This is a genomic window from Methylobacterium sp. E-016, assembly GCF_022829745.1.
Taxonomy (GTDB): Bacteria; Pseudomonadota; Alphaproteobacteria; order Rhizobiales; family Beijerinckiaceae; genus Methylobacterium.
In genome coordinates this window covers 111,682-166,313 of sequence record NZ_JAKSYF010000078.1, presented here as the reverse complement: position 1 = coordinate 166,313, position 54,632 = coordinate 111,682, and the positions used below count along the sequence as shown (strand labels likewise).

Genomic DNA, 54,632 nt, shown 5'->3' with positions numbered 1-54,632 from the left:
CGCCGGCAAGCTGGTGGTGATCGACACCTATCGCGCGAAGCTCCGCGCGGTGATGGGGGCGGCGGGCTAGAACCGCGCCCCCTCCCCCCCGACGGATCGCGGGCTTGCCCGAGATCCGCACCTCGTGTGCCCAAGTCGGGCAGGCCCGACTTAAGTGCGGCGGAGGGAATGCGTGCGCGCCGTCAGCGTTTCCGCGTCGCCTTCCGCGCCGGCTTGCGGGGGGGCGGCACCACCTCCGGCTCCCCTTCGAACATCTCATCCGTCGGCGGCAGCGGCTCGACGATGCGCGGCGTCGGCTTCGGCACCGGGCGGAAGCGCGGCGGGTCCGCGACCGTCTCGGGCGCTTCCCAGACCGCCAGCATCGGCATCGGCGGCGGATCGCGCTTCGGCCGGCCGCGGGGCTTCGCCTCGGATTCCGGCTTTGGATCGAAGGCGTGGGCCAGCACCTTCCTCATCACGCCGGGCAGCGGCTCCGCGTCGAGGTCGCGCCGCGGCGTGAAGCGCATCCCGGCCGGCGCCTGCGTCGACAGCGCGACGCGGGCGAGGAACACGGTCAGCTCCAGCGGGAAATGCGTGAAGCCGTGCCGCACAAGGCCCGGCAGCCGTTTCCAGCGCGCGTCGAGGGGCGCGTCGAGGAGCGCGCCTGCGGGGTCGTAGTCCGGTGCCCATGCGCTCATCGGCGGCTCGGCCATGCTGCCGAGCAGGCCTTCCGGCGGCCGGGTGCGCAGCAGGACGGCCTCGTCGCCGGAGCGGACGACGACGAAGGCCGCGCCGCGCCGCAGGGAGCCCTTCACGGCCTTGAGCTTGCGCGGGTAAGTCTCAGGGTTGCCTGCAGCGCGGGCGCGGCAGGGCGCCATCCACGGGCAGAGCGCGCAGGCCGGGCGCTTCGGCGTGCAGATGGTGGCGCCAAGATCCATCACGGCCTGCGCGAAATCGCCGGGCCGGTCGAGCGGCACCAGCCCTTGCGTCACGCGCCGGATCTCGGGCCGGGCGCCGGGCAGCGGCGCCTCGATCGCGTAGAGCCGCGTCATCACCCGCTCGACGTTGCCGTCGACCGCCGCTTCCGGGCGGTCGAAGGCGATCGCCGCGACCGCGCCGGCCGTGTAGGCGCCGATGCCGGGGAGCTTGCGCAGCCCGTCGAGGGTGTCGGGGAAGCGCCCGGCCGCGGCCACCGCCCTGGCGCAGGCGTGGAGGTTGCGCGCCCGGGAATAGTAGCCGAGCCCGGCCCAGGCCGACATCACCGCCTCCTCCGGCGCCGCGGCCAGGGCGTCGACGTCGGGGAAGCGGGCGAGGAAGGTCGCGAAGTAGGGCTTCACCGCCGCGATCGTGGTCTGCTGCAGCATCACCTCGGAGAGCCAGACCCGGTAGGGATCGGGCCGCTCGCCGGGCAGCGCCCGCCACGGCAGCACGCGGCGGTGCCGGTCGTACCAGACCAGCAGGTCGGCGGCCTTCGGAAAGGGTTCGGACGCGGGCATCGCCGGCAGGCATAGCGGCCCGGGCTCTCCGCCGAAAGCGCTCCCTTTGCCGCCGGCCTTGCGCTATCCTCGCGTCCGCAACCGGCGGGATGTCCCAAGAACATGGCGCGCGTCAAACCGCTGGCGGAACTGATCGAGGGCTGCATCGGCCCGGCCTTCGCGGCGCAGGGCTTCGCCTCGACCGACATCCTCGCCGCCTGGCCCGACATCGTCGGGGAGCGGCTGGCACGATTCTGCCGGCCCTCGAAGCTCGAATGGCCCAAGCGCAAGCGCCGGACGGACGACGCGCCCGATTCGGGGACGCTGGTGGTGCGGGTCGAGGGCGTGTTCGCGATCGAGCTGCAGCACCTCGCGCCGGTGGTGATCCAGCGCATCAACGCCCATTACGGCTGGGCCTGCGTCGGCCGGATCGTGCTGCAGCAGGACCGGGTCGGCCGCAGCGCCCGGCGCCCGCCGGAGGCGACCGTCGACCCGGCGCGGCGCGGCGAGATCGCGCAGGCGGTCTCGACGATCGAGCACGACGGCCTGCGCGACGCCCTCGACCGGCTCGGGCTCGCCGTCGTCGCGACGTCGGCGAAGCGCTAGGCGCCTTGCCACGATGCGCCCGCGCCGTTACCGCACTCTCAACAAGACGACAGGACGGAACGCGGAGGCAGCCACGGCCATGATCACCCGGCGCGACGCTTTGAAAGCCACGGGCCTCGCCATCGGCGCCGCCCTCATCCTCCCCAAGCTGTCGATGGCGGCGCTCGCCGAGAGCGTGCCGGTCGACGGCCTGATGCAGCCGGGCCCGCTCGGCGACGTCTGGCTCGGGCCGAAGGACGCGAAGGTGACGATCATCGAGTACGCCTCGATGACCTGCTCGCACTGCGCCGCCTTCCACAAGATGACCTATCCGACGCTCAAGGAGCGCTACATCGACACCGGCAAGGTCCGGTTCACGCTGCGCGAGTTTCCGCTCGATCCGCTCGCCACCGCCGCCTTCATGCTGGCGCGCTGCGACGGCGAGGCGAAGTACTACCCGATCACCGACCTGCTGTTCGACCAGCAGCCGGCCTGGGCCTTCACCCCGAAGCCGGTCGACGCCCTGGAGCAGATGCTCAAGCAGGCCGGGTTCTCGAAGGAGAAGTTCGAGGCCTGCCTCAAGGACCAGAAGCTCTACGCGGCGGTCAACGGCGTGAAGCAGCGCGGCCTCGAGACGTTCAAGGTCGATTCGACGCCGACCTTCTTCATCAACGGCGAGCGCTACACCGGCGAGATGACGGTCGACGGAATCGAGAAGATCATCAAGCCGATCCTCGGTGCGTGAGGGTTCCGGGCGGGTCTCGCGCGACGCTGCGCACGCGCACGGCCCCGAGCGTAATTTTCTCAACGCCTGGAATGCCTTAAGCTCGACCTTTCGAGCCTTGACACCCCGGGGCGCCGAAACTAAGGTGCGCCGCGCTCGAAGGAGGCAATCCGCCCGGTTCCGTTCCTCTCGCCGATGTGAGTTCTCGCTTTGAGCGGCAACGACGCAAGGGACGAGGGAGAGACCGGACGGCCCACGCCGCCCGACAGTGAACTCTCAGCGAGGCTCCGACGCCTCGAGACGCAGATCGAACGGAAGCGGCCCCCGGCCCCTCCCGCTCATTCGTCGCGTTCGGGTTCGTCCGGAAGTCCGTCCTCCCTCGGGCAGGCCATGACGCTCTCCACGGAGTTCGTCGCCGGCGTGATCGCGGGAGGGGTGCTCGGCTGGATCTTCGATCGGATGCTCGGGACGAAACCCTGGGGTCTGATCGTACTTCTGATGCTGGGCTTCGTCGCTGGCGTCTTCAACGTGATGCGGGCATCCGGCTTCGCCGGCGCCCGTTCCGGACGGGACACCCCGCGGGATCCGTGAGGGCGACCGGTGTTTTGTGACCATCGATCCGGTTCGGCCATGCGGGCCGCCGGCAACGAGACGTGAGGGCGGAAGACGGCATGGCGGCCAGCATCGACCCGGGGCACTCCGTCGCCTTGCGACCGGATCCGATCCATCAGTTCGAGCTCAAGTCGATCCTGCCCTTCGGGCATCTCGGCCATCAGGAACTCGCGTTCACCCAGTCGGCGCTCTACATGTTCGCCGCCGTCGGCGTCATCGCGCTCCTGACGATCGTCGCCACCTCCAGCCGCTCGGTCGTGCCGGGCCGGATGCAGTCGCTGGCCGAGATCTTCTACGAGTTCATCGCCGACACCCTGCACCAGGCCACCGGCGACGGCGGCAAGCGCTTCATGCCGCTGGTGTTCTCGCTGTTCATGTTCGTGCTGATCCTCAACCTGTTCGGCATGATCCCCTACGCCTTCGCGGTGACCAGCCACCTCGTCATCACCTTCGGCCTCGCCGCCCTGGTGATCTCGGTCGTGGTGATCTACGGCGTGATGAAGCACGGCGCGCACTTCTTCGGCCTGTTCGTGCCGCAGGGCGTGCCCAAGCCGCTGCTGGCCCTCCTCGTGCCGATCGAGGTGATCTCGTTCATCTCGCGGCCGATCAGCCTGTCGGTGCGTCTGTTCGCGAACGTGCTCGCCGGTCACATCGCGATGAAGATCTTCGCGTTCTTCGTCGTCGGGCTGCTTTCCGCAGGCGCATGGAGCGTGCTATCGCCCCTCCCGCTGTTCCTGACGATCGCGCTGACGGCTCTCGAATTCCTCGTTGCGGCGCTTCAGGCCTACGTCTTCGCGACGCTGACGGCGATCTACCTCAACGACGCGCTTCACCCCGGCCACTGAACAGGCCGGCTCCACCCGCGGCAAACGACGCACTCTCAAGACACTTCAGGAGTTTTCTATGGATCCCGTCGCTGCGAAGTACATCGGCGCCGGCCTCGCCTGCCTCGGCATGGCCGGCGCGGGCATCGGCCTCGGCAACCTGTTCGGCCAGTTCCTGGCAGGCGCCCTTCGCAACCCCTCGGCCGCCGACGGCCAGCGCGCCACGCTGCTCCTCGGCTTCGCGCTGACGGAAGCGCTCGGCATCTTCTCGCTGCTGATCGCCCTGCTCCTGCTGTTCGCCGTCTGATCGACGCCGACACCGCCGCCGCGCCGTTCGAGGTCGCGGCGGCCGATCACCAGTGAGCGCTCCGCCCCTCGCGCGAGCGCTCCATCGTCTTTCAAGGTCATACGGACGGGGCCATGGCGCAGCCGAATTCCCTCACCACACCGCCCGCCGGTTCCGACGTCCACATGGTCCCGGCCGGTGCCGCGGAGCCGGCGCACGCCGCCGCGTTCCCGCCCTTCGAGACCCACACCTTCCTGGCGCAGCTGATCTGGCTCGCCCTCGCCTTCGGCCTGCTCTACTGGCTGATGGCCAACATCGCGCTCCCGCGCATCCAGGGCATTCTCCACGACCGCTCCGCGCGCCTCGCCGCCGACCTCGACCAGGCGCAGGCGATGAAGACGGAAGCCGACGCCGCCGGCGAGGCCTACGCCAAATCGCTGCGCGACGCGCAGGGCAAGGCCCGCGAGATCGCGCAGGGCACCCGCACCGAGCTCGCCGCCGCCGCCGAGACCAAGCGCAAGGCGCTCGAGGCCGAGCTCAATCAGAAGATCGCAGCCTCCGAGGCGACGATCCAGAGCCGGACGCAGGAAGCCATGGGCAACGTCCGCGCCATCGCCAGCGAGACCGCCTCCGCGATCGTCGAGCGGCTGACGGGCCAGGCGCCGGACCAGGCCAGCCTCGACCGCGCCCTCGATTCCACCGCGACCGCGCACTGAGACGGAAGAACCGACCATGTTGATGACAGCGGAATTCTGGGTCGCGGTCGCCTTCCTCGTCTTCATGGCGATCGTCTGGAAGGTCGGCGGCTTCGGGATCGTGACCAAGGGCCTCGACGGCCGCGCCGTCCGCGTGCGCCACGAGCTCGACGAGGCCAAGCGCCTGCGCGAGGAGGCGGCCGCCGTGCTGGCCGACTACAAGCGCCGCCGCGCGGAAGCGGAGCGCGAAGCCGAGACCATCATCGCGAGCGCCCGCGACGAGGCCGAGCGTGCCGCCGCCGAGGGCCGCCAGCGCCTCGACGACTTCATCGCCCACCGCACCAAGTCGGCCGAGACCAAGATCGCCCAGGCCGAGGCCAAGGCCCAGGCCGAGGTCCGTGCCGCAGCGGCCGACGCCGCGGTGAAGGTCTCCGAGACGATCCTGCGCGAGCGCATGCAGGGCGAGGCCGCCCAGGCGCTGGTGCGTTCGAGCCTCGGCGAGATCCGCACCCGCATGCGAGCCTGACCCTTCCGGGCAGGACCGACCGATCAAGCCGCCTCCGGGCGGCTTTTTCGTGCGCGTGCCTTCGCTCGCCTCGCTCACGTGCCGGAGACCGAAGCGGTCCATCGCCGATGATGGCGCTGGTGCCCTCTTCCACCCGGCGACTGCGTCGATCTATTTCGCAAGAATGTCGGGGAAGGCGTGCGCCTCCTCTCCTCCGCTTCAGGGGGGAAGGAGGGCACGGTGGGCGACGCTGCCCGAAAGATGGATCCGGTCCACGAAACGGGAGTGACGCGGATCGCCGCTCGCTCGATGTCGTCGCCTCGAGAATCGGAGCTGCAGGAGGTGCCATTCGACACCGCCCGCGTCGGCCACGCGGTGGTCGGCCTGCTGCTCAACCGACAGATGCTATAGGGCACACCGTCCTCGCCGTGCAGGTCGGGCCATCCTCCACGGACTGCGATGTCGCCGATCATCTCCATCGACAATCTGTCAAAGACCTACGCCTCGGGCCTGTCGGCGCTGAAGACCGTGAACCTCGCGATCGCGCGCGGCGAGATCTTCGCTCTGCTCGGGCCGAACGGCGCCGGCAAGTCGACCCTGATCAACATCGTCTGCGGCATCGTCACGCCGAGCACCGGCACCGTGACGGTCGACGGGCACGACATCGCCTCGGGCTATCGCGGCGCGCGCAAGGCGATCGGGCTTGTGCCGCAGGAACTCACCACCGACGCGTTCGAGAGCGTGTGGAACACGGTGAGCTTCACCCGCGGCCTGTTCGGCCTGAAGAAGGATCCCGGCCATATCGAGCGGGTGCTGCGCGACCTCTCCCTGTGGGAGAAGCGCGATTCACGGCTGATGACCCTGTCGGGCGGCATGAAGCGCCGGGTGCTCATCGCCAAGGCGCTGTCGCACGAGCCCAAGGTCCTGTTCCTCGACGAGCCCTCGGCGGGCGTCGACGTGGAGCTGCGCCAGGACATGTGGCGCATGGTGCGGCGCCTGCGCGAGCAGGGCGTCACCGTGATCCTGACCACGCACTACATCGAGGAGGCCGAGGAGATGGCCGACCGGATCGGCGTGATCCGCAAGGGCGAGATCATCCTCGTGGAGGAGAAGGCCGAGCTGATGCGCAAGCTCGGGCGCAAGCAGCTCACCCTCCAGTTGCTGGCCCCCCTCGCCGCGCTGCCGGCGGATCTCGCCGACCGCGGCCTCGAGCTCGGCCCGGGCGGGCAGGAGCTGGTCTACACCTACGATGCCAAGGGCGAGCGCACCGGCATCACCGGCCTGCTCACCGATCTCGGCGCGGCCGGCATCCGGTTCAGCGACCTGCGCACCAGCCAGTCGTCGCTCGAGGACATCTTCGTCGATCTCGTCAGGGAACGCGCATGACCGCGGCCGCGGCGAGGTCCGAACCATCCATCCCCCGGCTGCCGGCAGGCGCGAACGCGCGTCGCCGCCCGGGGCGTCGGCATCGAGAGGCAAACCGATGAACTGGCCGGCCATCCGCGCGATCTACCGGTTCGAGATGAGCCGCTTCTGGCGCACGGCGATGCAGAGTATCCTGGCGCCGGTGATCTCCACCTCGCTCTACTTCGTGGTGTTCGGCGCGGCGATCGGCTCGCGGATGAGCACCGTGGACGGCGTGCCCTACGGCCTGTTCATCGTGCCGGGACTTGTGATGCTCGCGCTGCTGACCCAGAGCATCGCCAACGCCTCGTTCGGCATCTACTTCCCGCGCTTCGCCGGCACGATCTACGAGATCCTCTCGGCGCCGATCTCGCCGGTCGAGGTGGTGCTCGGCTATGTCGGGGCGGCGGCCTCGAAGTCGATCCTGATCGGGCTGATCATCCTCGCGACCGCCGCGCTGTTCGTGCCGCTGCACATCGAGCACCCGGTATGGATGATGGCCTTCCTGGTGCTGACGGCGGTGACGTTCAGCCTGTTCGGCTTCGTCATCGGCCTGTGGGCCGACGGCTTCGAGAAGCTGCAGCTGGTGCCGCTCCTCGTCGTGACGCCGCTGACCTTCCTCGGCGGCAGCTTCTACGCGATCGAGATGCTGCCGCCGTTCTGGCGCACCGTCAGCCTGGCGAACCCGGTGGTCTACCTGATCAGCGGGTTTCGCTGGGCCTTCTTCGGCACGGCCGACGTCGCCATCGGCATCAGCCTGGCGATGACCGGCCTGTTCCTGGCGGTCTGCCTCGGACTCGTCGCCTGGATCTTCCGCACCGGCTACCGCCTCAAGAGCTGAGCCGCCGGCCCGGCTGCCTGGAGCCGTTCGAAAACGCATAAAGACATCTTTATGTCTTGATTGCTTCGTATCCGGCGCTCTGCTAGATGCCTCGGCGAGAGGCAACCCGCGACACGGAGCGAAGCGAAATGGCCCAGGATTACATCGTCAAGGACATCGGCCTGGCCGAGTACGGCCGCAAGGAGATCTCGATCGCCGAGACCGAGATGCCGGGCCTGATGGCCACCCGCGAGGAATACGGCCCGTCGCAGCCGCTCAAGGGCGCCAAGATCGCCGGCTCACTGCACATGACGATCCAGACCGCGGTGCTGATCGAGACGCTCAAGGCTCTCGGCGCCGACATCCGCTGGGTCTCGTGCAACATCTACTCGACCCAGGACCACGCCGCCGCGGCGATCGCCGCCGCCGGCATCCCGGTCTTCGCCATCAAGGGCGAGACCCTCGAGGAGTACTGGGACTACACCTCGAAGCTGTTCGACTGGCATGGCGGCGGAACGCCGAACATGATCCTCGACGACGGCGGCGACGCCACCATGTTCGTCCACCTGGGCCTGCGCGCCGAGAACGGCGACACCGCCTTCCTCGACAAGCCCGAGTCGGAGGAGGAGGAGATCTTCTTCGCGCTCCTGAAGAAGAAGCTCGCCGAGAAGCCGAAGGGCTGGTTCGCCGGTCTCGCCGACGCGATCAAGGGCGTCTCGGAGGAGACCACCACCGGCGTCCACCGCCTCTACAACCTCGCCAAGGAGGGCAAGCTGCTCTTCCCGGCGATCAACGTGAATGACGCGGTCACCAAGTCGAAGTTCGACAACCTCTACGGTTGCCGCGAGTCGCTGGTGGACGGCATCCGCCGCGGCACCGACGTGATGATGGCCGGCAAGGTCGCGATGGTCGCCGGCTTCGGCGACGTCGGCAAGGGTTCGGCCTCGTCGCTGCGCCATGCCGGCTGCCGCGTGCTGGTCTCGGAAGTCGATCCGATCTGCGCGCTCCAGGCTGCGATGGAAGGCTACGAGGTCGTGACGATGGAAGACGCGGCGCCCCGCGCCGACATCTTCGTCACCGCCACCGGCAACAAGGACATCATCACCCTCGACCACATGCGGGCGATGAAGGACCGGGCGATCGTCTGCAACATCGGCCACTTCGACAACGAGATCCAGGTCGCCGGCCTGAAGAACCTCAAGTGGTCGAACATCAAGCCGCAGGTCGACGAGATCACCTTCGCCGACGGCCACCGCATCATCCTGCTGTCGGAAGGCCGCCTGGTGAACCTCGGCAACGCCACCGGCCACCCGTCCTTCGTGATGTCGGCCTCGTTCACCAACCAGACGCTGGCCCAGATCGAGCTCTGGACCAACCCGGGCAAGTACGAGAAGCAGGTCTACACCCTGCCGAAGGCGCTCGACGAGAAGGTCGCGCTGCTCCACCTCGAGAAGATCGGCGTGAAGCTCTCGAAGCTCCGCCCCGACCAGGCCGCCTATATCGGCGTTTCCGAGAACGGCCCGTTCAAGCCCGACCACTACCGCTACTGAGACCCTCGGCGCGGAGACGCGCCGGGCAGGACCGATGCGAGACAGGAGGGCCCGGCGGTTGCGCCGGGCCCTCTTCGTTTGTCAAGGCACCACCGCCCGGCCGGACTGTGTCTTCTGTGTGTCGTTCGCACGCGACCTGCCGACCCACGGTTACGGCCAAGCTAATTCCGCTTCCGGCGCAAATCCCCGACGCGTTAGACTGCCCCCGGTTCGGCAGGTCGTCAGGTCGTCGCGTCTCCCCTCCCCCCGAAACGGGGCGCGGGGAACCGGCGCCGCATGCGCCACGCATTCGTTCGCGTCGGTCCGACCGGCGGTTTTGGGAGACGGGACGGATCATGGAGGTCGATCGGGCGGCACGGCGCATCGCCGGGGCCGGCGCTCTCTTCGCCACCGCGACCGGCCTCCCGGCTCCGTCCCTCGCGGCGGGCGCCGATTTTCCGGCCTGGGGATTCGGCTCGCACATGCACAACGTCGCGGCCGCCGCGATCTTCGGCGGCCTCGTCGCCTTCGCCACCATCGTCGCCCTGCTCTACCTGAGCGAGCGCTCGCGCTGGACCCGGCGGGAGCGCGAGCAGGCCGCGGCCCTCGACGCGCTCAGCGGCGCCCACGACCGCGCCGAGATGCTGCTCGCCGCCGAGCGCCAGATCATCGTGACCTGGGACGGGCGCAGCGAGCCGGTGGTCGAGGGCGACGTCGGGCTGGCCTTCGACGGCACGCGCCCCGCGATCGGCTCCGCCCGCCGCATCCTCGCCTTCGGCACGTGGCTGGTGCCGACCGACGCCGAGGCGATCGAGACCGCGGTCGAGGCCCTGCGCATCCGGGGCACGAGCTTCCGCACCACCCTGCGCAGCCAGTCAGGCCGCAGCATCGAGGCGCAGGGCCAAGCGGTGGCCGGGCGCGTCCTGCTGCGCCTGCGCGAGACCACCGAGGATCGCCGCCAGATCTCGGAGCTGCGCGAGACCCTCGAGGATGCCCGCCGCGGCCTGTCGGCGCTGGCCGGCCTGCTCGACGCGATCCCGCAGCCGGTCTGGCGGCGCAACCGCGAGGGCGGCCTCGCCTGGGTCAACACCGCCTACGTCGCCGCGGTCGAGGCGGCGAACCGCGAATCCGCGATCCAGGCCGGGATCGAGCTGCTCGACCGCCCGGCCCGCGAGATGATCGCCCGCGAGGACGGCCAGCGCCGCCCCGCCGGCCAGCGCGCCGCGATGCGCCTGTCGGCGGTGGTGGCCGGCGGCCGCCGCATCCTCGACGTCACCGAGACCGCCCTGGAGGGCGGGCGGGTCGGGATCGCGGTCGACGTCTCCGAGCTCGAGAGCGTCCGCGCCGACCTGCAGCGCCAGATGGATGCGAACGTGCGCACCCTCGACCAGCTGCCGACCGCGGTGGCGATGTTCGATGCCGGGCAGCGCCTGATCTTCCACAACGCCGCCTACCGCCAGCTCTGGGAGCTCGACCAGGGCTTCCTCGACGGGCGCCCGCTCGACGGCGAGATCCTCGACCATCTCCGCGCCCAGCGGAAGCTGGAGGAGCATGTCGACTTCCGCAGCTGGAAGCAGGGCGTGCTCGCGGCCTACCGCTCGGCCGAGGCGAACCCCGCCTGGTGGTACCTGCCCGACGGCCGCACGCTGCGCGTGCTGGCCGAGCCGAACCCGCAGGGCGGCCTCACCTACCTGTTCGACGACGTCTCGGACCGGATGAAGCTCGAATCCCGCTACAACGCGCTGATGCGGGTGCAGGCCGAGACGCTGGACACCCTCAAGGAGCCCGTGGCGGTCTTCGGCGCCGACGGCCGCCTCACCTTCGCCAACCGCGCCTTCGCCACCGCTTGGCGCCTCGACCCCGAGACGCTGGAGGCGCGTCCGCACGTCGAGGCGGTGATCGAGGCGTGCCGCGTGCTGGCGCCGGCCGACGAGCCCTGGCTCGACATCCGCGACGCGGTGGTCGGGCTCGAGTCCCGCACCGGCCTCGCCTGCAAGCTCGAGATGGTCGACGGCACCGTGCTCGACTGCGCCGCCCAGCCCCTGCCCGAGGGCGCGACGCTGATCACCCTGATCGACGTGACCGCGAGCGTGAACGTCGAGCGGGCGCTGACCGAGAAGAACGACGCGCTGGAGAAGGCGGCGCAGCTGCGCGACACCTTCGTCCACCACGTCTCCTACGAGCTGCGCTCGCCGCTGACCAACATCATCGGCTTCACCCAGCTGCTCGGCGACGAGACGGTCGGCGCCCTCAACGCGCGCCAGCGCGAGTATTCCGAACACATCATGCGCTCGTCGGGGGCGCTGCTGGTGATCATCAACGACATCCTCGACCTCGCCTCGATCGATGCCGGCTCGCTCGAGCTCCAGCGCGAGACCGTCGACGTCCAGGCGACCGTCGAGGCGGCCCTACTCGGCATCGAGGACCGCCTCGCGGAATCCGACCTGAACCTCGTCCTCGACGTGCCCAACGACATCGGCAGCGTGTTCGTCGACGGCAAGCGCGTGCGCCAGATCCTGTTCAACCTGATGTCGAACGCGGTCGGCTTCTCCAGCGCGGGCCAGAGCATCACCGTTCGGGCGCGGCGGAATGCGGGCGACCTCGTGCTCAGCGTGCGCGACCAGGGCCGCGGCATGCCGCCGGAGATCGCCGCCCACGTGTTCGACCGCTTCGAGAGCCACACGCTGGGCACCCGCCACCGCGGCGTCGGCCTCGGCCTGTCGATCGTGCGCTCCTTCGTCGAGCTGCACGGCGGCCGGGTGTCGCTCGATTCGCGGCCCGGGGCCGGCACCTACGTCAGCTGCAGCTTCCCGATCGTCGCGCCGACGATGCCGTCGGCGCGCGACTCCGAGGCGGCCGAGTAGGCCGCTTTCCGTCAGCCGAGGGCCCGCGCCGCCTCGGCCACCGCCTGGACGCGGCCGTCCACCGTCCGCGAGGCTTCCGCGATCCCGTCCATGTTCAGCCGTACGCGCTGGACGCTCTCGGCCGCGTTCTGCATGTTGACCGACATGTCGCGCGTCACCGCCGCCTGCTGCGTCACCGCCGAGGAGACGCTGAGCGAGATGTGGCTGACCTGCCCGATCGTCTGCCCGACCAGCTCGATCGCCCGCACCGCCTCCGCGGTCGCCTCCTGGACGGCCGTGACCTGCTTGCCGATTTCCTCGGTCGCGCGCGAGGATTGCGTCGCCAGCGCCTTGACCTCGGCGGCGACGACGGCGAACCCGCGGCCGGCCTGCCCGGCGCGCGCGGCCTCGATCGTCGCGTTGAGCGCCAGCAGGTTGGTCTGGTCGGCGATGGTGCGGATCGTGGTGATCACGCTGCCGATCCGCTCGGCCGAGGCGGTGAGCCCGGAGATGATGGTGCGCGCCTCGTCGGAGCGGCCGACCGCCTCGTCGGAGGCCGTCTTGGCGTCGATCGCGTGCCGCGTCAGCTCCTCGATCGAGGTCGAGAACTCCTCGGCGCCGGCGGCGACCGCCTGGACGTTGCCGGAGGTCTCGGCGGCCGCGCGCGCGGTCTCCGTCGACTGCCGGCTCACCCCCGACATCTCCTGCATGATGTGGCCGAGGTCGACCTCGATCAGGCGCTGGCCTTCGGCGCGGCGGCGGCGCTCGTGCACCTGGGCGGTCACGTCGGTGGCGAACTTCACGACCGCGAAGGGGCGGCCGTCGCGATCGAGGATCGGGTTGTAGGCGCCGTGGATCCAGACCTCGTTGCCGCCCTTGCCCATCCGGCGGAACTCGCCCGCCTGGAAGGTGCCTCCGGCCAGCGCCTTCCAGAACGCGGCGTAGGCCGGGGAATCGGCCTCGCCCGCGTCGACGAAGATCCGATGGTGGCGGCCTTTGATCTCGTCGAGCCGGTAGCCCATCGTCGTGAGGAAGTTCGCGTTCGCGTCGGTGACGGTCCCGTCGAGGGTGAAGTGGATCACGGCCTGGGAGCGGTTGATTGCGTCGATCTGGCCCTGGCTGGTCGCGGCGGCCATGGTCTCGGCGGTGATGTCGGTGGCGAGCTTCACGATCTGCACCGGCTGGCCCCGCCGATCGAGCACGGGATTGTAGGATGCCTGCAGCCAGATCTCGCGACCGTCCTTCGCCACGCGCTTGAACGAGCGGGCCTGGGTCTCGCCGCGGGCCAGGGCTTCCCAGAAGGCGCGGTAGGCCGCGCTCTCGCGCTCGCTGCGCTCCATCAAGATCCCGTGATGCGCGCCTCGAATCTCCGAAAGCGTATACCCGAACAGGGTCAGGAAGTTCGCGTTCGCGTCGATGATCCGCCCGTCGAGGCCGAAAACGATCCGCGCCTGAGACCGATCGATCGCATCGATCAGGGCGCTCATCTTCTGGTTGAACATCGTCATCGTCAGTACCCCGCGGCGCGCGACATGACTTTTAGCTTGGCAGGCGAGGCTTAAAATTTGATCCACCGCGACTTTTAGCAGGACACGACTGCGTGCTCGCGCCGCCCATTGACGAACTTCGGGACGCATCGAGGTCGTCGAGCGCGTTGCGGTCTTTCTTGTCGGCAACACCTTCCGGTTGTTTCAGGCTGCAAGCTCAGCCGGAATATCGGGATCGGGCGTTCCGGACGCATCCGACCGATCGCGCGGCGCCGGCGAACGCCCTGCGCTCGGTCCGGCCCCAGCTTGACCGGGCCTCGTTCGGCCGCCACGACGCTGGCGATGCCCGAGCACGCGCATTCCGGCTGGACCGTCTTCCGCAACGGCGATTTCCGCCTGTTCGGGATCTCCCGTTTCCTGACCGGTCTCGCCTACCAGATGCAGGCCGTGGCCGTCGGCTGGTTCGTCTACGACCTGACCCGCTCGGCCTGGGCGCTCGGGCTCGTCGGCCTGGCGGGCTTCCTGCCGGCGATGCTCGCCGCGCTGATCACCGGGCACGTCGCCGACACCTACGACCGCCGCCTCGTGGCGGCGGCGGCCTTCGCGGTGCAGGCGGCGACGAGCGCGGCGCTTCTCGCCTATGCCTGGAGCGGCGCGAGCGCGGTGTGGCCGGTCTACGGGCTCGTCGTGCTGATCGGGACGGCGCGCGCCTTCGCCAACCCCGCCCTGCAGGCGCTGCTGCCGACGCTGGTGCCGTGCGACCTCTTCGGCGCCGCGATCGCCTGGAACGCCTCGCTCTGGCAGAGCGCGTCGGTGCTCGGGCCGGCTTTCGGGGGCTTCCTCTACGCGCTCGGGCCGATGGTCGTGTTCGGCTCGGCGTCGGCCAGCTTCGCGCTGGCGGCGCTCGCGACCACGGCGATCCGCTATCGGCCGGCGGCGGTCACGGAGCGGCCGCCGGTGACCTGGGCGACGCTGTCGGCCGGGATCGGCTACATCCGCGCGCACCCGGTGGTGCTCGGCGCGATCAGCCTCGACCTGTTCGCGGTGCTGCTCGGGGGCGCCACCGCCCTGCTGCCGATCTTCGCCGCCGAAGTGCTGCATGTTGGCCCGCTCGGCCTCGGCGCGCTGCGCAGCATGCCGGCCGCCGGCGCCGTGCTGACGGCGATCGTGCTCGCCTACCGGCCGCTGCGGCGCCATGCGGGCGTGCGGATGCTGCGCGCCGTGGCGGTGTTCGGCCTCGCCATCATCGTGTTCGGGCTCTCGACCTCGCTGCCGCTGTCGATGGCCTGCCTGTTCGTCACGGGCGCGGCCGACATGATCAGCGTCTACGTCCGCCAGACCTTCGTGCAGGGCGAGACGCCGGACGCGATGCGCGGCCGGGTCTCGGCCGTGAACACCGTCTTCATCGGCGCCTCGAACGAGCTCGGCGAGTTCGAGTCCGGCTCGGTCGCGGCGCTCATCGGCGCGGTGCCGGCGGTGGTCGTCGGCGGCGCCGCGACGGTGCTCGTCGCGGTGCTGTGGGGCCGGATCTTCCCGGCCCTGCGGGCCCGCGACCGCCTGCTGCGCGAGGGGTGAGGCCGGCGACCGTCGGCAAACGGCCAAGCTAACCCATTCCGGCCAGGATGCGCTGCTCTACGGACGGCCGCCCGGCTGGTCCGGGTTCGTGGAGGAAGAAGACCTTGCTCGTCCGTACCGTCGTCGCGTTCGCCCTCACCACCACCGCCGCGCTCGCCGCGCCGAACGCGTCGGCCGTGCCCGACCGCGCCGCGCTGAAGCAGAACTGCACCGGCGACTACCTCGCCCTGTGCAGCGAGTTCGCCCCCGACAGCCCCGAGGTGCATGCCTGCTTCAAGCAGAACCGCGCCAGCCTGTCGCCGAACTGCCAAGCCGCGATCGGCAGCTACACGAAGGCGCAGAAGCGGGGCTGAGGCGGACCCGTCGTGCGGCCGTCGACGGATCGGGGTCCTGGAACGGACGACGCCCGTCACGTCGCGTCCTCGACGCTGCCGCGCGACCGATTATCCCTTCTGCATGCGTTCAGGCGCCGCGAAGGGATGATGGCAGGTTGATCAGGCATTCGACCGTCGATCGAGCCCGTCGGACGGAGAGCTGCGAACCGATCGACCTCGCCTAGCGAGCGACGCCGCTGACTTTCGATCCGGTCCCGCGGCGGCGCGATGCCGGCCACGCCGAACGCGCCGCGCTGCGCGATCGCGCAGGGGCGCTTGCCCGGGACGCCCCCTCGATGGAGGGTCGGGGCGATGTTCGAGCCCGACCTGTAGGTGGCCCCGGTGCCGAGGCCTACTTCCCCGAGAGCAGCGGCGACCAGGTCGGGTCCGAGGCGTAGGACGGCGTCGGGACCGGCGCCTCCACCTTGCCGGTGATGTCGACCATGTAGAGCTTGCCGCCGCCCTGGCCGCCGGGGTCGCGGAAGAACAGCACGTACTGCCCGTTCGGCGCGAAGGTCGGGCCCTCGTTGTGAAAGCCCTCGGTGAGCACGCGCTCGCCCGAGCCGTCGGGCTTCATCACGCAGATCGCGAAGCCGCCCTTGCGCTGGCGGGTGAAGGCGATCAGGTCCCCGCGCGGCGACCAGGCCGGCTGCGAGGCCGAGCCTTCGCCGAACGAGATCCGGTGCGGGTTCGAGCCGTCGGCGCCCATCACGTAGACCTGCTGCGAGCCGCCGCGGTCGGATTCGAACACGATCTGGCTGCCGTCCGGCGAGTAGGTCGGCGAGGTGTCGATCGCGTTGCCGTTGGTGATCGAATGCTGCGCCTTCGAGGCGATGTCCATGGTGACGATGTCGGCGTTGCCGCCCTGCTGCACGCTCATCACGAGGCGGCGGCCGTCGGGCGAGAAGCGCGGGCTCGCGCTCATCGAGTCGAAGTTGCCCATCGCCGTCCGGCTACCGGTCTCGAGGTTGATCACCTGCACCCGCGGCTGGTGGCCGGTAGCCTGGGCCATGAAGGCGATGTCCTGCGTCGCGGGCGAGTAGCGCGGCGCGACGATGGCGTTCTCGCCGGTGGTGAGCGCGCGGACGTTGGCGCCGTCCTGGTCCATCACCATCAGGCGCTTGCGGCGGTTCTCCTTCGGGCCGGACTCGTCGACGAAGGCGATGCGGCTGTCGAACCACGGACCGAGACCGGTGATCTTGGTGTAGACGCTGTCCGAGATCAGGTGGCCGGCGCGGCGCGCGTTGGCGGCGTCGGTGCCGTATTGCTGGCCGGTGATCTGCTGGCCCGAGGTGACGTCCCACAGGCGGAACTCGACCTTCAGCCGGCCGGAGCCGTCGCGCGAGACGCGGCCGGTGACGAGGCCCTGCACGCCCGCGGCGCGCCACTTCTCGAAGCCGGGGGCGGCATCGAAGTTCGGCGATTCCGGGAAGCGGCCCTTCTCCAGCGGCAGGAAGTAGCCCGAACGGCGCAGGTCGTTCGTCACCACGCTCGAGACGAGGCCGCCGAGGTTCGGGTCGCCCGAGAAGTCGGTCACCGCGATCGGCATCGGCTGGAACGCGCCGCCGCCGATGCGGAGCTGAAGCTGGGCCTGCGCCGGCGCGGCGAGGCCGAGCGTCGCCAGCAGCAGCAGCGCGAGGCCATAGAGGGCGGCGGGCACGTGCCGGGCCCGGGTGAGCGATCGATGCAGCATGGGTCTGGTCCGGGAGCGTTGGAACGGGTGCCGGCGAGGTCCTGGCGTCAGGTCGTCAAGGCGGCGTCGGCGGTCAGGTCGCGGTGAACTCGAACTCCGCGTTGATCGCCTTCCAGTCGTTGTAATAGGGCTGGTACTGCGCCGGGATCTTGTAGGGCGCGCAGCGGCGCACCGCACGCAACGCCGCCTGTGCGATCGACTGGTCGACCGAGCTCGATCCGCCGCGCATGATCCGCGGCTCGGTCGAGAGCGAGCCGTCGGCGTTCAGGCGGATGTCGAGCACCGGCAGCACCACCCCCTGGGCGGCGCCCGGGGGCGCCGAGTAGCAGCGCTCGATCTGCTGCTGCAGCATGCCGACGAGCGCGTCGCGCAGCGACGGCGACAGGCGCTGAGCGGTGCCGGTGGCGGCGCCGAGCGAGGCCGTGCGCTGGACCTCGTGGCCGGTGGCGCCGGTGGATTGCGACGGCGCCTTCGAGGCCAGGATCGACTTGATGTCGCCGGCATTGAACTTGGCGGCCAGCTCGGCCTGCTTGCGCGCCTTCGCCTCGGCGTCGGCCTTGGCCCTCGCGTCGGCGACGGCCTTCGCCTTCGCCTTGGCGGCGGCCTCGGCCTTCGCCGCGGCGGCGGCCTCCGCCTTCTCCTTGGCCTCCTCGGCCTTGGCCTCGGCGATCTCCTTCTGGCGCTCGGCCTCGGCTTCCGCCTTCGCCTTGGCTTCGGCCTTGACGGCCGCCGCCTTCTCGGCGGCCTTCGCGGCTTCCTTGGCCGCGTCCGCCTTGGCCTTCGCTTCGGCCTTCGCCTTGGCTTCCGCGGCCGCCGCCTCGGCCTCCTCGCGCTCGACCAGCTTGGCGAGCTGCTCGCGCTTCACGGCTTCGGCCTTGGCGGCCTCGGCGGCGGCCTTCGCTTCGGCCTTCGCGGCGGCGGCCTTCTCGGCGGCCGCGGCCTTGGCCGCTTCCGCCTTGGCCTCGGCCTTGGCGGCTTCGACCTTCTCGGCGTCCGCCTTTTCCTTGGCCATCTTGGCGGCCTTCGCCGTCTCGGCGGCGGGATCGGGCTCGTTGACGCGCAGCGGCATCTCGTCGGCGTTGGCGAGCTTCATGTCGCTGGTGCGCGTCGGCGCGGTCGGAGAATCGACCTTGGCGTTCTCCGGCTCCTTCTCCTCGAACTTCTCGGCCTTCTTGTCGGCCCGCGGCTTGGCGTCCGACAGCGGCTTCTCGGCGTTGCGCTCGCCCTTGGTCAGCTCCGAGAACTGGTTCTCGGTGATCACCTCGACGGGCACGCCCTCCTGCGCCTCTGGAAGCGCGGGCGCGGCGACGCTGAACAGGGCGAAGACCAGCAGCCCGACATGGGTGCCGGCCGAGACCCAGAAGCCCGGTTCGCTGCGGAAGGAGGGAAGCCTCACAGGTCTGCTACCGCTGCTCGGGCTCGGTGACGAGCGCCACCTTCTTGAAGCCGCCGCCGGTGACGATCGCCATCACCTGGGCGACGCGGCCGTAATCGACCCGCTTGTCGCCGCGCACGAAGACGCGCTCCTCGAAGCCGGACTTGGCCTCCTGGGTCAGCTTCGGGATGATGGTGTCGTCGGTCAGCTCGTCCTCGCCGAGGAAGACCTGTCCCGACTGGCGGATCGACAGCGTCACCGGCTTGGTGTCCGAGTTCAGCGGCGAGGCCTTGGATTGCGGCAGGTCGAGGGGCACGCCCACCGTCATCATTGGGGCCGCCACCATGAAGATGATCAGCAGCACCAGCACGACGTCGATGAACGGCGTCATGTTGATCTCGTTGATGGGGCCGCCGCCGCGGCGTCCCCGCCGCCGTCGCTTGCCGCCGCCCTGCGCGCCCGCCGCCATGCTCATGTGTCGATCCCTTCGCGGATTTCGGTCAGGCGGCGAGCGACAGGCGCTCGTCGATCTGGCGCGACAGGATGGCGGAGAACTCGTCGGCGAAGCCTTCCAGGCGCGACTGCTGCTTGGCGACCGTGGCCTGGAGCTTGTTGTAGGCGAGCACGGCGGGGATCGCCGCGAACAGGCCGATGGCGGTGGCGAACAGCGCCTCGGCGATGCCCGGCGCCACGACGGCGAGCGAGGTGTTCTTCGAGGCCGCGATCGAGGTGAACGCGGTCATGATGCCCCAGACCGTGCCGAACAAGCCGATATAGGGGCCAGCCGAGCCGATCGAGGCGAGGAACAGCAGGCGGCCCTCGAGGCGCCCGACCTCGCGCTGGATCGTCACGTCCAGCACCTTGTCGATGCGCTGCGACAGCGACTGGATCTGCCGGCCGGTGCCCTCGAACGAGCGCTTCCACTCGCGCATGGCGGCGACGAACAGCGCGGCGAGGCCGGTGGCCGGGCGGTCGTTGAAGGAGCGATACAGCTCCTCGAGGGACCGGCCGGACCAGAACGCGTCCTCGAACGCATCCATCTCGTCCTTGGTGCGCCGGAACAGCAGCGTCTTGTCGACGATGATCGCCCAGCACCAGATCGAGGAGCCGAGCAGCCCGATCATCACGAACTTGACGACGATGTGGGCCTGGAGGAACAGCCCGAGCAGCGTCATGTCGGCGACGGGCGCGGCCTGCATCGCATCTGCGGGGTTCATGGGCTTTGGTCCTCGGACGTCTCGACGGCGGCGGCGCGACGACCCGGCGGGCCAGCGCGCTCCATCCGAAATCATCGAGCGAATTCAAAGGGAATCGCGTTCGAATCTGTCGAAAGTAAGGGCCGGGTGCGGTGCACGCGGGGCGTCGCTTTCCCACCGCATAAGCGGGCGGGTTGGTTAAGGAAGGGTTGCCGGAGCCAGAGCGCGGCGCAGGGCGTCGGGCAGCCGGATCGCCCGGCCCGCGCGGACGCAGGCGACCACCACCTCGGCGCGGACGAGGACCACGCCGTCCCGGCAGACCTCCTGGTGCAAGTGCATCGAGGCACCGCGCAATTCGCGCGTGCTGGTGACGATGGAGAGCACGTCGTCCATCCGCGCCGGCTTCAGGTAATCGATCTCCATGCGGCGCACGACGAAGACGAGGCCGTCCGCCTCCCGGTGCAGCTCGGACTGGTCGCCCGCGAGCCCGCGCAGCAGCTCGGTGCGCCCGCGCTCCATGAAGCGCAGGTAGCTCGCGTGGTAGACGAAGCCCGAGAAGTCGGTGTCCTCGTAGTAGACGCGCACCGGCAGCGCTTGGGCATCGATCGATGACGTCACGGGTTCGATGGTCCTTCTGCTGCCGCAGGGCGGTGCGGGACGGTGGCAAGGGCCGACGTCCCGTCGGGCACGGATCGGACGAGGGTCCGTCCCCACCCTCCCGTCATCGCGGGGCCGCGCGGCTCCGGGATGACGGGCAGACATGGCGACGGCATGGCGGGCGGAGGGAGTAGACGAGGCCCTCGCGAACGCGAAAAGGCCGCCCCTCGCAGGGCGGCCCTTCCGTCAGTGAATCCGTTTCGACGATGCCGAAGCGGGATCAGCCGCCGATGCGGTTGGCGAGCGAGGCCGAGTGGCCGTGCTCGTTGGCGATGTAGGGCAGCGCCTCGTTGGCGAACTGGCGGCCGGCGGCGTTGTCGCCGTTGCGCGAGTAGGTCTCGTAGAGCTCGAGGGTGCGGGCGTCCGAGCGGGCCTGCTGATCGATATAGGTGCGGTCGAAGTCGCGGCCGTTGCGGGCCGACTTCAGGCGCTCGATCCGGTTCTGGCCGTTCGGGCCGATCGCGACGCGACGGCCGGGCTCGGTCGGGCTGTTGTCGATGATGCCGACGCCGCCGAGGACGCCGCCGACGATGCTGGTGCCGAGGTTGGCGGCGATGGTCACCGGGGCGAGCACGAGGCCCACCGGGTTGTCGATGCGGGTGTCGAAGCCCTGGCGATCCGAGACGACGGTGCCGCCGGAGGACAGCGACGTGCCCTCGGGCAGGAGCGCCTTGGTGGTGGCCTCACGCTCGGTGATCACGCGGTTGGCGTAGTTCCGGACCTGCGGGTTGCGCGAACGCTCCAGGGCGATGCGGCTCGACTCGATGCTCACGGCATCCGAGCGAAGGGCCTCGGCGCGGAACTCGGGAGTGTCGGTGCCGGCGGCGCCGACGCCGCGCTCGAACGGCGAGACGCGGATGGGAAGGGCGTCCTGGGCGAAGGCGGGGACGGTCAGCGCGGCGAGCGAGAGACCGAGAACGGCGAGGGTGGCGGTACGCTTCATAGGAGAACGATCCTTTGTGGTTCGCCGGTGCGTCGAGGCCCCGGGCGATTGCGGGCACAACGGGTCGGATCGCCGCTCGTTCCGCACGTGCGAACTACGTAGCCACGCTTCCGGCACATGCTGAGCCGACGAACCGAGCCATCGCGGCGTTGTGAAGCGGTACGCGGAACATCGATTTTCTGATTATTCGCAATGCCTTGTTTGGTTTATGGCGGTGGCATGTGACAAGTTTCCGAACCGCGTCCTATGCCGACATGGCATAGCTGAACCGGTGGAACGGCATGCGTCGACGGCGTTGCGCCGCGGCGGAACTCGATGAAACGCGACTTCGTGTCCCGTCCTCGGACGGTCGCTTCGGCAATGCGACGGCACGGACTAGGTCTCGGGCTCGTCCTCGACGAAGAGACCGATCTGCGTGATCGGGTCGCGCTTGGGCATCGCGAAACCCATGTGCTTGAAGGCATGCTGCGTCAGCACCCGCCCGCGCGGCGTGCGCATCACGAAACCTTGCTGGATCAGGTAGGGCTCGATGATGTCCTCGATCGCGTCGCGGGGCTCCGAGAGCGCGGCCGCGATGGTCTCGATCCCGACGGGGCCGCCGCCGAAGGATTTCGCGATCATCGTGAGGTACTTTCGGTCCATCACGTCGAGGCCGACGGGATCGACGTCGAGCAGCTTCAGCGCCCGGTCGGCGATCGCCCGCGTCACGGTCGGCGCCTCGGCGACGACGGCGAAGTCGCGCACCCGCCGCAGTAGGCGGCCGGCGATGCGCGGGGTCCCGCGGGCCCGCTGGGCGATCTCGTTCGCGCCGTCGTCGGACATGCCGAGCCCGAGCACCCGCGCGCCGCGGCTGACGATGAGCTGCAGCTCGTCGATGTCGTAGAATTCGAGCCGGATCGGGATGCCGAAGCGATCGCGCAGCGGCGTCGTCAGCAGGCCCGCGCGGGTGGTGGCGCCGACGAGCGTGAACTTCGGCAGCTCGATCTTGACCGAGCGCGCCGCCGGCCCCTCGCCGATGATCAGGTCGAGCTGGTAATCCTCCATCGCCGGATAGAGGATCTCCTCCACCGCCGGGTTGAGGCGGTGGATCTCGTCGATGAAGAGCACGTCGCGCTCTTCGAGGTTGGTGAGCTGGGCCGCCAGATCTCCGGCCTTGGCGATCACCGGCCCGGAGGTCGAGCGGAAGTTCACGCCGAGCTCGCGCGCCACGATCTGCGCCAGGGTGGTCTTGCCGAGGCCAGGCGGCCCGACGAACAGGACGTGGTCGAGCGCCTGGCCGGTCATCTTCGCCGCCTGGATGAAGATCTCCATGTTGGCGCGCGCCGCCCGCTGCCCGATGAACTCGGACAGGCTCAGCGGACGGATGGTCTGATCGACGTCGTCGGCCCGCTTCTCCGGGTCGAGGATCGCGCTGGTCAGGGGTTTCGGCTTGCTCATGGAGCCTCGGCTGGGGATGCGATCCTCCTAACCCGCGCCCGCGGCGATGTCTAAGCGCGCCTCGCCGCCGTCGGATCGTCCGGCCAAGCCCGAAAAACAACCCTCGATTGTTTTTTCTTCGGCATGGTTGAGGTCGCGTTAATCGTTTCCCGGCCTCCTGGCCCCTGTCTTCACCGCCGCCCCGTGCCGTCGTTCCCGGCACCGGACCGACGACCGCGCCGTCGCGCGATCGCCGGATCGTCTCTTCGCGCCTTCGGATGGGCCGCATGCCGCACCTCGTATCCTGCCCGCCGCGCCGTCGCCTCCTCGCCACGACGGCGGTGCTGCCGCTGATCCTCGGGGCAGCGTCGATGGCGGCGCCCGATCCGGCCCGTGCGGCCTGCGTGGCGACCGCGACGGGCCTCGCCTGCGACGGGCCGGACGACGCGACGCTGGCGAGCCCGGTCGTCGGTCCCGGCGGCCTGTCGAAGGCCGGCACCGGCCGCGTCCTGCTCTCGGCCGCCAACACCTATGCCGGCGGCACCAGCCTCTCGGCCGGCACGCTCGCGACTTCCGCGCCCGGAACGCTCGGCGCGACCGACGGCGCCTTGCTGGTCTCGGGCGGGCGGCTCGACCTCGGCGGCACGGCCCAGGCCGTCGGGCTGGTGCGGCTCACCGGCGGCACCATCGCCGACGGGACGCTGCGCGGCTCGGTCTACGACGTGCAGTCCGGCGGCATCGAGGCCGCGCTGACCGGCCCCGGGCCGCTGGTGAAGACCGGCGCCGGCACCGTGACGCTGTCCGGCGCCAACGACTTCTCCGGCGGCACCCGCGTCGATGGCGGCACGCTGCAGCTGACCGGGAGCGGTCGTCTCGGCGCGGCGGACGCGGCCCTCGTGGTCGGGGGCGGAACGCTCGATCTCGGCGGCACCGCCTCCAGCGCCGGCCCGGTGGTGCTCACCGCCGGCACGATCCGCAACGGCACGCTGCGCGGCGCGATCTACGGCCTGCAGAGCGGCACCGTGGACGCGGTGCTGTCGGGCCCCGGGACGCTCGCCAAGAGCGGCGACGGCACCGTCCTGCTGACCCAGGCCAACAGCTACGCCGGAACCACCTCGGTCACCAACGGGACCCTGCGCGCCGGCATCGCGGGCGCCCTCCCCGCGGGCAGCGCGCTCCTCGTCGCCGGTGCCGGGACCTTCGACCTCGCCGGCTACGACCAGAGCGTCGCCGCGCTGAACGGCGACGGTCGGGTCTCGCTGGGCGGAGCCACCCTCACCGCCGGCTCGAACGGCACCGACGCGCTGTTTTCCGGCACGATCGACGGCACCGGCACCATCGTGAAGACCGGCGCCGGCCGCCTCGACCTCACCGGCGACAGCCCGTTCGCCGGCGGCGTGACGGTGGCGGAAGGCCGCCTGCGGGTCGGCGGCGACCTCGGCGCGGCCGATGTCGGCGTCGCCTCCGGCGCGACGATCGAGGGCATCGGCACGCTCGGCGGCCTCAGCGTCCGCAGCGGCGGCCGTGCGGCGCCGGGCTACGACGGGATCGGCACGCTGTCGGCCAACGGCAACGTGCTGTTCGAGGCAGGCTCGATCTTCCAGGTGAAGGCGGATGCGGCCGGCAACAGCGACCGGATCGCGGCGGGCGGCGTCGCGACCCTGCGCGGCGGCCTCGTCGACGTGCAGGCGCAGCCAGGCGCCTACAGCGCCAACACCACCTACACGATCCTCACGGCAGCGGGCGGCGTGCAGGGGCAGTTCGCCGCCGTCACCTCCAACTTCGCCTTCCTGACGCCGTCGCTGACTTACGCGGACGACGCGGTGCAGCTGCACCTGACCCGCAACGACCTCGGCTTCGACACCGCCGGCGCGACGGTGAACGGCGTCGCCGCCGGCCGGCGCGCGCAGTCGCTCGGTGCCGGCCAGGCGGTCTACGACGCGGTCGGCCCGCTTTCCGCCGCCCAGGCCCGGCAGGCCTTCGACGCGCTCTCGGGCGAGGTCCACGCGAGCGCGGTCACCGCGCTCGTCGAGTCCGGCGGGCTGGTGCGCGAGGCGATCCTCGATCGGATGCGCTGGTCGGACGGCGCCGGCCTCACCTGCACGCCGGCCGCGCCCGGCCTGCCGACAGAGCGTGCACCGATCGCCCGGGTGCCGCTGAACTCCGTGCCCGAATGCGGCACGGGCCTCGGCCCCGGCGGCCTCGACCAGCGGATCGTCGGCTTGTGGGGCCAGGGCTTCGGCAGCTTCGGGCGCACCGGCTCGGACGGCAACGCCGCCGCCCTCCAGCGCAACACCGGCGGCCTCGTCATCGGCGGCGACGTCGCCGCGAGCGACCTGATCCGCGTCGGCGCCGCAGCCGGCTACACCGACACCGCCCTCGACATCCCGCTGCGCATGTCGAGCGGCAACGTCCAAACCGGGTTCGGGTCGGTCTATGCCGGCATCGGCCTCGGCGCGCTCGACCTGCGGATCGGCGGCCTCTACGGCATCAGCGACACCGAGACCCGGCGCGACGTCGCGTTCGCCGGCTTTCGCGACAGCGCCCGCGCCTCTTACGGCGGCAGCGTCGCGCAGGGCTTCGGCGAAATCGGCTACCGCATGGACCTCGCCGGCCTGACGCTGGAGCCCTTCGCCGGCGGTGCGGTGATCCGCGTCGGGCAGGACGCCTTTTCCGAGACCGGCGGCGCAGCGGCGCTCACCGGCGCGGCGCGCGACGCCACCGTGTCCACCGCGACCGCGGGCGTGCGGGCCGAGGCGCGGATCGATGGCTTCGTCGGCGGCCTGCCGATGCTGCTGCGCGGCCTCGTCGGGTATCGCGGCGCCTTCGGCGACGTCACCCCGAACGCGCTCCTCGCCTTCAATGCCGGCGGCGTCTCGGCGCTGACCCGCGGCGCGCCGGTCGACCGCAGCGCCGTGCTGCTCGAGACCGGGTTGAGCTGGATCGTCCTACCCTCGACCACCGTCGGCCTGTCCTATGCCGGGCAGATCGGCGCCCGCGCCCAGGACCACGGCGCCAAGGGCAACCTGACCTACCGCTTCTGACGCCGCCACCACGCGACGAGGGCGGCCCAGGTCCTCTCGATCCAGCGGGCGGCCTTCTCCAGCGGCACCTTCAGCCAGGGCACGTCCTGCGCCAGAAGCGCGAGGCCGAGCGGCAGCATCCACAGGCCGAGCACCGGCAGGATCGAGAAGATCCCGCCGAGGATGAGCAGCAGTGCGGCCCCCACCCGCAGCCACAGGCGCGACGGCTCGCGCAGCCAGCCGACGGCGCGCTGCAGCGGCGCGGGCAGCTTTTGGGAGAGGTGCGCGACGCGCTGGTCCCAATCGTCGGGTGTCGGGTTCATCCTCCAGGAACGCACCAGCGACGAAAACGTCGCCGGATTTTCTCGGTCCCGGTGTGCGGACGGGGCAGCGTCGGGCGCCGCTCAGTAGCCCAGCGCCAAGCCGGTGTTCCGGCGCGGGTCGTTCGCCCCGTAGAACCGGTTCGCCCCGACCGCCTTGCCGCCGAGCACCGGCGCGCCGATCAGGATCGCGGCGAGGTGGTTGGCCGGCTGCGGCCCGGCGAAATGGTGGCCCATGCCCTCGAGGATCCTGCGGGTGTCGGGCGAGAGCGCGAACCGCTCGACGTTGGTGACGTCGGGCAGCCACTGGTTGTGGATGCGGGGCGCGTCGGCCGCCTCCTGCACGTTCATGCCGTAATCGACGACGTTCAGGATGCTGTGCAGCACCACGGTGAGGATGCGGCTGCCGCCCGGCGTGCCGGTGACGAGGACGGGCTTGCCGTCCTTGGTCACGATGGTCGGGCTCATCGAGCTCAGCGGCGTCTTGCCCGGCGCGATGGCGTTGGCCTCGCCCTGCACCAACCCGTAGATGTTCGGGACCCCGACCTTGGCGGTGAAGTCGTCCATCTCGTCGTTGAGCAGCACGCCGGTGCCGGGCACGGTGATGCGCGCGCCGAACCAGTCGTTCAGGGTGTAGGTCACCGAGACCGCGTTGCCGGCGCCGTCGACGATGGAATAATGCGTCGTGTTGCTGCCCTCGTGCGGCGGCACCCCCGGCTTGAGCCGGCTCGACACGCCGGCCTTGCCCGGATCGATCGCGCTCCGGATGGTCGCCGCGTAGGCCTTGTCGGTCAGGCGCGCGGTCGGGTTGTCGACGAAGTCGGGATCGCCCAGGTAGCTGTTGCGGTCGACGTAGGCGTGCCGCATCGCCTCGATCTCGTAGTGGATCGCCTGCGCCGAGCCCCAGCCGAGATCGCCGAGGGGGTAGCCTTCGAGGATGTTCAGCATCTCGCAGATGACGACGCCGCCCGAACTCGGCGGCGGAGCCGAGATCACGCGGTAGCCGCGATAGTCGCACTCGACCGGCTTCAGCTCGCGGGTGCGGTAGCGGTCGAGGTCGGCCTGGACGATCAGGCCCTTGCCGGCCTGGCTGGAGGCCACGATCGCGCTGCCGACCGGGCCGCCGTAGAAGCCGGCCGCGCCGTGCTCGGCGATCGTCCGGAGCGTTCCCGCGAGATCCTTCTGCTTGAGCGTCCGGCCGGCCCGGAACGGCGCATCGCCGTCGACGAAGATCGCGGCGGAGGCCGGATCCCTGCGCAGGTCCGGGGTGGCGATGGCGAACATGTCGGCGTCGCCCTGCTCGAGGACGAAACCGCCCTCGGCGTAGGCGATGGCCGGGGCGATCAGGTCGGCGCGGGCCATCGTCCCGTAGGTCTCGAGCGCCGTCTCCAGGCCGGAGACGGTGCCCGGCACCGCCACGGCGAGGGGGCCGCTGACGCTTAGGCCCTTGATGACGTTCCCGTCCCTGTCGAGGTACATGTCGCGGGTCGCGGCCAAGGGCGCCTTCTCGCGAAAATCGAGGAAGGTCCGGCGCCCGTCGGCGAGCTGGACGGTCATGAAGCCGCCGCCGCCGAGGTTGCCCGCGGCCGGGTAGACCACCGCCAGCGCGTAGCCGACGGCCACCGCCGCATCGACGGCATTGCCGCCGCGCTTCAGCACGTCGACGCCGACCTGGGTCGCGAGGTGCTGCGCGGTCACGACCATGCCGTGCTCGGCCACCGCGGGCGCGATCGAGGCCGCTCGGGCCGGCATCGCGAGGGCGAGGATCGCGAGCATCGACGCGACCGCCCGGGCCGGCCTGCGGTGCGACCCAGCCGTCTGCGTCGGGCCAGGGCTGCCGTCCGTTCGATCCAGGCGCATCGTCGCTCCGAGGAAAGTTGGTAAGGCCGCGCTCGCGGCCCGGGCGGTGGAATGGGCCGCCAAGGTTGGCGCCGCGTCAACCGGCGCCGGGCGAAAATCGCGAAGGGCCGCCTCCCGCCCCGCAAGCCGCGTTCCGTGCCCGATCGCGGCGTGCGCCGACGGCGAAAAGCCCCGCCGGCTGGCCTCGGCCCCGGCCCTGCTGTTAAGAGGCCCCTCGACGGGCGGCCCGAAAGAGGCTCGGCCCGACGGAGGAACGATGCCTCGCTTTATTCTCCCCATCGCCGGAGCCGTGCTGATCGCCATGACCGCTGCCGCCAACGCCGACTACACCACCCTGCCCTCCGGCCTGAAGTATCAGGACGAAGTCGTCGGCACCGGGCCCGAGCCGAAGGCCGGCCAGAAGGTGACCGTGCAGTACACCGGCTGGCTCGACGACGCCGGCAAGAAGGGCAAGAAGTTCGATTCCTCGCGGGATCGCAACCAGCCCTTCACCTTCACCCTCGGCGCCGGCCAGGTCATCCAGGGCTGGGACCTCGGCGTCGCCACGATGAAGCAGGGCGGCAAGCGCACCCTGGTGATCCCGGCCGAGCTCGGCTACGGCGCCCGCGGCGCCGGCGGCATCATCCCGCCCGGCGCGACACTGATCTTCGACGTCGAGCTTCTCGGCGCGAAGTAACGCGGACGGCTGCGCGAGCGGGAGTTCGAGACGATGCTGTTCGCGCAGCTTCCCGACGACCTGTTCCGGCCGCTGGCCTCGCCGAGCCGGGCCTTCAACGCCGCGCTGCTGCTGCACCTGCACCGCAAGGTGATGGGCACCAGCCCCGACCCGGTGCGCAAGGCGGAGCTGCTCGCCGCCATCGGCGACTTCTCCGCCGACTGGGCGCTCGACCAGCAATCCGACGACGAGCCGGTGCCGGTCGATCCGATCGAGCGGCGCTCGGCGCTGTTCCGGCGCTTCCTCGAGACCGGCTGGCTGATCGAGCGGCGCGAGCGATACGTGCCGGTGGTCGATTTCGACCCCGAGGCGCGGCTGCTGCTCGAGGAGCTGTCGCGGATGGAGCGCGGCGAGACCCGCTCCTACGGTGCCGCGATCCTCGACGTGCTCGGAAGCCTGGAGAGCGCGATCACCAACCCGGCCGACCGCTCCGAGGCGCTCGGCAATGCGGCCCGCGCGGCGCAGGCCTTCCTCGGGCACGTCCGCGGGCTGGCCGGCGCGATGCGCAAGATCGAGGAGCGCATTCTCCACGAGGAGGATATGCGCGCCGCCTTCCGCCTCTACTTCGAGGACTTCGTTGAGCGCCACCTGATCAGCGACTACCGGACGCTGCACACGCGCTACAACCCGTTCCGCTTCCGCTCGGCGATCGTGCGCGAGGCGGGCCGCGCGCTGCGCGATCCGCTGCTGATCCGCGCGCTCGCCGAGGCGATCCTGCGCGAGGGAAGGGCGGCGGAACTTCGCGTCGCCGAGCGCGGCGTGCGCGCCGACCTCACCCAGATCCTGTCGATCTTCGAAGGGCTCGACCGGCACCTCGACGCCGTCGACGACGTGGTCGCGCGGATGGAGCGCCGGATCGCGGCCGCCGTCCGCTACATGGACCGGCCGGATTCGGCCGGGATCGAGCGCACGGCGGCGGCCCTGCGCGCGGTCGGCGCCGCGGCGGTCGCACCGGACGTGGCACCGGCGATCTCGCTGCTGCGCCCGCCGATCGGGACGCCGCACCTCGCGATCCCGCGCGGGCGAAAAGTCCCGATCGAGACCGAGGCGCTGCCGGATTTCGAGATCGATCCCGCGATCGAGGCCTTCGTCGAGGCGAAGGCGGCCTATCGCCGCCGCACCACCGTCACGGCGGAGACGATGACCGCCTTCCTCGACCGCCACCTCGGGCCCGACGGCACCCTGCGGGGCTCGGCGATCGCGGTCGCCGACGTCGACGCCTTCGTCGTGTTCCAGCGCCTGCGCGAGATCGACGTGCTGTTCGAGGGCGCGCTCGGCACGCGCTACACGATCGCCCGCGTGGAGGGCCGGCTCGCGAACGGCTGGCTCGACTGCCCGGACTTCGTCATCCGCCGCATCTCGGGCGACCGGCATGCTTGAGCCGTTCCGCGCCATCGTCGACGGCGAGGAGCCGCCCCCACCCGGCGCCCGCGCGCCCGACGTGGAGGAGCTGACCCGCGCGCTCGCGGTGCTGCTGAAGGGCCAGGTGATCTACGCGAACACCCCCGGCATCGGCCGCAGCTACGAGCTCGCGCGCCACTACGCCCCGTTCTTAACCGACTACTTCGCCTGCCTCGGCTACGCGCTGACCGTGTCGCACCGCGACCAGATGGTCTCGCTCACGCTGGCCCAGGACGGCCCGCGTCACGACATCGTCGCCGAGCGCCTGCGCAAGGACGAGACCCTGGTGCTGCTGGCGCTCCGCCTGATCTACGAGGAAGGCTTGCGCGATCACCGCGTCTCCACCGACGGGCTCGTCGAGTGCACCACCGACGACGTCACCGAGCGCATCCGCACCGCCGCCCGCAGCGATCCGCCCGAGGAGACGCGGCTGATCGAGATCCTGCGCCTGATCGCCCGCCGCGGCGGGCTGCGGCTCGGCGAGCGCGACAGGGCTGAGCGCGTCACCCCGGTGAGCGTGCTGCCCGGCATCCTGGTGCTCGCCTCGGACGCGTGGCTCGACCGCCTGCGGGCGTGGTCCGAGGCGGCCGAGGGCTGAGTCAGGGCTTCGCCGCCCGTGGCGCGGGCAGCAGCGTGCGCAAAGCCTCGAAGTAGCGCCGACCGAGGATGCGCTGCGAGGCCGCGTCGAAATGGATCTTGTCGCCGGGGTTTCCGGTTAGCCCGTCGGCCGAGACGTCGACCGTCCGCGGCACCGTGTCGGCGAGGTGCGCGAGCGCGTCGAGGATCGCGGTCTGCGCGGGCGTCGGCTTCACCCATTCCGGCTCGAAGCGCCCCGTCACGAACGGCGCGTTCCGCGCGCCGCCGATGCGGGCGCGGAACGCGGCGACGGTGCGCGTGAGCCGCGCGGCGTAGTCCGAGCCGGACAGCGCGCCGACGTCGGCCTCGCCCTGGTGCCAGAGGATCGCGGCGAGGCAGGCGTTCGGCGCGGCGGCGAGCGCCGCGTTGGTGCGCATCACCGCAGCCTCGAACAGGTCGTCGCCGGGGTTCCAGCGGCCGTTGGCGAAGCCGGTGCCGCCGACGGCCACGGGCACGAGCAGGATCCGGCGGCCCGGCGGCCGCGCGGCGATGTAAGCGCGGGCGAAGCTCAAGCCGAGGCCGACCCGCCCCGCGGCGGCCCCCGGATGCAGGAGCGGATCGATCGCGGCCACGATCCGGCCACGGCCGCCGGCCTGGCTCCACTGCCCGATGCGCGGATCGGGCGTCCCGTCGAGCGCGGCGTCGAAGCCCAGGCCGAACCCGACCATGTTCGACTGCCCGGCGAGCAGCACCACGTCGGTGCCCCGCCCCCGATCGGTCGGCCTGCAGACCCACGCCGTCGCGGGCGACGCCAGCGCGAGGCCGACGAGGGCCGAAACGCCGAGCCTCGTGGCCCGGCGAGGACCCGTGCGCTGCGTTCTCAAAATCATGGCTGCCGTGCCCGCGCCCCCGGGATCGCGGGGCTTCCGGCCCCCCTCTACACCGAAAACCCGCGGCGCCCCCGCCGTCCGTGCTCTGCGCGCCCTTGCGTCTGCCCGCGCGGTTGGCCAACTGGGCGCCCCCGCCTCACCCGGATCGGACCCGCCCCCCGGTGTACCGCCTCACCGACATCGCCCTTTCGAACTGGTACCTCATCCGGCGCGAGCAGATCCGGATCCGGGGCGCGGCGGCGCTCGTCGGGCCGACGGGGGCCGGCAAGTCGACGATCTTCGATGCGGTCGGCACCGTGCTGGCCGGCAACAATGCCAGCCGGCTGGCGCTGAACGCCTCGGCCTCGGGCCGCAGCGCACGCACCGTGCGCGACTACTGCCTCGGCTGGATCAGCGACCCAGCCGAGGGCGGGCGCCCGACGCGCGAGGCCTGCGAGACCGTCATCGCCCTGGTGTTCGAGAACGCCGAGAGCGGGCGCACGGTCTCCTTCGGGCTGGCGCTCGCCGCGCGGGCGACCGACCAGAAGGAGGAGGTGCTCTCCCGCTTCATCGCCACCGGGCACCGCTTCGAGATCGGCGACTACCTGCGCACCAATGCCGAGGGCAGCTTCACCGCGCCGTGGACCGAGATCGCCAAGGACCTGCGGCTGCGGGCCGAGCGCTTCGAGGAGTTCCGCTCCTCCGGCGAGCGCTTCACGGCGGAAGTGCTGGCGACCCTGCGCGAGGGTGCGCCGGCGCCGGACCCGCGCCACTTCCTGCGCACCTTCTCGAACGCGGTTGCGTTCAAGCCGATCTTCGATTCGAGCGCCTTCGTGCGCAGCTTCGTCCTCGACCCCGAGCCGCTCGACGTCGCGCGCGTCCGGCAATCGGTCGAGAATTGGCGCCGGCTGCTGGAGACGATCGAGGAGCTGGAGGTCAAGCTCGCGCGGCTGAAGCGTCTCGCCGGGCGCTACGAATCCTGGGCCGATGCGGTGCTCGCCTCCGGCATCCACGAGGCCCGGGCGGCCAGCGCCGAGCTGCGCCGCCGCTGCCACGATCTCGTGGCGGTGCGGGCCAAGCTCCGCGCCGGCGCCGAGCCGCTGCGGATCGCCCGCGAGAGCGTCGCCACGAGCCGCGGCTTCGTGCGCGACATCGACGGGGAGATCGCCGAGAAGAAGGCCCTCGTCGTCGGCGGCGCCACGGACGGGCGCCTGGCCGCCTCGACCATCGGCCTGTCGATGCTGGAGCGCGACCGGCGGGACCTGGCGGCCCGGGTCGCCGACCTCGTCGGCCTCGTCGGGCAGATGGGCAAGCTCCAGGCGGTCGCGCCGGTGCTGCGCCAGGTGGCGCCGCAGGCCGCGCGGCTCGCCGAGGCCTGCGCCCGCTCGGGGCTGCGCCGCGAGGCCCCGCCGGAGGAGACCCTGCGCCACGACGGGCCCCTCCCCGACCTGATCGAGGGCCTGCTGCGGCTGCCCGAGTTCGACGAGGCCCTGGACCGGGCCGCCGAGGACACGGCGCTGAAGGCCCGCGCGCAGGAGAGCGAGGCCGAGCGCTCGGCCCCCGCCCCGGCCGCAGGGCACGGCGCGCGGCTCTCCTCCGACACGGTCGCCTTCCGCGCCGAGCTGGCCCGGCGCAACATCGATGCCGTGCCGGTCTGCGAGCTCGCGGAGATCGTCGATCCGCATTGGGGGCCGGCGCTCGAGGGCCTGCTCGGCCGGGCGCGCGAAGCCCTCGTGGTCGCGCCCGACCGGCTCGAGGAGGCGCTCGGCGTGCTCCAGGGCAACCGCGACCGCTTCAGCCGCTGCATCCTGGTGAAGACGACCGACACCGCCGGCCAGCGGGCGCGCCGCTTCGACGACGGCCCGCTCTCGGTGATCGAGACCGACGACCCGCACGCCGCCGCCTTCCTCGGCGTGCGGCTCGGCGGCTACGATCTCGCCCGCGACGACGCCGAGCTGCGCCGGATGAGCCGCGCCGTGGCGCCGAGCGGGCGCACCACCGCCGGCATGGCCTACTCGGTGACCCGCTCGGTCGACCTGCTGATGACGCGCGGCCAGCGCGGCCCCACCGCCGAAGGCCGGCACAACCACGAGGTCGCGGTGGCGGAGGCCAAGCGCCTGCGCGGCGAGGCCGTGGTCCTGCGCGAGGCCGCGCGGACGGCGGCGGCGATCCGCGCGCGCATCGCCCGCGGCGTCGAGGATTGCGACGCCCTGCGCGAGGAGATCGACGGGATCGAGGGCCGCAAGCGCACGCTCGCCACCGAGCGCGAGGCGATCGAGAAGCGCGACACCGCCGGCCTCGCCGAGGAGATCAAGGCGCTCACCGCCGAGCGCATCGCCTACCTGCGCGAGCTCTCCGAGGTGCTGGAGCCGAAGCTCGACGGCCTGCTCGCTGAGGAGGCCGGGCTCAAGGCGCGGCTCGGGGCCGGGCGCGAGGCGGCGCGTGCCGCCTTCGCCGCCCGCCGCAGCGCCCTGCATAGGCTCGCCAGCGGGGATTGCCTGCGCATCCGCATGGTGCGCGGGCAGGTGTTCTCGGCCGCCCCCGTCCACGCGATCCGCGCGGAATTGGCCGGGCTGGAGGCGAAGGCGATCTCGGCTGCGGCGTCGGCCGAGCGCAGCCTCGCGCAGGAGGCGGCCGAGAGCGCGCGCTCGCACGGCCGCGCGGCCGAGCGCGACCTCGCCGAGTATTGCGCCCAGTGGCGGATCGACAACCCGCTCGGCCGCGGCGACGGCAACCGCGGCGACCAGCCGGCGACCTTGGGCTATGCCTGGGTCCGGCGCGAGCACGACGAGGTCGAGGGGCACGAGCTGCGCCGCTACCGCGCCCAGGCCGAGCGGGCGACGGACGAGATGCGCCGCCTGATGACGGAGGACCTGCTGACGCGGCTCGCCGACAAGTTCGAGCGGGTGCGCGCGCGGCTCGACGCGCTCAACGAGCGGCTCTCGACCCAGCGCTTCACCGGCCAGACCTACGCCTTCGAGGCCGTGGTCGACCGCCGCTACGCCGCCGTCCACGCGCTGGCGACCGAGGTGGCGCGCTCGCCCGACGCGGCCCAGGCGCTGCTGCCGGACGACGGCGAGGGCCCGATGGCCGCTGCGCTTGCCGAGGTCACCGCCCTGATCTCCGGTGCCGAGGACGCGGCACGCCTGGCCGACTACCGCAACTACTTCGTCTACGAGATCGGGATGCGGGACGGGGCGGGAAACCGCACCACGATGTCGAGCCGGGCGCTGCGCGGATCGGGCGGCGAGGCGCAGGCGCCGTTCTACGTGGCGATCGCGGCCTCGCTCGCCAGCGCCTACTATCCGGGCGACCGGCCAGGCGACGAGAATCCGGGCTTCGGCCTGTGCCTGCTCGACGAGGCGTTCTCGAAGCTCGACGTGCGCAACAGCCAGGCGCTGGTCGATCTCTACGCGGCGTGGGGGCTGCAGCTGCTCATCGCCGCCCCGGAGGACAAGCGCACCACGCTGACCGAGGTGATGGACACCATCGTCACCGTCTACAAGAGCCCGGATCTCGCCTCGGTGCGGATTGAGTCCGAGCACCCGCTGGAGGCGGCCAAGCGTGCGCTGCACGCGATCAATCCGGAGCGGTACGACGACGATCGCGATGCGGCCGAGTAGGCTGCGCGATCGCAATTAGGCACCGCCGGCGCGAGAACGATCGGGAGAACGTCCGGCCAGCGGTGCCAGCCAGACGAGAGGGGGGAACTCATCGAGCCGATTACATCCTAGGGTTTGCTCGGCCGATCGCCATTCACATTTGTGAAAGTGCCGACGACAAAACTCCGGCGCGTTGGACTTATGCACCGTCGCGCACCGTGGGCGGTCGGCAGCGCGACCGCGCCGCCGCATCGGGCCGGGCGCGGTCGCGTCGCGGAAGCGCCGCCCGTTCGGGGGGCCGGCGCGACGTCTCAGTTCAGGTAGGTGCGGATCCAGTTCGGGGACAGGATCTCGCCCTCGTCCGTGATGATCCAGGGCTGCTTGGCCGGGTCGGTCAGCGCGCCGGCGGCGGCGGCGATCGCCTCGCGCAGGGTGCCGTAGCGCTTGGGCTGCGCCAGCGGCGAGCTTGCCGGCAGGGTGCGCCAGATCGTCAGATCGGCGGGTCGTTCGAGGGCCTCGGTTTCCATCTCACTCTTTTCCTTCCGAAACGGTATCGTCCGTTCAGGCGTCCACGGCCGGCACCAGGGCTGGCCGATCAGGAACGCAGCGTATTTGCCCAGACATCGAAGCATCTCTAAGGCAGCTTCACGATCATTGCGGCACCCTCGTCAGGAACCGGTCATGATTGCGTCGCAAATCTCCCGCGCCGGATTGCCGACCACCGGTGGCAGATCGGGCGCGAACACCTCAGGACTTCGTTTCGTCTTGTCGAAATTGTGGTCTTGAGGAATGACCATTCCGTTAGCGTCTCCGCCGCAGCGCGACGGTGCGGCGCCGCACCTTGACCATTCCCGTGCGAGAACGTTGAAGCGGGCAGGCTGAATGCCACGTTAAGGGTCGACGGATCGCGGGTCGGCCGCGTCGTCGTGCCCGTCGGTCGGAGATCGCGTCATCGTGCCGGATCGTTTCGCGCGCCTCGTGCTGGCCGCCATCCTGGTGCTGCTGGCGCTGTTCGTCGCACAGCCCTACGTCACCGCGTTCCTGTTCTCGCGGGAGGTCCCGCGCGCGGTGACCGCCCGCGGCGACCTCGCACCGGCGGAGGCGACCACCGTCGCGCTGTTCGAGCGGGCGAGCCCTTCGGTGGTGCACGTCTTCGCGCAAGGGGCGGTGCGTGGCGCCGACCTGATGAGCCTCGACGACGAATCCGAGCAGGGCCAGGAGGGCGGCCGGTCGGGCAACACCCAGACCGGGACCGGCTTCGTCTGGGATGCCGGCGGCCACGTCGTCACCAACAACCACGTCGTCCAGGCGGCGATCCAGTCGGGCGGGTCGATCTCGGTGCGCCTGTCCTCGGGCGAGGTGGTCGCGGCGACCTTGGTCGGCGCCGCGCCGGCCTACGACCTCGCGGTGCTGCGGCTCGGCCGGGTGGCGAAGGCGCCGCCGCCGCTCGCCATCGGCACCTCGGCCGACCTGAAGGTCGGGCAGTCCACCTTCGCCATCGGCAACCCGTTCGGGCTCGACCACACCCTCACCACCGGCGTGATCAGCGCGCTCCAGCGGCGCCTGCCGACGAGCGAGGGCCGCGAATTGTCCGGCGTGATCCAGACCGATGCGGCGATCAACCCCGGCAATTCCGGCGGGCCGCTGCTCGATTCCGCCGGCCAGCTGATCGGCGTCAACACCGCGATCTTCTCGCCGTCCGGGGCGAGCGCCGGCATCGGCTTCGCGGTGCCGGTGGACGTGGTCAACCGCGTGGTGCCCGATCTCATCCGCAACGGGCGCGTGCGCAACCCCGGCATCGGCATCATCGCCGGCCAGGAGGCGACCGCCGCCCGGCTCGGCATCGACGGCGTCGTGGTGCTCCGCGTCCTGCGCGGATCGCCGGCCGCCGGCGCGGGCCTGCGCGGGGTCGACGCGCAGACGGGGGCGATCGGCGACGTCGTCGTCGGCGTCGGCGACCGCCCGGTCCACCGCTTGGCCGACCTCACCGCGGCGCTCGAGGCGGCGGGTCTCGGCCAGCCGATCGACCTCGCGGTCGAGCGGGACGGGCGCACCCGCCGCGTGCGCATCACGACGGCGGACGTCGCGGAGAACCGGCCATGATCCCCACCCTCGCCGTGCTGATCGGCCTCGCCGCCGGTCTCTCGATCGCCGCTCCCCTCCCCGCGCGAGCCGCCGAGAAGCCGGCGCGCCCGCGGCTCTGTCCCGAGGACGCGCCGGAGGGCGTGCGCCTGCCGCCGCAGCCGGGCTGCGGATCGCGCGAGATCCCGGCGCCGCGGCGCGACTCCGGGTTCCACGAGATCCTTCCGGGCACGGGCATCCGCATCGGCGGGCGCGCGAGTTCCAGCTTCGACATGCGGCGCTAGGCCGATGCTGCTCGTCCTCGGCTTCGCGGCGTGTGTCGGCCTGTGGTGGCTCGGCCGGAACGGCGGCCGGCTCGGGCCCAGGCTCACCCCGCGGTCGATCCGGCGTGCCGGCGCCTGGATCGCGATCGGGCTCGCCGCCATCCTGCTGCTGCGCGGCCAGCTCGGCCCGGCCCTGGTCGTCGGGCTCGGCGGCGTCTGGCTGCTCGACGGGCCGGAGACGCTGGGTTCCCGGCTCAAGCGGCTGCTGGCGTCGATGAAGCCGTCGTCGAAACGGCACCGGACGGCGCGGGTGGATTTCGTCCTGCGCGACGACGGCAGCGTCGGCGACGGCATCCTGCGCGGCGGCCCGCTCGGCGGCCGGCGTCTCGAGAGCCTCGGGCTCGCCGACCTCCGCGCGGTGCTGGCGGTCTGCCGGGCGCAGGATCCCGCAGCGGTGGTGCCGCTAGAGACGTATCTCGACCGCCGGCACGCCGGCTGGCGTGTAGACGCTGAGCGCGATCGCGACGCGGGGCCGCGCCGTCCGGCGCAGCCAGGGACGATGACGCAGGACGAGGCCTATCAGATCCTGGGGCTTGAGCGCGGGGCGACCCCAGAGGCCGTCCGCACGGCTCACCGGACCTTGATGAAGCGCGCCCACCCCGACCAGGGGGGAAGCGCCGAAGGGGCGGCCCGCGTCAACGCGGCCCGCGACAGGCTGACGAACCGACATCGCTGAGACTCCACGCGCGTTGCCAGGGGTGCAGGACGACGTTCGCCGAGGGCGGCGTCCGCCGTCGGCGTCGATGGCGACCGGGGCGGCGAAGGCCGCCGGTCGCTGAATGCCACGGTCGAACTGACCGCGGCGCGACGTGAGGGGGATCAGCTGCGGGTGGCGAAGCAGCTGAAGCCGCTGCGCTTCAGGGCGGAGCAGGCATCCTGCGCCGCGTCCTGCTCCTGGAAGCCGGAGAAGCGTGCGCGGTAGAGGGTGGCGCCGCTGTGCTCGACCTTCACCGTGTAGGGCGCGGCCTTCGAGAGGCTGCCGCCGCCCTTCGCCTTGGCGTCGGCCAGCATCGCCTTGGCCTTGCCCTCGTCGTCCATGGCGCCGAGCTGGATCACCCAGGCCGTCGGCACGATCTTCGGGCCGGCGATGGGCTTCGGCGCCTCGGCGCGGGCGATCGGGCCGTCGGCCGACGCGATGCGCTGATCGGATTTGCGTGCGCCGCCCGGGAACGCGGCCTGTCCCGTCGCGGGTGCGGCGTAGGCCTGCGCCGCCTTCGGCAGGGGCTGCGCGCCGGCCTTGAAGGCGCCGGCGCTGCCGGGGGTCGCGGTCGAGCGCCGCGGCGCGATGTCGAGGGGCTGGCCGGCATCGGTCGAGTTCGTGGTCTCGACCTCGTCGTCCTCGGCCGAAGCCAGCTGCGTCCGGGTCCGCGAGACCGCGTCGGCGACGACCGCCGGCCGGGCGCGCTCGGCGACCTCGACGGTCGGCGGCGCCTGGCGGGCGCCGGCATAGGCACGCGGCAGGCTGGCGCGGACGAGGTCGGCCATGATCCGGTCGCGGCTGGCGCCCGACTTGCCGCCGAGCACGATCGCGACGATCTGGCGGTCGTCGGACTTGGCCGCCGTCATCAGGTTGAAGCCGGAATCGCGGGTGTAGCCGGTCTTGATGCCGTCGACGCCCTCGACGTTGCCGAGCAGGTGGTTGTGGTTGCCGATCGTCCGGCCGCGGAAGGCGAAGGACCGGGTCTGGAAGTAGCGGTAGTAGCGCGGGAAGCGGTCCTGGATCGCGCGGGCCAGCACGGTGAGGTCGCGGGCCGTCGTCACCTGCTCGGAATCGGGAAGGCCCGAGGCGTTGGCGTAGTGCGTGCGGCTCATGCCGAGCGCGTGCGCCTTGGCAGTCATCAGCTCGGCGAACCGCTCCTCGGAGCCGGCGATGTTCTCGCCGATGGCGCAGGCCACGTCGTTGGCCGACTTGGTGACGATCGCCTTGATCGCGTCCTCGACGGCGATGGTCTGCCCGGGCCGCAGGCCGAGCTTCGACGGCGCCTGGGCTGCGGCATGGGCCGAGATCGTCAGCTCGGAATCGAGGGCGAAGCGCCCCTTCTCCATCTGCTCGAACAGCATGTAGAGGGTCATCACCTTGGTGATCGAGGCCGGGTGCCGGATCGCGTCCTCGTTCACCGCGTGCAGCGTGCGGCCGGACTTCACGTCGACCACCATCGCGGCGTAGGGCGGATTGTAGCCGCCGCCGGGGCGGACGTGGCGCCCGTGGCGGCGCGCCTCGGCGGGAGACGCCAGCGCGGTCAGGACCGCGGCGGCGGCGAGCGCGGCCGAGATCGTGGGCACGGTCCGGGAGCGACGGGAAACGCTACGCATCACGACTCATTGCCCTCGACAGACCGGCCACGGCCAGTTTGCATCGCACCATTCAGCTCGGACATGCCCTGCGGCGTGGCCCGATCACGTCTGTCAAACACGCTACGGCGATGCAGTTACGGCGCGGTTAATGGAGCCGACGACATTCGACGCATCACTTTTGCATCGCAACACGGATTAACGGCGGATGCTGCAGTGCACAAATGTGACGGGCTGTAGTCGTTCGGGCCGGACGACGGCGGTACCCCGATTATTCGCGGGCGCGCGGTCGAGGCCGTGGCGCCGCAGGAGATCCTTCATGACCCCATCCTACGCCCCGGCCGCCGACGCGGTCCGCACCGGCCTCGACGGCGCGAAAGCCGGCGCCGCGGCGCTGAGCCAGAGCGTCGGCGCCGGCGCCCGCACCAGCCAGACCATCGGCATCGAGTGGATGGACTTCCTCAAGCAGGTCAGCGCCGAGGTCGCCGCGACCACGGAAAAGGTCGTGAAGGCCGGCAGCCCGGCCAAGGCGATCGAGATCCAGAGCGCGTTCGTGAAGACCTCCAGCGAGCTCTGGATGGCGCGCGCGGCGACCTTCCGCGACCTCTACGCCACGCTGGCCCAGGACATGACGAAGCCGTTCACGACGCTGGCCGGCCGGTCCGCCACGGCGGCGGCGGCGCGGACCGCCGCCTGATCCGTTTGCGGGTGCGGCGGCCCGCTCCCGGACAGTTGCGCGCAGACGACTGGCGAAACCGAATCCCGCCGCCTAGATTGGCTCAGACGCGGCCGGGCCCGTCGCAGCGACGCGACAAGCCCCGGCCGGCACGAAGGAGCCGGTTCCATCACGATGACAGACGTCCCGATGCGGGGCACCGCTCATCCCCACGACTCGACAGGCCGGCCTTCGCTCGAGGCGGTGCGATTTACGACGACCGCCTCGGACCCCGGGGACCCGGGCGGCGACGATCGCTCGAATACGGCGATCATCACCCGTACCAAGCCGAAGACCAAGCGGCCGAGCCTGTATCGGGTGCTTTTGCTCAACGACGACTACACGCCGCAGGATTTCGTCGTGCTGGTGGTCGAGCGTTTCTTCAACAAGACCCACGAAGACGCCTACCAGATCATGATGCACGTGCATCATAACGGCGTCGGAGAATGCGGGGTGTTCACCTACGAGGTCGCGGAGACCAAGGTGACGCAGGTCATGGACTTTGCGCGCAAACACCAACATCCTCTGCAGTGCGTTATGGAAAAAAAGTAGGCTCACGCAGCACAAAGGCTCGAGCATTGCCCAGCTTCTCACGCAGCCTTGAACAAGCTCTTCACCGCGCCCTGGCGCTGGCCGGCGAGCGCCGGCACGAATACGCCACGCTGGAGCATCTGCTCCTGGCGTTGGTCGACGATCAGGACGCCGCCGCCGTCATGCGGGCCTGCAACGTCGAGATCGACACGCTGAAGCGCAACCTCGTCGAGTACGTCGACACCGAGCTTTCCAACCTCACCGGCGACGGACGCCAGGACGCCAAGCCCACGGCCGGCTTCCAGCGCGTGATCCAGCGCGCGGTGATCCACGTGCAGTCCTCGGGCCGCGAGGAGGTCACCGGCGCCAACGTGCTGGTGGCGATCTTCGCCGAGCGCGAGAGCCACGCCGCCTACTTCCTGCAGGAGCAGGACATGACCCGTTACGACGCGGTCAACTACATCAGCCACGGCATCGCCAAGCGCCCCGGCGCCTCCGAGGCGAAGCCGGTGCGCGGGGCCGACGACGAGGGCTCGAACGAGCGCCCGAGCGACGACGGCGAGAACCGCACGAAGAAGAAGGGCGACGCCCTCGACGCCTACTGCGTCAACCTCAACAAGAAGGCCCGCGACGGCAAGGTCGACCCGCTGATCGGCCGCGAGAGCGAGGTCCAGCGCACGATCCAGGTGCTGTGCCGCCGGCAGAAGAACAACCCGCTGCTGGTCGGCGATCCCGGCGTTGGCAAGACCGCGATCGCGGAAGGGCTCGCCCGCAAGATCGTGCAGAAGGAGGTGCCGGAGGTCCTGGCCGACGCCACCGTGTTCTCGCTCGACATGGGCACGCTGCTCGCCGGCACGCGCTACCGCGGCGACTTCGAGGAGCGCCTGAAGCAGGTGATGAAGGAGATCGAGGCGCACCCGAACGCGGTACTCTTCATCGACGAGATCCACACCGTGATCGGCGCCGGCGCCACCTCCGGTGGCGCGATGGACGCCTCGAACCTGCTCAAGCCCGCGCTCGCCGCCGGGACCCTGCGCTGCATCGGCTCGACCACCTACAAGGAGTACCGCCAATACTTCGAGAAGGATCGCGCCCTGGTGCGTCGATTCCAGAAGATCGACGTCGCCGAGCCGTCGATCCCGGACGCGATCGAGATCGTAAAGGGCCTGCGGCCCTATTACGAGGAGTTCCACAAGCTCAAGTTCACCACCGAGGCCGTGAAGGCCGCGGTCGAGCTGTCGGCACGCTACATCAACGACCGCAAGCTGCCCGACAAGGCGATCGACGTGATCGACGAGACCGGCGCGTCGCAGATGCTGGTGCCGGAGGCGCGCCGCAAGCGCGTGATCGGCATCAAGGAGATCGAGGCGACGATCGCCACGATGGCGCGCATCCCCCCGAAGACCGTGTCGAAGGACGACGCGGTGGTGCTCCAGCATCTCACCGAGAACCTGAAGCGCGTCGTCTACGGCCAGCCCAACGCCATCGATGCGTTGACCTCGGCGATCAAGCTGGCGCGCGCCGGCCTGCGCGACCCGGACAAGCCGATCGGCTCCTACCTGTTCGCGGGACCGACCGGCGTCGGCAAGACCGAGGCCGCCAAGCAGCTGGCGTCGTCGCTCGGCGTCGAGATGCTGCGGTTCGACATGTCGGAATACATGGAGCGCCACACGGTCTCGCGCCTGATCGGCGCACCGCCCGGCTATGTCGGCTTCGACCAGGGCGGCCTGCTCACCGACGGGATCGACCAGCACCCGCACTGCGTGCTGCTGCTCGACGAGATCGAGAAGGCGCATCCGGACCTGTTCAACATCCTGTTGCAGGTGATGGACCACGGCAAGCTCACCGACCACAACGGCAAGCAGGTCGATTTCCGCAACGTGATCATCATCATGACCACGAACGCGGGCGCGTCCGACCTCGCGAAGTCGGCCTACGGCTTCACCCAGGCCAAGCGCACGGGCGACGACGTGGAGGCGATCAACAAGCTGTTCGCGCCGGAATTCCGCAACCGGCTCGATGCCATCATCTCGTTCGGCCACCTGCCGAAGGAGGTCGTGGCCAAGGTCGTCGACAAGTTCGTGCTCCAGCTCGAGGCGCAGCTCGCCGATCGCAACGTCACGATCGAGCTGTCGGACGAGGCGCGCGCGTGGCTGGTCGAGCACGGCTACGACGATGCGATGGGCGCCCGCCCGATGGCGCGGCTGATCCAGTCGAGCATCAAGACGCAGCTCGCCGACGAGGTGCTGTTCGGTAAGCTGAAGAACGGCGGCGCGGTCCGCGTCATCGTGCGCAAGCCCGAGGATGCGGAGGCGAAGGCCGGCGGCAAGGAGACGCTGGGCTTCGAGTTCCCGGCCGGCCCCGTGGTGCCGAAGCCCGAGGCGGACGTGACCAACGTGGTCAAGAAGCACAAGCGCCCCAAGCCCCGGGCCGCGGCCCGCAAGAAGACGCCCAAGGACGACAAGGGCGGCAATTCGGGTGGCGGCGGCGTCCGCACGGTGCCGAAAGTCCCCCTCGTCCGGGCTTGACGCCGGAGCGACGTGAGCCCGATCGACCTGGCCCCGGAGCGCGCCTCGCGCTCCGGGGCCTTGCGCATGACGGCGAATACGGCTTTCAGGTTCGCGGACGATTGCACCATGGACGCGGCGGCCGACCGTCGCCGCGAAGGATCGAGCGGGCGTGACGATGAGCGAACTGCATGAGGGCCCCCTCCTGCCCGTCGATCAGCCCACTGCGGCGCCCGCCCGACCGAAGCCCGTCACCCGACGCGAGGAGCGCCGCCGCCGCCGGACCCGCCGCCGCCGCGGCGAGGAGATCCTGGCCTGGGTGCTGGTGCCGCTGATCTGCCTCGGGATCTACTGGGGCATCAATGCCGGCTTCGAGTTCATGGGAACCTCGCCGGGCCAGGTCTGGGACCAGCTGATGCAGGTCAAGGCGATGATGGAGAAGCGCGCCTGATCGCGTCGCTCCGGTCGCCGCACGCACTCGCGCGAACGGAGCCGTCATGTCCCTCACCCGTCGCGCCGCACTGATCGGCGCCCTCCTCGCGGCTCCGGTCGTGAGGGCGGCCGGTCGCGACGGTCCGGTGATCGTCGTCGGCGCCGGCGCGGCCGGGCTCGCGGCCGCCGACATCCTGCGGCAGGCCGGGCGTCCCTTCACCGTGATCGAGGCGCGCGACCGCATCGGCGGTCGCGCCCATACCGAGCTCGGGCTCGGGCCGGACTGTCCCTTCGATGCCGGTGCCGAGTACGTTCACTGGGCCGAGCGCAATCCCTGGCGCGCCGTCGCCGAACGCGAGAACGTGCGGATCGCCGGGCAGGAAGGCTGGGCGCGGATCCTGTTCGTCGACGGGCGCCCGGCGACCGTGACCGAGCGCAACCGACGCCGCGCCGCCTTCTCCGGCCTCGACGCCGCCCTGAAGCCGGTGGACGGCCCCGACCGGTCGCTCGCCGAAGCCGCCGCCGCGGCCGGGCCGGACATGGCGCAGGCGGCGGCGGGCCTTGCCCGGCTGTCGCTCGGCGAGGAGCCCGAGCGCGTCTCGGTGCTCGACTACGACCGGCTGTGGTCCGGCACCGATCTGTGGCTCGACGGCTACGGCAGCCTGGTCCGCCGCCGCTTCGCGACGATGCCGGTCTCCCTCGGCACGGCCGCGACCGCCATCTATTGGACCGGCGAGGGCGTGCGGGTGACGACGCCCGGCGGCACGCTCGACGCCGCGGCGGTGATCCTCACCGTTCCGGTCGGCGTGCTGGCCGCGGGCACGATCCGCTTCACGCCGGACCTGCCGGCCCCGACGCGGGATGCGCTCGGCGGCCTCGGCATGGGCGCCTACAGCAAGGTCGGCCTCCGGCTCGATCCCGCCCGGATCGACCTGAAGGCGGTGGGGGACGCAGTGTCCGTGGCGCACCGCGGCGACCAGGACCGGACGATCTACTTCGAGGTCTCGCCGTTCGACCGACCGCTCGCGGTGGCCAACATCGGCGGCGACGGATCCCGTGCCCTGTGCGAGCTCGGCGAAGCGGCGGCCGTCGCCGAGGTCACGGACCGGCTGGTGGCGATCCTCGGCACGCAGGCGCGCGGCGCCGTGACGGCAGGCAAGCTTGCCGGCTGGTGGACCGATCCGCATGCGCGCGGCAGCTACGCGATCGCCCATCCCGGCCATGCCGACGCCCGGACCTCCCTGCAGGCGGCGATCGGCGACCGCATCTTCCTCGCCGGCGAAGCCTATGCGGGCGGCGGCGCCATGACGGTCGGCGGCGCGACCCTCGACGGCGAACGCGCCGCGCGGGCCGTCCTGCGGATGCTGGGCTGAGGGGGATCGGACGCGGATCTTGCGTGCGGATCGGGGTGCAGGCCCTCTCCCCTGCGGGAGAGGGGGTCGTGACGTGCGACGCTCTCGCAAGAACCGTCGAGCCGCCCCCTATCCCAAGCGCAGGGCATGCACCGAGAACAACCTCTCGGGGTCGGTCCACACCGTGACCGGCGACCACCCGGCCTCCGCCGCCAAGGCGCGAAAACCGTCGAGCGTGTACTTGTAGCTGTTCTCGGTGTGGATCGTCTCGCCCTCGGCGAAGGCGAAGGCGTGTCCGGCCACCGTCACCGTCTGGTCGGCGCGGCTCACGAGATGCATCTCGATCCGCGAGGCCGCGCGGTTGAACACCGCCCGGTGCGCGAACGCGGCGGCGGCGAAGGTGCCGGACAGGTCGCGATCGATCCGGGTCAGCAGATTGAGGTTGAACGCAGCGGTCACGCCGGCCGCGTCATCGTAGGCCGCCTCGAGCACCGCGGCGTCCTTGACGAGGTCGACGCCGACGACGAGCGTCGCGCCCTCCCCCAGCACGTCGCCGAACTGGCGCAGCAGGCGGGCGGCCTCCGCGGGCTCGAAGTTGCCGATGGTCGAGCCCGGGAAGAACCCGGCGCGCGGGGCGTCGCCGAGGTCGTGCGGAAGGGCGAAGGGCTGGGTGAAGTCGGCGGCGATCGGCGCGATGCGCAGGGCGGGATGATCACCCTGGAGCGCGGCCGCCTCGCTGCGCAGGAACGTCTCCGACACGTCGACCGGGACGTAGGCCGCGAGGTCCGGCATGTGCCGGAGCAGGCGACGGACCTTCACGGTCGAGCCGCTGCCGAACTCCACCAGCGCGGCGCCGCGCGGCAGGGCGGCGGCGATCTCGGCGCCTCGCATGTCGAGGATGCCGAGCTCGGTCCGGGTCGGGTAGTATTCCGGCAGCCGCGTGATCTGCTCGAACAGGTCGGACCCGACGGCGTCGTAGAAGTACTTCGCCGGCAGGGTCTTCTGCGGCTTCGCGAACCCGGCCAGCACGTCTTCGAGGAACGCCCGGTCGTCGGGCAAGTGGGCGAGCGGCGTCGCGTCTGCGAAGACGGGCTTGATGGTCACGCGCGGTACTCCGGGATGCGACGTCAGGCGCGGGACTGCGCGAGGCGCAGGCCCGTGAATTGCCAGCGCTGATGCGGATAGAAGAAGTTGCGGTAGGGCAGCCGCGCATGACCCTCCGGCGTCGCCACCGACGAGCCGCGCAGCACGAACTGGTTCGACATGAACTTGCCGTTGTACTCGCCGAGTGCGCCCGGCAGCGGGCGATATCCCGGGTAGGCGGTGTAGGCGCTGCGGGTCCATTGCCAGACGAGGCCGAACGCGTCGTCGAGTCTGCCGTCGCGGGCGGCGACCTCCCATTCGAACTCGGTCGGCAGGTCGCGCCCGGCCCAGCGGGCGTAGGCATCCGCCTCGTAGTAGCTGACGTGGGTGACGGGCTGCGCCGGATCGATCGGGCGCCGGCCGCCGAGCGTCATGCAGGTCCAGCCCGGCTCGCCCGGCTGCCAGTAGCCCGGCGCCTCCCAGCCCTCGGCCTGCGCCGCGAGCCAGCCGTCGGACAACCACAGGTCGGGGCGGGAATAGCCGCCATCTTCCATGAAGCGCAGCCAGTCGCCGGTCGTGACGAGCGCCCGGTCGATCGACACGGGCAGGACCAGGCTGTCGTGCCGGGGATGCTCGTTGTCGAACGAGAACCCGTCGCCGGCATGGCCGACCTGATGGATGCCGTGGGCCAGGTCGATCGTGCCGGAACGATTGGCCGCCTTCGGAAAACGCCATTCGGCGTCGTAGACCGGATGCAGCGGGTTCTGCGCGAAGGCGTGCAGGATGTCGGTGATCAGCAGCTCCTGGTGCTGCTGCTCGTGAAACAGCCCGATCTCGAGGATCGGCAGGATCGCCTCGAGCGCGCCCGGCGCGGCCTGCGCCAGCAACGTCTCGACCGCGCGGTCGATGTGGGCGCGGTAGCCGGCGATCTCCTCGGTAGTCGGCCGGGTGATCAGCCCACGCATCACCCGCGGCTGACGTGGGCCGGCGGCGACGTAGTACGAGTTGAACAGGTAGTGCAGGCGCTCGTCGTGGATGCGGTAGCCCGGCAGGTGCTCGCGCAGCAGGAACTGCTCGAAGAACCATGTCGTGTGCGCGCGATGCCACTTGGTCGGGCTGGCATCGGCCATCGACTGGACCTGCTGATCCTCCGGCGACAGCGGCGTGGCACGGCGCTCGGTCTCGGCACGGACGAAGCGGAAAGCGGCGATCCAGGCGTCCCGGTCCACCGGCCGGGCGGAGACGGGCGGCGGCGGGAAGGCCTGAGCGGGCGCGTCCGTCTCGCGAAGTGTCGCCGTCGCAGCCATGCTGGTCCTCCCGTCGTCCGTTGATCCGCCGGTCGCGGTTGATGGAGATATGGCCGAAGGCGCAGCCGACAACGGCAGCGCGACGATTCAGTTCGCAATAGGCTCACCGATGCCGGCCGACGCGCCGCAAGTCTGTGTAGAGCAGGGCCGCTCGACGCGGTTGATCGATCCCCGAGCCTTTTTGCAGCCGCAGTGAGATGGCCTTAACCCTCTCGTCCAAGACTGCGGGGCTCTGATGCTGGGGTACGCGTTCTGATGCGGATCGATCTGATGGCCGGAGCGAGCCTGTCGGCGGCGGCTTTGCGCGCGGCGCCCGAGCCCACCATCCTGGTGTTCGACTCGGGCCTCGGCGGCCTGACGGTGCTGGAGCAGGTGCGCCGGGCCCGGCCCGACGCGCGCTACGTCTACGCCGCGGACGACGCGGCCTTCCCCTACGGCCGGCTCTCGGAATCGGTCCTGGTCCAGCGCGTGCTCGACGTGATGGCGCGCCTGATCGCGACGCACCGGCCCGACCTCGTCGTCATCGCCTGCAACACCGCCTCGACGCTGGTGCTGCCGGCCCTGCGCCAGCGCTTCCCGACGCCGTTCGTCGGCGTGGTGCCGCCGATCAAGCCGGCGGCCGAGACCAGCCGCTCACGCCTCGTCACGCTGCTGGCGACCCCCGGCACCGTCGCGCGCTCCTACACGCGCGACCTGATCATGACCTATGCCGAGGCCTGCTCGGTGACCTCGGTCGGCTCGGCGAACCTCGCCAACTACGCCGAGGCGGAACTCGCCGGCACGCCGGTGGACGACGCGGCGATCGCCGCCGAGATCGCACCGTGCTTCGTCACGGCCGAGGACGGCCGGCGCACCGACGTCGTCTGCCTCGCCTGCACCCATTACCCGCTGCTGCGCGCCCGCTTCGAGCGGCTCGCGCCTTGGCCCGTCACCTGGATCGATCCGGCGCCCGCCATCGCGCGCCGGGTGACGCAGCTTCTCGGCAGCACCCCGCGCGATGCGCGCTCGGACGAGGGCCCGGTGCTCGGCGCCTTCACCGGCGGCGCGACGCTCACGGATGCGCTGCGCGCCTCGCTCGACCGGCGCGGCATCCCGTCGATCGGCGTCGACCCAATACCGCTGACGCTGCAGTAGCGCCGCGCCACCGCGTGGCCAGCGAGACCGGCGGGGCGCGCGACCGCAAGAAATCCGTCGATCAGTGCTGCGTCGCCACGGCGCCGGGCCGCGGTCGCTCGGCGAGGAGTCGCCGGCGCAGCCCCGCCGCCTTGCAGGCCGCGAAGGCGAAGGCGGCGCCGAGCCCGAGCAGCGCGAGATCGAACCCGTAGAACGCCGCGTCGCCGGCCCGCAGGCTCGCGAGCAGGTGGCGCCCGGTGGCGAGCCCGCCGACGACCGGCACGGCGGCGAGCAGCGCGGCGGCGGTCGCGAGCATCGCGGTCCATCCGGTTCGCGGCGGCAGGGCCAGTGGCACCAGCGTGGCCAGGATCCAGGCGCCGAAGAAGACCGTCACCTCGGCCTCCTTGCGCTCCGCCATCCCGAGCGGGAGCAGGCGGTTGGCCAGGAAGTAGCCGGCGATGGCGATCGGCAGCCCGGCGATGGCGCCGACGTTGAGCGCCTGCACCAGCCGCATCCCGAGATGCGCCCGCGTCGCGGTGCCGGGCTTGGGCACCCGCGCCACCGTCCAGAGGATCAACCCGGTCGCCACCATGGCCGCGCCCATCACGCCGCTGAGGAAGAACAGTACGCGCAGGGCCGGCCCGGCGAAATGCGCCTCGTGCAGGCCGACCATCGCGGTGAAGGTGCCGGCGGCGGGCTTCATCGCGCCCAAGGTCTCGATCACCGCGCCGCTGGTGCCGTCGAACGCCACCTGCGGATGGCGGTGCCTCAGGCCATGCGGCTCCTCGAACACCGCCACGACCGTCGCGTTGGCGTCGCCCGGGTTCTGCACGGTGATCCGCTCCAGCGGCTCGGCGTTCATCGCGAGCGCGCGCTCGACCATCGGGCCGAACGGGGCGAGCGGCGCGGGGCGTCCGGCGGGCGGGCGGGCGGCGGTGATCTGGCCGGATTCGGCGAAGAAGGCCTGCGCGTCGCCGCGATAGGCGGTGGTGACGCCCCAGGGCATGTACATCAGCGCCAGCGTCACGATCCCCGTATAGGTGATCATCAGGTGGAACGGCAGCGCCAGCACCCCGGTCACGTTGTGCGCGTCGAGCCAGCCGCGCTGCGCCGACTTGGCGTGACGGCGGAAGGTGAACAGGTCGACGAAGATCCGCCGGTGGGTGACGATTCCGGAGACCAGCGCGACGAGCATGATCATCGCGCAGATTCCGACGATCCAGCGGCCCCAGAGCGGCGCCATGCTGAGCTCGAAGTGGAAGCGGTAGAGGAAGTCGCCGCCGCGGGTGTCGCGGACGGCGACCGCGGCGCCGGTCGCGGGATCGAGCATCGCCTGGCCCGGCGGGGTGCCGGGCTTGCGGCGCCAGAACAGGTCGAGGGTCGGCCGGTCCGGGCTCGGCAGGGTGATGAACCAGCTGCGCGCGCCCTTCGCCTGCGCCTCGAGATGGGCGCGGGCGAGGTCGGCGGCGTGCCCGAGGGCGGCCGGGCTCAGCGGAGCCCCGGCCCTCAGTTCCGGCCGCATCCATTGCGAGATCTCCGAGCGGTAGTAGCTCGCCGTGCCGGTGACGAAGACGGAGAACAGCACCCAGCCGACGACGAGGCCGGACCAGGCGTGCAGCCACGCCATCGATTGCCGGAAGCCGTTGCGCATGGTTTCGCGTCCTACCAGCGGTAGCGGAGCGTGGCGTAGACCGTGCGCGGCAGCCCGTAATAGCAGCTGGTGTAGCCGTTGCAGCCGCTGACGTAGGTGTCGTCGAGCAGGTTGTTGGCGTTCAGCTGCATCGAGAAGCCGGCCAATGTCGGGTCGAAGTTCTTCAAGTCGTAGGAGACCACGGCGTCGACCAGCACGCTTTCCGGCACCTTGAAGGTGTTGGCCGCGTCGCCCCAGGACGGGCCGAGATAGCGGACGCCGCCGCCGACCTCGAGGCCGAGCATCGGCCCGTCGAGGAAGCGGTAGGTCGCCAGAAGCGAGGCGGTCGAATCCGGCACCAGCACCGGGCGGCGCCCCTGCAGCGGCACCGTCTGGCCGGGCGCGAGGTCGTTGGCGGTCCGGCCGTCGTCGCGGACGTTGCGGATGTCGAGGAGCGAGAAGCCGCCGATCAGGGTCACGCCTTCGGTGAGGTTCGCCCGCGCCTCGAACTCGACGCCCTGCACGCCGACCTCGCCGGTCTGCAGCACGAAGCCGGTGGGGCGGCCGAGCGTGGTGTCGGCCGTCGTCCGGTTCGACTGGCGGATGTCGAAGAATGCGGCGGTGAGGAGGATGTCGGTGCCCGGCGGCTGGTACTTGATGCCGGCCTCGTACTGGTCGCTGAGTTGCGGGTCGGGCACGCGCCCGACGGTGCCGAAGGCGGTGTCGAACACCCGGCCGGCGACGATCGGCTCGAAGGCCTGGCTGTAGGACACGTACGGCGCGACGCCGGACTGGAACAGGTAGAGCAGGCTCGCCCGGCCCGTGAAGGCGTCGGAGGCCGCGTCCTGCAGCGTCAGCGTGCTTCCCGTCGCGGTGAACGACCGGGTCGGGCCGGTCTGGCGGGCGACGTCGTAGCGGCCGCCCAAGGTCAGGATCAGGCCGTCGACCTTCATCTGATCCTGGAAGTAGACGCCGGTCTGCTGCGCGTCGACGCGCGAGGTCGTGTTGATGGCCGGGAACGGGATGTTCATTTCGTAGTTCGGCGCGAGCGCGTTCAGGTCCGGCGCGTTCGGGAACGGCGTCCCGCTGGCGCGCGTGCTGAAGGTGCGGTGGTCGACGCCGAGGAGCGCCGTGTGGGCGATGGGGCCGGTGTCGAAGTTGGCCACGACGTTCGAATCCATCGTGTAGGCTTCGGCCGCGACGATGTTGCCGATGACGGCGCGCGGCAGCAGCGGGCCGGTGGCGAACGGGCCGTTGCGGGGGCTGAACGCGCTGTAGACGCTGCGGTAATCGCCCTGCGTCCGCAGGTAGCGCCCGGCCGAGTGGAAGCGCAGGTTCTCGTTGAAGCGGTGGTCGAAGAGGTACTCGATCGACGCTTGGGTCCGGTCCGAGCGCTCGATGTTGCGGTCGCCGTCGTAGAAGTTCACCGGCAGTCGCCCGATCACGCCGCTGCCGAAGTTGCGCGGAAACACGGTGCCCACCGCCGGGAAGCCGCCGTAGAAGCCGGAGAACGGATCGCGCTGGTAGTTGCCGATGATCGTCAGCTGGGTGTCGGTGGAGGGCCGCCAGGTGACGCTCGGGTTGATCAGGGCGCGCTCGACCCGCGTCGTGTCCACCGGGCCGTCCCCGTTCCAGCCCGCGCCGACGAGGCGGTAGGCGAACTGGTCGGCGAGCCAGGGCACCTCGGACTGGATCGGGCCGCCGACGTCGATGCCGCCGCGCACCTCGTTGAAGCCGCCGCCCTGGACGAAGACCTCGCCGTGGCGGACGAATTGCGGGACCTTCGAGACGAGGTTGACGATGCCGCCCGGCCCCGACTGCCCGTAGAGCACCGAGGCGGGCCCCTTGATCACGTCGACCCGCTCGAGACGGTAAGGATCGATCGTCGCGTTGGCGTCGCGGCTGGCGATCAGCGCCATGCCGTCGAGAAAGACCGGCGCGTTGAAGCCGCGGATCAGGAACTGCTCGAGCCGGGTCGAGCCGGCGCCGCCGCGCTGCTCGGTCGTGACGCCGGGCGTGTAGCGCAGGGCCTGGTTGATGGTGAGCGCGTTCTGATCCTCGATCTGCTTGCGCCCGATCACCGAGATCGACTGCGCCGTCTCCACGATCGGCGTGTCGGTCTTCGTGGCGACGGTGCTGCGGCTGGCGACGTAGCCGGGCACGGCACCGGACGCGCCGCCGGGACCGTAGAGCGATCCGCCGAGGCTGCGGCCGGCGCCCTCGCCGGTGACGCTCAGCTCGCCGAGCTCGATGTCGGTCGTCTGCGCGGGCTGGGCCGAGGCGGAGGACGCGACCGAAATCGCGCATGTCGTCGACAGAAGAGCGACGATCAGAGCGCTGCGGCACCGACGTGCGGACGCGGACCGCAGGACGGACGGACAGTAATTAATCATCTTGCCGACCCTAGACGCGACACGAAACAGCAGAGACCCGCCGCGTGGACTTGCGCATCACGGCGGCGTGATCGGGTTATCGGTAAGTTCGCGCGGCAACACAATTTCTATCTTATGGAAACATTCCAGGGTAACTTCGAAACGTTCCAGGCTGGAACGGGGTATCGGCCGGCGGACAGCCTGGCGCCCCCTAGGGGAACAGCCCGTTTCGGCACCGTTTCCATGGAAGAGACCAGCGGCACCGCACCACAACTCAGCGATGAAAACCGAGCGGCCGTTGTGACCGATCGGTAACACCCCACGGTTGCGACGCCGCGAAGGATCCTGTCAGGCCGGGACCGTCATCCGGCTCGGATCGACCCAGGCGCCGAGCGTCTCGGTCCGGTCCTGTGACAGGATCTCGGGGGGCACGTCGGAGACCGGCACCGCTTCGGGGCGTTCGGCGCCGAAGGCCGCGAGCGCCGCGCGGGTCTCCGGATCGTGGCAGGCGCGGTCGAACGCGGCGCGGTCGAGGCAGGCGAGGCGCCCCGCCTCGAAACGGGCATAGACCCGGCCCGAGCCGGCCTCGGCGAAGCGGACCGAGCGCAGCCGCCGGGCGCATTGGCGCAGGAAGCCGGTGTTCCGTTCCGGCGCCAGGGCTGCGGCGTCGGGATAGACCTCCGCCGGCGAGAGCGCGTCGATGTTGATCTTGGTGTAGCGCGCGATGTCGATGAGGCAGCCGGCATCGAGCACGGTGAGGTCGCCGTTCTCGCCGAAGGCGACCGTGCGCGGGCGCTCGCCCTGCGGCACGCTGTTGTCGAGGAACTCGTAATGCACCTGCTTGCCGGCCTTGGCCGCCCAGGTGAAGAACAGCTCCGGCATCCCGGTGAACGCCTCGACGTTGTGGGCGAGAAGATCGTCCACCGCCTTGTAGCGGCCGAAGATCCGCCCGCGGATCCAGGCGCGCTCGACGGTGGCGTCGGGCGGCGTGATCATGAACAGCATGAAGACGCGGTGGCCGAAGCGGGTCAGCAACTGGCTGCCGTCCTGCGTGCGCGAATCCGCGTTGAAGCTGTCGAACCGGAACCGGTCGATCAGCAGATGCGACATCCGCCCCTCGCGGGCCTTGCGCGCCATGTAGCGATCGAGCTTGCGGTCGACGATCTCGACCTCGTGGCCCGTGAGCGTGCCGGCATAGCCGATCGCATCGCCGATCGAATCGTAGTCGAGCAGGAACTTGCGCCAGATGTCGGGGGTGATCACCGCGAAATCAGACCAGGATTCGCCGAGCCGCCGGGCCAGCGCCCGCTGGAGCGGACGCATCGTGCTCTTGCCCGAGGCGGAGGCGCCCTTGACGTTCATCACGATCGGCGCGGCCTGCGCACGGACCGGAACGTAGCCCTCCCGCGCCACGGCCTCGGCGAACCACGGCTCGATCAGGCAGCCGATCCGGCGGCTGCCCTCGTCGTTGGCGACGAGCGTCGTCGCGAGGTTCGCGAGCAGGGCGCGGTCGCCGACGAGCTTGCCGCG

49 protein-coding genes (1 of these 49 running past the window's edge) are annotated in these 54,632 nt (G+C 71.0%); 29 read left to right on the top strand and 20 right to left on the bottom strand.

The features are described from left to right. Positions 1–182 precede the first annotated feature (182 nt). Positions 183–1,475 carry an A/G-specific adenine glycosylase gene (mutY, locus tag MKK68_RS08955; RefSeq protein WP_244029921.1) on the bottom strand — a complete coding sequence of 431 codons (1,293 nt, stop codon included), beginning with the start codon at positions 1,473–1,475 and terminating at the stop codon, positions 183–185. A 102-nt stretch (positions 1,476–1,577) separates the two neighbouring features. Here mutY and MKK68_RS08950 point away from each other — a divergent pair, with 102 nt between their 5' ends. From MKK68_RS08950 to MKK68_RS08895, 12 genes are all read left to right on the top strand, one after another. After that, entirely contained in the window at positions 1,578–2,060 is a 483-nt protein-coding gene (locus MKK68_RS08950; protein ID WP_147727167.1) for a DUF721 domain-containing protein, read from the top strand. A 79-nt stretch (positions 2,061–2,139) separates the two neighbouring features. After that, entirely contained in the window at positions 2,140–2,784 is a 645-nt protein-coding gene (locus MKK68_RS08945) for a DsbA family protein (protein WP_147727168.1), read from the top strand. Between the two features lie 189 nt (positions 2,785–2,973). Further along, positions 2,974–3,354 carry an AtpZ/AtpI family protein gene (locus MKK68_RS08940; protein WP_147727169.1) on the top strand — a complete coding sequence of 127 codons (381 nt, stop codon included), beginning with the start codon at positions 2,974–2,976 and terminating at the stop codon, positions 3,352–3,354. Positions 3,355–3,434: 80 nt separating this feature from the next. Beyond that, entirely contained in the window at positions 3,435–4,220 is a 786-nt protein-coding gene (locus MKK68_RS08935; RefSeq protein ID WP_147727170.1) for a F0F1 ATP synthase subunit A, read from the top strand. 58 nt (positions 4,221–4,278) lie between these two features. Next, entirely contained in the window at positions 4,279–4,506 is a 228-nt protein-coding gene (locus MKK68_RS08930) for a F0F1 ATP synthase subunit C (protein ID WP_007566773.1), read from the top strand. 113 nt (positions 4,507–4,619) lie between these two features. Next, positions 4,620–5,201: a F0F1 ATP synthase subunit B' gene (locus MKK68_RS08925; protein ID WP_147727171.1), complete on the top strand. Its 582-nt coding sequence runs from the start codon at positions 4,620–4,622 to the stop codon at positions 5,199–5,201. Positions 5,202–5,220: 19 nt separating this feature from the next. Beyond that, complete coding sequence (locus tag MKK68_RS08920; RefSeq protein ID WP_244029938.1) at positions 5,221–5,706, top strand: ATP F0F1 synthase subunit B; 486 nt, start codon at positions 5,221–5,223, stop codon at positions 5,704–5,706. Positions 5,707–5,925: 219 nt separating this feature from the next. Beyond that, the gene (locus tag MKK68_RS08915) at positions 5,926–6,096 is read left to right on the top strand and encodes a hypothetical protein (RefSeq protein ID WP_244029919.1); all 171 of its coding nucleotides are present in this window, start codon (positions 5,926–5,928) and stop codon (positions 6,094–6,096) included. Positions 6,097–6,144: 48 nt separating this feature from the next. Beyond that, positions 6,145–7,071, top strand: a complete 927-nt coding sequence (locus tag MKK68_RS08910; RefSeq protein ID WP_147727173.1) for an ABC transporter ATP-binding protein — start codon at positions 6,145–6,147, stop codon at positions 7,069–7,071. 97 nt (positions 7,072–7,168) lie between these two features. Further along, positions 7,169–7,930, top strand: coding sequence for an ABC transporter permease (locus MKK68_RS08905; protein ID WP_147727174.1), 762 nt, complete (start codon positions 7,169–7,171; stop codon positions 7,928–7,930). Positions 7,931–8,058: 128 nt separating this feature from the next. Beyond that, the gene (gene ahcY, locus MKK68_RS08900) at positions 8,059–9,459 is read left to right on the top strand and encodes an adenosylhomocysteinase (RefSeq protein ID WP_147727175.1); all 1,401 of its coding nucleotides are present in this window, start codon (positions 8,059–8,061) and stop codon (positions 9,457–9,459) included. A gap of 335 nt (positions 9,460–9,794) precedes the next feature. After that, entirely contained in the window at positions 9,795–12,302 is a 2,508-nt protein-coding gene (locus tag MKK68_RS08895) for a PAS domain-containing sensor histidine kinase (protein ID WP_244029917.1), read from the top strand. Positions 12,303–12,313: 11 nt separating this feature from the next. On the opposite strand, the gene MKK68_RS08890 is transcribed toward MKK68_RS08895, so the two are convergent. Next, positions 12,314–13,789, bottom strand: coding sequence for a PAS domain S-box protein (locus MKK68_RS08890; RefSeq protein ID WP_244029915.1), 1,476 nt, complete (start codon positions 13,787–13,789; stop codon positions 12,314–12,316). A gap of 321 nt (positions 13,790–14,110) precedes the next feature. Between MKK68_RS08890 and MKK68_RS08885 the strand changes: the two genes are divergently transcribed. Together MKK68_RS08885 and MKK68_RS08880 are read left to right on the top strand one after the other, a co-directional pair. Then, the gene (locus MKK68_RS08885; protein WP_244029936.1) at positions 14,111–15,343 is read left to right on the top strand and encodes an MFS transporter; all 1,233 of its coding nucleotides are present in this window, start codon (positions 14,111–14,113) and stop codon (positions 15,341–15,343) included. A 104-nt stretch (positions 15,344–15,447) separates the two neighbouring features. Then, on the top strand, positions 15,448–15,696 hold the full coding sequence (locus MKK68_RS08880; RefSeq protein WP_147726879.1) for a hypothetical protein: 249 nt from the start codon (positions 15,448–15,450) through the stop codon (positions 15,694–15,696). 373 nt (positions 15,697–16,069) lie between these two features. On the opposite strand, the gene tolB is transcribed toward MKK68_RS08880, so the two are convergent. From tolB to ruvB, 7 genes are all read right to left on the bottom strand, one after another. Continuing rightward, positions 16,070–17,410 carry a Tol-Pal system beta propeller repeat protein TolB gene (gene tolB, locus MKK68_RS08875; protein WP_243933032.1) on the bottom strand — a complete coding sequence of 447 codons (1,341 nt, stop codon included), beginning with the start codon at positions 17,408–17,410 and terminating at the stop codon, positions 16,070–16,072. A 73-nt stretch (positions 17,411–17,483) separates the two neighbouring features. Beyond that, complete coding sequence (gene tolA, locus MKK68_RS08870) at positions 17,484–18,806, bottom strand: cell envelope integrity protein TolA (protein ID WP_244029913.1); 1,323 nt, start codon at positions 18,804–18,806, stop codon at positions 17,484–17,486. 7 nt (positions 18,807–18,813) lie between these two features. Beyond that, the gene (locus tag MKK68_RS08865) at positions 18,814–19,260 is read right to left on the bottom strand and encodes an ExbD/TolR family protein (protein WP_187274707.1); all 447 of its coding nucleotides are present in this window, start codon (positions 19,258–19,260) and stop codon (positions 18,814–18,816) included. Between the two features lie 25 nt (positions 19,261–19,285). Further along, a complete protein-coding gene (gene tolQ, locus MKK68_RS08860; protein ID WP_244029911.1) occupies positions 19,286–20,002 on the bottom strand; it encodes a protein TolQ in 717 nt (238 codons plus the stop codon). 177 nt (positions 20,003–20,179) lie between these two features. Further along, a complete protein-coding gene (gene ybgC / locus MKK68_RS08855; protein WP_409566002.1) occupies positions 20,180–20,599 on the bottom strand; it encodes a tol-pal system-associated acyl-CoA thioesterase in 420 nt (139 codons plus the stop codon). A gap of 259 nt (positions 20,600–20,858) precedes the next feature. After that, entirely contained in the window at positions 20,859–21,581 is a 723-nt protein-coding gene (locus tag MKK68_RS08850) for a DUF4142 domain-containing protein (protein ID WP_244029909.1), read from the bottom strand. A 375-nt stretch (positions 21,582–21,956) separates the two neighbouring features. After that, complete coding sequence (ruvB, locus tag MKK68_RS08845; RefSeq protein ID WP_244029907.1) at positions 21,957–23,018, bottom strand: Holliday junction branch migration DNA helicase RuvB; 1,062 nt, start codon at positions 23,016–23,018, stop codon at positions 21,957–21,959. 266 nt (positions 23,019–23,284) lie between these two features. Between ruvB and MKK68_RS08840 the strand changes: the two genes are divergently transcribed. After that, positions 23,285–26,041: an autotransporter domain-containing protein gene (locus MKK68_RS08840; protein WP_244029905.1), complete on the top strand. Its 2,757-nt coding sequence runs from the start codon at positions 23,285–23,287 to the stop codon at positions 26,039–26,041. On the opposite strand, the gene MKK68_RS08835 is transcribed toward MKK68_RS08840, so the two are convergent. Together MKK68_RS08835 and ggt are read right to left on the bottom strand one after the other, a co-directional pair. Further along, complete coding sequence (locus MKK68_RS08835) at positions 26,029–26,343, bottom strand: hypothetical protein (protein WP_147728504.1); 315 nt, start codon at positions 26,341–26,343, stop codon at positions 26,029–26,031. The two genes, MKK68_RS08840 and MKK68_RS08835, sit on opposite strands and share 13 nt — an antisense overlap. An 81-nt stretch (positions 26,344–26,424) precedes the next feature. After that, on the bottom strand, positions 26,425–28,116 hold the full coding sequence (gene ggt / locus MKK68_RS08830; protein WP_409567202.1) for a gamma-glutamyltransferase: 1,692 nt from the start codon (positions 28,114–28,116) through the stop codon (positions 26,425–26,427). A 340-nt stretch (positions 28,117–28,456) separates the two neighbouring features. Between ggt and MKK68_RS08825 the strand changes: the two genes are divergently transcribed. Genes MKK68_RS08825 through MKK68_RS08815 form a run of 3 tightly spaced genes read left to right on the top strand, consistent with a single transcriptional unit; the run spans position 28,457 to position 30,914 of the window. After that, a complete protein-coding gene (locus MKK68_RS08825; RefSeq protein ID WP_147728502.1) occupies positions 28,457–28,876 on the top strand; it encodes an FKBP-type peptidyl-prolyl cis-trans isomerase in 420 nt (139 codons plus the stop codon). 33 nt (positions 28,877–28,909) lie between these two features. Next, a complete protein-coding gene (locus tag MKK68_RS08820; protein ID WP_244029903.1) occupies positions 28,910–30,295 on the top strand; it encodes a Wadjet anti-phage system protein JetA family protein in 1,386 nt (461 codons plus the stop codon). After that, positions 30,288–30,914: a DUF4194 domain-containing protein gene (locus MKK68_RS08815; RefSeq protein WP_244029901.1), complete on the top strand. Its 627-nt coding sequence runs from the start codon at positions 30,288–30,290 to the stop codon at positions 30,912–30,914. The genes MKK68_RS08820 and MKK68_RS08815 overlap by 8 nt, the downstream gene beginning before the upstream one ends. Position 30,915: 1 nt before the next feature. Here MKK68_RS08815 and MKK68_RS08810 read toward each other — a convergent pair whose 3' ends face one another. After that, on the bottom strand, positions 30,916–31,782 hold the full coding sequence (locus tag MKK68_RS08810; protein ID WP_244029900.1) for a sialate O-acetylesterase: 867 nt from the start codon (positions 31,780–31,782) through the stop codon (positions 30,916–30,918). Between the two features lie 161 nt (positions 31,783–31,943). Between MKK68_RS08810 and MKK68_RS08805 the strand changes: the two genes are divergently transcribed. Next, complete coding sequence (locus MKK68_RS08805; RefSeq protein WP_244029898.1) at positions 31,944–35,384, top strand: SbcC/MukB-like Walker B domain-containing protein; 3,441 nt, start codon at positions 31,944–31,946, stop codon at positions 35,382–35,384. Positions 35,385–35,674: 290 nt separating this feature from the next. Here the strand turns inward: MKK68_RS08805 and MKK68_RS08800 are convergent, their stop codons facing one another. Beyond that, the gene (locus MKK68_RS08800; protein WP_147729791.1) at positions 35,675–35,890 is read right to left on the bottom strand and encodes a hypothetical protein; all 216 of its coding nucleotides are present in this window, start codon (positions 35,888–35,890) and stop codon (positions 35,675–35,677) included. Between the two features lie 141 nt (positions 35,891–36,031). Continuing rightward, on the bottom strand, positions 36,032–36,160 hold the full coding sequence (locus MKK68_RS29435) for a hypothetical protein (protein ID WP_279605269.1): 129 nt from the start codon (positions 36,158–36,160) through the stop codon (positions 36,032–36,034). Positions 36,161–36,317: 157 nt separating this feature from the next. Between MKK68_RS29435 and MKK68_RS08795 the strand changes: the two genes are divergently transcribed. Genes MKK68_RS08795 through MKK68_RS08785 form a run of 3 tightly spaced genes read left to right on the top strand, consistent with a single transcriptional unit; the run spans position 36,318 to position 38,444 of the window. Then, positions 36,318–37,466, top strand: coding sequence for a S1C family serine protease (locus MKK68_RS08795; RefSeq protein WP_244029896.1), 1,149 nt, complete (start codon positions 36,318–36,320; stop codon positions 37,464–37,466). After that, complete coding sequence (locus MKK68_RS08790) at positions 37,463–37,729, top strand: hypothetical protein (RefSeq protein WP_244029894.1); 267 nt, start codon at positions 37,463–37,465, stop codon at positions 37,727–37,729. Before MKK68_RS08795 ends, MKK68_RS08790 begins: the two co-directional genes overlap by 4 nt. A 4-nt stretch (positions 37,730–37,733) precedes the next feature. After that, complete coding sequence (locus MKK68_RS08785; RefSeq protein ID WP_244029892.1) at positions 37,734–38,444, top strand: J domain-containing protein; 711 nt, start codon at positions 37,734–37,736, stop codon at positions 38,442–38,444. 143 nt (positions 38,445–38,587) lie between these two features. Here MKK68_RS08785 and MKK68_RS08780 read toward each other — a convergent pair whose 3' ends face one another. Continuing rightward, positions 38,588–40,081, bottom strand: coding sequence for an SPOR domain-containing protein (locus MKK68_RS08780; RefSeq protein ID WP_147858611.1), 1,494 nt, complete (start codon positions 40,079–40,081; stop codon positions 38,588–38,590). 298 nt (positions 40,082–40,379) lie between these two features. On the opposite strand from MKK68_RS08780, the gene MKK68_RS08775 reads away from it, so the two are divergent. From MKK68_RS08775 to MKK68_RS08755, 5 genes are all read left to right on the top strand, one after another. Next, positions 40,380–40,757 (top strand): phasin family protein, encoded by a 378-nt coding sequence (locus MKK68_RS08775; protein WP_244029890.1) that lies wholly within the window; start codon positions 40,380–40,382, stop codon positions 40,755–40,757. 153 nt (positions 40,758–40,910) lie between these two features. Then, positions 40,911–41,327 carry an ATP-dependent Clp protease adapter ClpS gene (gene clpS / locus MKK68_RS08770; protein WP_243933045.1) on the top strand — a complete coding sequence of 139 codons (417 nt, stop codon included), beginning with the start codon at positions 40,911–40,913 and terminating at the stop codon, positions 41,325–41,327. A 26-nt stretch (positions 41,328–41,353) separates the two neighbouring features. Then, positions 41,354–43,834 (top strand): ATP-dependent Clp protease ATP-binding subunit ClpA, encoded by a 2,481-nt coding sequence (gene clpA / locus MKK68_RS08765; RefSeq protein WP_244029889.1) that lies wholly within the window; start codon positions 41,354–41,356, stop codon positions 43,832–43,834. Positions 43,835–43,991: 157 nt separating this feature from the next. Continuing rightward, a complete protein-coding gene (locus MKK68_RS08760; RefSeq protein ID WP_147727263.1) occupies positions 43,992–44,264 on the top strand; it encodes a hypothetical protein in 273 nt (90 codons plus the stop codon). A 46-nt stretch (positions 44,265–44,310) separates the two neighbouring features. After that, positions 44,311–45,618, top strand: coding sequence for a flavin monoamine oxidase family protein (locus MKK68_RS08755; protein WP_244029887.1), 1,308 nt, complete (start codon positions 44,311–44,313; stop codon positions 45,616–45,618). Between the two features lie 108 nt (positions 45,619–45,726). Here MKK68_RS08755 and egtD read toward each other — a convergent pair whose 3' ends face one another. Both egtD and egtB read right to left on the bottom strand, forming a co-directional pair. Then, positions 45,727–46,701 carry an L-histidine N(alpha)-methyltransferase gene (egtD, locus tag MKK68_RS08750; protein ID WP_147858613.1) on the bottom strand — a complete coding sequence of 325 codons (975 nt, stop codon included), beginning with the start codon at positions 46,699–46,701 and terminating at the stop codon, positions 45,727–45,729. A 23-nt stretch (positions 46,702–46,724) separates the two neighbouring features. Then, positions 46,725–47,987, bottom strand: a complete 1,263-nt coding sequence (gene egtB / locus MKK68_RS08745; protein ID WP_244029885.1) for an ergothioneine biosynthesis protein EgtB — start codon at positions 47,985–47,987, stop codon at positions 46,725–46,727. On the opposite strand from egtB, the gene MKK68_RS08740 reads away from it, so the two are divergent. Further along, entirely contained in the window at positions 47,986–48,183 is a 198-nt protein-coding gene (locus MKK68_RS08740; protein ID WP_244029883.1) for a hypothetical protein, read from the top strand. The two genes, egtB and MKK68_RS08740, sit on opposite strands and share 2 nt — an antisense overlap. 59 nt (positions 48,184–48,242) lie before the next feature. Further along, positions 48,243–49,121: a glutamate racemase gene (gene murI / locus MKK68_RS08735; RefSeq protein ID WP_244029881.1), complete on the top strand. Its 879-nt coding sequence runs from the start codon at positions 48,243–48,245 to the stop codon at positions 49,119–49,121. 61 nt (positions 49,122–49,182) lie between these two features. Here murI and MKK68_RS08730 read toward each other — a convergent pair whose 3' ends face one another. The 3 genes from MKK68_RS08730 to MKK68_RS08720 form a co-directional block, all read right to left on the bottom strand. Further along, positions 49,183–50,751 carry a PepSY-associated TM helix domain-containing protein gene (locus MKK68_RS08730; RefSeq protein ID WP_244029879.1) on the bottom strand — a complete coding sequence of 523 codons (1,569 nt, stop codon included), beginning with the start codon at positions 50,749–50,751 and terminating at the stop codon, positions 49,183–49,185. 11 nt (positions 50,752–50,762) lie between these two features. Then, a complete protein-coding gene (locus tag MKK68_RS08725) occupies positions 50,763–53,123 on the bottom strand; it encodes a TonB-dependent siderophore receptor (protein ID WP_244029877.1) in 2,361 nt (786 codons plus the stop codon). Positions 53,124–53,450: 327 nt separating this feature from the next. Next, positions 53,451–54,632 carry the 3' portion of a zeta toxin family protein gene (locus tag MKK68_RS08720; RefSeq protein WP_244029876.1) on the bottom strand. The gene runs 657 nt beyond the window's last position, so only the last 1,182 of its 1,839 coding nucleotides appear in the window; the start codon falls outside the window, past its right edge — the gene reads right to left on this strand; its stop codon occupies positions 53,451–53,453.

What these genes read in the sequence shown, in the direction of transcription:
- mutY (WP_244029921.1), bottom strand. Translation starts at nt 1,475, where the DNA reads ATGCCCGCGTCCGAACCCTTTCCGAAGGCCGCCGACCTGCTGGTCTGG.
- MKK68_RS08950 (WP_147727167.1), top strand. Translation starts at nt 1,578, where the DNA reads ATGGCGCGCGTCAAACCGCTGGCGGAACTGATCGAGGGCTGCATCGGC.
- MKK68_RS08945 (WP_147727168.1), top strand. Translation starts at nt 2,140, where the DNA reads ATGATCACCCGGCGCGACGCTTTGAAAGCCACGGGCCTCGCCATCGGC.
- MKK68_RS08935 (WP_147727170.1), top strand. Translation starts at nt 3,435, where the DNA reads ATGGCGGCCAGCATCGACCCGGGGCACTCCGTCGCCTTGCGACCGGAT.
- MKK68_RS08930 (WP_007566773.1), top strand. Translation starts at nt 4,279, where the DNA reads ATGGATCCCGTCGCTGCGAAGTACATCGGCGCCGGCCTCGCCTGCCTC.
- MKK68_RS08925 (WP_147727171.1), top strand. Translation starts at nt 4,620, where the DNA reads ATGGCGCAGCCGAATTCCCTCACCACACCGCCCGCCGGTTCCGACGTC.
- MKK68_RS08910 (WP_147727173.1), top strand. Translation starts at nt 6,145, where the DNA reads ATGTCGCCGATCATCTCCATCGACAATCTGTCAAAGACCTACGCCTCG.
- MKK68_RS08905 (WP_147727174.1), top strand. Translation starts at nt 7,169, where the DNA reads ATGAACTGGCCGGCCATCCGCGCGATCTACCGGTTCGAGATGAGCCGC.
- ahcY (WP_147727175.1), top strand. Translation starts at nt 8,059, where the DNA reads ATGGCCCAGGATTACATCGTCAAGGACATCGGCCTGGCCGAGTACGGC.
- MKK68_RS08895 (WP_244029917.1), top strand. Translation starts at nt 9,795, where the DNA reads ATGGAGGTCGATCGGGCGGCACGGCGCATCGCCGGGGCCGGCGCTCTC.
- MKK68_RS08890 (WP_244029915.1), bottom strand. Translation starts at nt 13,789, where the DNA reads ATGACGATGTTCAACCAGAAGATGAGCGCCCTGATCGATGCGATCGAT.
- MKK68_RS08885 (WP_244029936.1), top strand. Translation starts at nt 14,111, where the DNA reads ATGCCCGAGCACGCGCATTCCGGCTGGACCGTCTTCCGCAACGGCGAT.
- tolB (WP_243933032.1), bottom strand. Translation starts at nt 17,410, where the DNA reads ATGCTGCATCGATCGCTCACCCGGGCCCGGCACGTGCCCGCCGCCCTC.
- MKK68_RS08865 (WP_187274707.1), bottom strand. Translation starts at nt 19,260, where the DNA reads ATGAGCATGGCGGCGGGCGCGCAGGGCGGCGGCAAGCGACGGCGGCGG.
- tolQ (WP_244029911.1), bottom strand. Translation starts at nt 20,002, where the DNA reads ATGAACCCCGCAGATGCGATGCAGGCCGCGCCCGTCGCCGACATGACG.
- MKK68_RS08850 (WP_244029909.1), bottom strand. Translation starts at nt 21,581, where the DNA reads ATGAAGCGTACCGCCACCCTCGCCGTTCTCGGTCTCTCGCTCGCCGCG.
- ruvB (WP_244029907.1), bottom strand. Translation starts at nt 23,018, where the DNA reads ATGAGCAAGCCGAAACCCCTGACCAGCGCGATCCTCGACCCGGAGAAG.
- MKK68_RS08840 (WP_244029905.1), top strand. Translation starts at nt 23,285, where the DNA reads ATGCCGCACCTCGTATCCTGCCCGCCGCGCCGTCGCCTCCTCGCCACG.
- MKK68_RS08835 (WP_147728504.1), bottom strand. Translation starts at nt 26,343, where the DNA reads ATGAACCCGACACCCGACGATTGGGACCAGCGCGTCGCGCACCTCTCC.
- ggt (WP_409567202.1), bottom strand. Translation starts at nt 28,116, where the DNA reads ATGCTCGCGATCCTCGCCCTCGCGATGCCGGCCCGAGCGGCCTCGATC.
- MKK68_RS08825 (WP_147728502.1), top strand. Translation starts at nt 28,457, where the DNA reads ATGCCTCGCTTTATTCTCCCCATCGCCGGAGCCGTGCTGATCGCCATG.
- MKK68_RS08820 (WP_244029903.1), top strand. Translation starts at nt 28,910, where the DNA reads ATGCTGTTCGCGCAGCTTCCCGACGACCTGTTCCGGCCGCTGGCCTCG.
- MKK68_RS08815 (WP_244029901.1), top strand. Translation starts at nt 30,288, where the DNA reads ATGCTTGAGCCGTTCCGCGCCATCGTCGACGGCGAGGAGCCGCCCCCA.
- MKK68_RS08810 (WP_244029900.1), bottom strand. Translation starts at nt 31,782, where the DNA reads ATGATTTTGAGAACGCAGCGCACGGGTCCTCGCCGGGCCACGAGGCTC.
- MKK68_RS08800 (WP_147729791.1), bottom strand. Translation starts at nt 35,890, where the DNA reads ATGGAAACCGAGGCCCTCGAACGACCCGCCGATCTGACGATCTGGCGC.
- MKK68_RS29435 (WP_279605269.1), bottom strand. Translation starts at nt 36,160, where the DNA reads ATGGTCATTCCTCAAGACCACAATTTCGACAAGACGAAACGAAGTCCT.
- MKK68_RS08790 (WP_244029894.1), top strand. Translation starts at nt 37,463, where the DNA reads ATGATCCCCACCCTCGCCGTGCTGATCGGCCTCGCCGCCGGTCTCTCG.
- MKK68_RS08785 (WP_244029892.1), top strand. Translation starts at nt 37,734, where the DNA reads ATGCTGCTCGTCCTCGGCTTCGCGGCGTGTGTCGGCCTGTGGTGGCTC.
- MKK68_RS08780 (WP_147858611.1), bottom strand. Translation starts at nt 40,081, where the DNA reads ATGCGTAGCGTTTCCCGTCGCTCCCGGACCGTGCCCACGATCTCGGCC.
- MKK68_RS08775 (WP_244029890.1), top strand. Translation starts at nt 40,380, where the DNA reads ATGACCCCATCCTACGCCCCGGCCGCCGACGCGGTCCGCACCGGCCTC.
- clpS (WP_243933045.1), top strand. Translation starts at nt 40,911, where the DNA reads ATGACAGACGTCCCGATGCGGGGCACCGCTCATCCCCACGACTCGACA.
- MKK68_RS08760 (WP_147727263.1), top strand. Translation starts at nt 43,992, where the DNA reads ATGAGCGAACTGCATGAGGGCCCCCTCCTGCCCGTCGATCAGCCCACT.
- MKK68_RS08755 (WP_244029887.1), top strand. Translation starts at nt 44,311, where the DNA reads ATGTCCCTCACCCGTCGCGCCGCACTGATCGGCGCCCTCCTCGCGGCT.
- MKK68_RS08740 (WP_244029883.1), top strand. Translation starts at nt 47,986, where the DNA reads ATGCTGGTCCTCCCGTCGTCCGTTGATCCGCCGGTCGCGGTTGATGGA.
- egtB (WP_244029885.1), bottom strand. Translation starts at nt 47,987, where the DNA reads ATGGCTGCGACGGCGACACTTCGCGAGACGGACGCGCCCGCTCAGGCC.
- murI (WP_244029881.1), top strand. Translation starts at nt 48,243, where the DNA reads ATGCGGATCGATCTGATGGCCGGAGCGAGCCTGTCGGCGGCGGCTTTG.
- MKK68_RS08730 (WP_244029879.1), bottom strand. Translation starts at nt 50,751, where the DNA reads ATGCGCAACGGCTTCCGGCAATCGATGGCGTGGCTGCACGCCTGGTCC.
- MKK68_RS08725 (WP_244029877.1), bottom strand. Translation starts at nt 53,123, where the DNA reads ATGATTAATTACTGTCCGTCCGTCCTGCGGTCCGCGTCCGCACGTCGG.